The sequence below is a fragment of the Paenibacillus sp. sg306046 genome (genome assembly GCF_059821225.1).
This window is the reverse complement of sequence record NZ_JCAMRT010000035.1, coordinates 1-40,543: the sequence shown is the minus strand read 5'-3', so window position 1 is coordinate 40,543 and position 40,543 is coordinate 1. Positions and strand designations below refer to the sequence as shown.

The following is a 40,543-nucleotide window of genomic DNA, read 5'->3' as shown; positions in this document are numbered from 1 at the left end:
GATGCTTGGCTTCAATCTGTTTGTCTGCGTCGGATTCATGGATTAAATTCTCCTTTTCCCTGTATCTGTCTGGAAGATGTTAGCCGTGCGTCGGTTTGCCTGCCTTCTCCGCGCGCTTATCCCGCCATTTGGCCAAAATAACAAACAGCGACGGCACAACGATCAGCGTCAAAATGGTCGAAAATAGCAGTCCCGATATAATGGTAGTACCCATGGGACGCCATAGATTGCCGCCCATAATCGTCATCGGCAGCAGCCCGCCGATCGCGGTTGCCGTCGTCAGCATAATCGGCCGGAGCCGCGCCTTGCCCGCCTCGGCGACCGCCTCATACAGCGGCAAGCCCTCTTCACGCGCCTGCTCGATGAATTCGACCAAAATAATTCCGTTTCGTACAACAATCCCGGCCAGACTGACCAGCCCCATCAGAGCCATGAATCCGATCGGCGCGCCCGTCACATACAACCCGATCACGGCACCGCCAACCGCCAAGTAGACCGTGGACAAAATGAGCAGCGGAATCGACAAGGAATAAAATTGCAGCGCCATAATGATATAAATCAGCACCACAACCACAATCGAAAGCTGGCCAATTGAGGCGAACGCCTCATTGCGGTCCTCATTCTCCCCGCCGAAAGCAACCGTGTAGCCGTCAGGCAGCGGATAGGCGTCCAGCTTGAGCTGCAAATCGCGCACGATATCGTCGGCGAGCCGGTCCTGAACAAAGCTGCGCACGGTTATCGTACGGGTTTGGTCGCGGTGATGAATCGACTTGATCATCTCGCTGTTGTGGAGATCGCTCAGCTCGCGAACCGCAATCGTGTTCCCTTTTTGCGTCGGTACCTGGATGCTTTTCATCGTTTCGAGCGGATCGGAATCAAGCTGCCGGGCATACAGCGTCACATCAAGCAATTTTTCCCCCTTCTGCATGGTGGTCACGTTCAGCCCTTCCGTCGCTACCCGCAGCGTGGTGGAAAAATCCTTTTCGGACACGCCGAACAAGCTCAGTTTGCTGCGGTCCGGAGTAAGCTCGACCGTTTGCATGTTTTCGCCGACATCATCCGTTACGCTGACGGTACCGGGAATCGACTTCAGCATTGCCTGGATGTCAGAGGAAATTTGCCGCAGCTCGGGCAGCTCGCTGCCGCTGATTCGCAACGCGATCGGCGCTCCGACCGGAGGTCCCTGCTCCAGCTGGCGCGGCGTAATTTCCACATCGTCCGGGAACTGCTGCTGCAGCTCTTCCCGCCACTGGACGACTGCTTCGCTTGGATGAATCTGCTTCGGATCAATCTTGACGAACAGCTGTCCAAGATTTATTCCCGTCTGCTCCTGCTCGGAATAATAAAACTGCGCTGCGGTTTTTCCGGCATAAGCAGTCACGAAGCGGACGCCGGGCTGCTGCTCCATCCATTCGGCTGCTTTGCGCACCGTATATTCAGTCTCGGCCAGCTGGCGGCTCGACGCCTTCAGCCTGATGTCAACGAGCAGCTCCTCCTTCTCCGCCGGCGGGAAATATTGCACTCCGAGCAGCGGCACCAGGCCGAACGTGCTGGTCGAAATGATCAGCGCCACGAGTCCGGTCAGCAGCGGATGACGCAAAAACCGGTGAATTTGTTTTTCATAAAATGCACTGAGCCGCTGGATCGGCTTCCCCAGCCAACCGGCGATTGCCTCCTGTCCGCCGGTATGAGGCTGCGACGGCTTCGCGCTCGAAGGGGATGGCAGCCGCGCCGCGTCGGCTTTGCCGTCCGGCTGTTGCTTGCTGCGCCGCCGACGCTCCCGGCGTTCCCCGATCCATTGGCGGAAAATCGGGATAATCGTCAGAGACATCAGCATGGAGGCCGCGAGCGTAAACGTAATAACGACCGGCAGCGGACGAATGAAGCTGCCGATATTACCCGTGAGGAAAAACAACGGCAGAAACGCGCCGGCAGTTGCAATGGTCGCCGTCAAAATCGAGATGCCTACCTCTCGGCTGCCCACAAGCGAAGCATTGGCCGGCGAATCTCCAAGCTGCAGCCGCCGTTGGATATTATCGTTTACGACAATCGCGTCATCGACGAGAATGCCAAGCACGATGACAATCGCGACAATCGTAATCTGATTCAAGTCAACGCCCATCATCTTCATCGGGATAAAGCCGACCGTGATGGAAATCGGAATCGCCAAGGCCACGATTAACGCGGTTCCGAAGGCGAGCCCCATCGAACAAACGACGATCACGGCCAGAATACCGATCAGCAGCTCCTTGCCAAGCTCGTTAAACAAATGATCCAGGCTTTCCTTCTGGGTAAACAGCGAGCTCAGCGTCACGTTCGCAGGCAGCTTGGACTGCAGCCCGGCAACCTTCTGGTCGATTCGCTTCTGCAGCGACGGCACATCCGCGCCCTTCTCGGATTTCAGCACCAGATCAAGCGTCGGCTTGCCGTTGTGCAGGATCGTCGCTTCCTTTTTCTTCGACCGCAGCGTCACTTCGCTGACATCGCTCACCTTCAGCTTCATTCCACCCGGCAAGCCAAGCAGCTCAGTGTTGCCAACGTCCTCGGCCGTCTGCCATTCGCCATTCATATTGACGAAATATTTTTTCGCGCCCAGGTCCACAGTGCCGAGCGGCACGCGATCATGGCTCGTTTGCAGCGATTGGGCGACAATGCTCCAGGGCAGCTTGAACGTATCCAGCTTTTTCGTATCGAGAATGACCGCCACTTCCTGATCGGGCAAGCCTGCGATCTCCACACTGCTGACGCCCGGCACCGTAGCCAGCTGCTTCTTCCAATACTCAACCGTCGGCCGCAGCGATTCCAGCTCCTCCGGACGCTCGACGGTGAAGTGTAAAATTTGCGCGGCAATCTTCGCCAGATCATCCTCTACGACCGGCTCCTCAGCCTCGTCAGGCAGCTCGCTGGAAGCGGACTGTACCTTTTGGCGGAGCGTATCCCAGGTGCGGGCGATATCGACGCCGGAATTCAACTCTACCTGAATGACCGACACGTTGGCTGATGAGGTGGAGGTCATGACTGAAATCCCGCTGATCTCCTTGACCGCATCCTCCAGCGGGCGGGTGACGAGCTGCTCGACCTTCTCCGGCGAAGCGCCCGGGTAGATCGTTTTGACGATCGCCATGTTGACTTCGATTTCCGGGTTTTCCCTTTGATTAAGCGTCGTCAAATTCCAAACGCCGAGCGTGACGGCCATCACAAAAAATAACAACGTAATTTTCCGGTATTGCAGCAGCTTGGCAATCATGCAAAATGTCCTCCCGGCGGCTTGCAGCCGATATTCATTTCCATAATGATCTCGGTCAGCAAGTCCAGCCGCTCCAGCCCGCAGCCCTTGCGAATAAACCATTGATAAGCGACCATCTCGACCATCCCGATTGTGGCATACGCATTGGCCTCCAGCTTCTCATCCGAATAACCAACGTAATACTGACGCATAATTTCAGTGACAACCTTGGAAATTTGGCTATAGAAATTTGACGTGATATCCTCAATTTCCCGCGAAGCAAATCCGTGTCGCTTCATGATATTAAGAATCGTTCGATTCTCGTAATAAATCGTCAGCGCTCTGCGGATCAGCAAATCATGCAGCTCATCCTCGTTCAGATCGCTGCTTTCCCACGATTGAGGGGCAATGGAGACGATAATTTCCTCCAGACATTGCTCGGTCACAATGCGGAACAGGTCCTCTTTGCTTTTGAAGTACAGATAGAAGGTACCCTGCGCCATTCCTGCGTCCTTGACAATATGGGAAATTTTCGTGTTATGATAGCCCAGTTCCTCGAACAGCTTCAAGGCGGAAGCTATAATCGTATCCCGTTTATCTAAACTGACCATGTTGATGCTCCTTCCCGGGCTTGACCCGATTTGTATGTAGCAAGCGTCAGCTGTCGCTGAAAAAAGAGCTCTACGAACTCACGCCATTATGACTGATTGATCAGTCATTTCTGTGATAGCCCTAGATTACCACGGCCTGCACCGATTTACAACTACTTTCCCGCAATAAAACCACGAAAACGGTTTCCTCCGGGCTTCCTCTCCGCGATAAACAAATTTCTTGTCCGCCCATCTTCACAAGCTGCCAGATCGTGGTACAATAACAAGGTTGTTTTCAACGATTTCTAGAAATACACGGAGGTCATCCCATTTTGAAGCATGCACCCGCCCAATTAAGGGCCTTTAACTTTTTATATTTCTCCTTGCTGGCGATGTTTATTTCCTTCCTGCCGGTTTACCTCGACGCGCAGGGCCTGCAGCCGACCCAGATCGGCTTTATTATCGGCACAGGCGGCTTTATTACGCTGCTCACCCAGCCTCTGTGGGGCATGATCAGCGATAAGCTCCGGACGATTCGCAGCGTCATGCTGCTGCTGCTTGTCATTGCCAGTGCCGTCGGTTACTTCCTGTACGATGCCAGCAGCTACGGGCTGCTCATTGTGTTTGCGATGCTCCTTTATTTTTTCCTGATGCCGATTGATCCGCTGATCGAAAGCCTGAACTTCTCCATCGCCGAATCATCCCGCGTCAGCTACGGCTCGATCCGCACGTATGGCGCGCTCGGCTATGCCGTCACTGCGCTGCTGACGGGTTATGTGATGTCCTACTTCGGCGCAAACAGTCTGGCTCTGCTGTTTGCCGGCATCGGCCTTGTGAGCTTCGTGATCTGCTGGGTAATGCCGGATGCTCCGGTTGCAGGCAAGCCGGTCACCTGGAACAGCCTGAAGCAGTTTCTGCACAACCGCGAAACACTGCTGTTTCTTCTGCTCGTCTTTATTTGCTCAGTACCGGCGCGGATGAATGACACCTTCCTCGGCGTCTACATTCGCGAGTTGGGCGGGAGCCCAGAGTTGGTCGGACAAGCGTGGTTTTTGGCCGCAGGCAGTGAAATTGCCGTCTTCGCCCTCAGCTTCTGGTGGCTGCGCAAAGGAAAGGAGCTGCTGATCATCACGCTGGCAGCCGGATTTTATTTTCTGCGCTTTTTTATATCCGCCTGGCTGACCGATCCGCATCTGCTCGTCTATGTGCAGCTCCTGCAGCTGCTAACGTTCCCGGTGTTTTATTCGGCCGCCATCCAATATTTATATCGCATCGTACCTGCAGAATGGAGAGCCACGGGCCAGACCGTGCTCGCGCTGCTATTTTTCGGCGTATCGGGCATCCTCGCTTCCTACGCAGGCGGCGCAATCTATGAAGCATTCGGCGGCCATACGTTGTTCCTCGTCATTTCTTCCGCATCGCTTCTGGGCATGCTGTTTGGACTCGTGTTATGCCGTGTGTACCGCAGTAAGCCGGGGAAACTGGAAGCTGACGCATAAGAAAAGCTTCGGGCCGAAGCACCTTCGACGAAGATACATCCGTGTTTTGCGGCTGCTTTTCTTGCGATTATCGAATCCTTCAGCTCTGCTGAAAACTTATACATTCGATAATCTTAAAAAGCTTCAAAACCGGGGCGATCTCTGGTTTTGAAGCTTTTTCGTTCTCATCCGTGCTGCCGAACGCAGCACCCGCCTTACTTCGACGCGTCTTTGGGGGTCATTCTGTACGACGTGGAAGGTCGGGCTTATTTCGACGGCTTCTCATCTGTATGGCTGAATGTAAACGGACATAACGTGCCGGAGCTGAACCAAGCGATAACCGATCAGTTGGCACGAGTTGCGCACTCCACGCTGCTGGGCATAGCGAACATCCCGGCTATCGCGCTTGCCGCGAAGCTGACGCAAATCGCGCCAGCCGGTTTAAGCAAGGTATTCTACTCGGACTCGGGGGCAGCCGGCGTTGAAATCGCAATCAAGATGGCGTTCCAATATTGGCAAAACCGGGGGACTCCTCCAAGCAATCGTTCATAACGATGGGTCAGGCTTACCACGGGGATACACTCGGCGCTGTGAGTGTGGGGGCGATCCCGCTGCATCATGACGTGTTCCGGCCCTTGCTGTTTCCTGCACATATCATCCCCTATCCGTATGCTTATCGCCACGACGGCGGCGCTGCATTGGCGATGGAAGCAACCTTGACCGCTCTGCGCGATTTGCTCGTGACCCGGGGAGATGAAATCGCCGCTCTGATCGTGGAGCCTGTCGTACAAGGAGCAGGGGGCATCATCGTGACGCCTCCCGGCTGCTTGCGTGAGATGGCTGCGTTGTGCCGACAGCATCAAGTGCTGCTCGTCGCGGACGAGGTCGCCACCGGCTTCGGACGAACGGGCTGAATGTTTGCCTGTGAACTGGAGGAAGTTCCACCCGATCTTATGGTCGTCGGGAAAGGCTTGACCGGCGGCTACCTGCCTGTCGCCGCAACCCTTGCAACCGATGAGGTGTACGGGGCGTGATATTTTGCTAGCGTCTGTTATCGACGTGACCGAAGGCCATGCCTCAGCATGAGCCGATTTCGCGGAATCTATATAACCGGAACCGACACGGGTGTAGAGAAAACTGTCGTAACAGCCGCCCTCGCTGCCGCTCAGCAAGCTGCCGGACGCCAGGTCGGCGTCTGTTCGCCGACCTGCTTCGCATCTATGAGATTGCCTATCGTACGCAGGCGGCATCGCTGCGACCTGCGATATGCTGTTCGTTCAGGCGGTCGCCCCGGGGAGCGGACCAGTCCGTAGCTCCATTTCAGCTTCGAGCATGTCCAATCATACAGAAGTTTTTAGTTGTTAACCCCCCGCTGCCGAGCCGCCTCAAACAGCATCACCGTCGCAGCCATCGCCGCATTCAGCGATTCGGCCCGGCCTTGCATCGGAATCTGCACATGCTGCCCGGCCAGCCTGCTTACCTCTGCGGATACGCCCTGGCCCTCATTGCCGATGATAATCCACGTGGCCGGACGCAGATCGCAGTCGTACAGCGGCACTGCGCCCTGCAGGCTTGTCCCGACGACCTGCGCGCCGGACGCAGCCGCTTGCGGCAAGCATTCGGTCAAGTCAGCCGCAATAATCGGCAGATGGAACAGCGAGCCCATTGTGGAGCGCACGGTTTTCGGGTTATACAGGTCTACCGTGCCCTTGCCGAGCACAATGCCGGAAGCTCCCACCGCATCGGCGCTGCGGATAATCGTGCCGAGATTGCCGGGGTCCTGCATGCCGTCGATGGCGATCACCAGCGCCGGACCTGCGTTCACGCCGCTTTGCATCAGATCGGCCAGCCGCCACGGCAGCTTGGGCACAACGGCAAATACCGACTGCGGCGTCAGCGTATCCGTGCATTTGGACAGAACGGACTCCGCGACAGCCACGCACTCGATACCGGCCGAACGCGCTTTGGCCAGCAAAGAAGCGCACTGGCTTTTGCGGTCTGCCGCGTACACAATCGTTTCCGGAGACACGACCTGCGAATCCAGCGCCTCCTCCACCATATGCAGCCCCTCTATAATAAAGCGGCCCGCCTTGTCGCGGCCCTTGCGGCTTTGCAGCTCGGTCCACAGCTTGACGCGCGGATTTTGCGCGGAGCTGATGACCTCCGGCTGCTTTGCGTATTGGTCTTTCACTTTCGCATCCCTCTATTCTTTCGCGATGATGGCTCCATTACTCGGCAAATGTTTTCTCAAAATGCTGCAAATCTTCATTTTTCCCTACGATAACGAGCACGTCGCCCTCCCGAATCAAATCCTCGGCATAAGGCGCAATGTTCATCTGCTCCCCGGTCTTGATGCCCATCACGTTGCAGCCGTATTTGGCCCGAATATCCAACTGCCGCAAGCTGCGCCCGATCATGGGCCGCGACGCCTGGATTTCCACAATGCTGTAATCCTCCGACAGCTCGATATGGTCTATGATGTTGGAGGAGATCAGATGATGCGCCACACGCTGGCCCATATCCCGCTCCGGGTAGATGACTTTATCCGCGCCTATTTTGCGCAGCACCTTGCCGTGCAGCTCGGTTTGCGCCTTCACCACGACCTTCGGCACGCCGATTTCCTTGATCATAATCGTGGTCAAAATGCTGGCCTGAATGTCCTGACCGATCGCTACAACCACCACGTCGAAATTACGCAAACCCAGTGCCCGAATCGCTTCCTCATCGGTTGAATCCGCCTGCACCACATGCGTCACAACCTGGGAAGCTTCTTGAATCCGTTCTTCATTGCTGTCGATTGCCAGTACCTCGAACCCGAGATTGGATAACGTTTTGGCGACGCTGAATCCGAACCGGCCCATGCCGATGACGGCAAATTGCTTCTTCATGCGTTCTCCCCCTTTGACAAGTCTGGATACCGCCTGACACGCGAAACGGCTAATATGCTCCATTATAAATAATCCCGGGAAGCGAAGTCCAACAACTGCGATTCGGCGTTCAGGGCGGACGAACACAGGCAGGCATGATCGGCAGACAAACGGAGCATAGTAAAAGAGGACGTGAACGATGACAAGCAGAAAGGCGGATAAGACGCATGAATCTCAACCTTAGACAAGCCATTGTACAACGCATGCACGATAAAAATGACGGCGAGCTGCTGGACATTGTCCAAGACTCCATCGACGGTGAGGAACGGGTGCTCCCGGGTCTCGGTGTATTATTCGAAATCATCTGGAAGCACAGCGCGGCGGAACAGCAATCGCAGATGATTTCGACATTGAAGGAGCATCTCGCGTAGCTTATCTTATTGGATTTGCGCAGACAGCAGCCGCGGCCATGCCGTTCAAGACAGCAGGCTTGCCTGCTCCAGCCGCCGCTGTCTGCTTTTTCCTTACTTGACCGATTGCCGGATCACAAGGCGAGTGTCCAGCATACTCCCTGCTGCCGCGGCCCCCGTAACGCGTCCGGAGGCTTGTCCTTGCTCATGTAGCCATCCCAGCACCTTGGCGGCCGCCAGTCGTCCCATTTCATAGAAAGGAACCGCAACTGTCGTTAAAGGAGGGTCCGTCACCCGCGCGGCTTCCGAATCGTCGTATCCGATAATCGAATATTGCTGCCCCGGCCGATACCCCTGCTCGCGCAGCCCCTGAATTAACCCGATCGCCATCCGGTCATTGGAAGCAAATACGGCATCGACCCGCCCGTCGGCGAGGCAGGCGCCTAGCTTCCGCGCAGCCGAAGCACCGCTCTTGCGGCTATAGTTGCCCTCATAATACCAGCCATCCGGCATATCGTCCGACGCCTCTACCTCTGGCCGCAGCAGCCCGGCTTCCTTCAAGGCCTGCTTATACCCCTGCCAGCGGTCACCGCTGTTCGAATATTCCGGCGAACCGTTGAGAAACGCAATACCACGTTTACCTTGCCCGATCAAATACTTGACTGCCTCGTAGCTGCCCTGTACATGATTGGCGTCAACCAAGTGAAAGGATTCGCCCGGATACCGCTGATTCACCAGGCAATATGGATAGCCGAGCTCGTGCAGCTTCCGCAGCTCTGCCCGCTCCTGCGGCGTATCCGTCGCTCCCAGAATCACGCAGCCGTCCACCTTATGAGAACGAAAAAAGCCGCTGTAATCGCTGCCCTCGCCCGGGGAACGAAACATCAGCAGCATATCATAGCCGGAATTTTTGGCCTGCTCCCCGATCCCGCTTAACACCTCTGCAAAATAATAGGTTGAAAATATATGAACCTTAGGCACGTAAGGAAGCACAACGCCGATGTTGCCGCTCCGTCTGCGCGCAAAATTTTGCGCAATCGCATTCGGATGGTAGTTCAGCGCCTTCGCTGCCTCCAGCACCTTCTGGCGGGTTGTTTCCTTCATCGGGCCAACGCCGTTGAATACCCGCGACACGGTCGCTTCAGAGACGCCGGCCAAGGCGGCCACTTCTTTACGGGTTATCATGAGCCTCACCCCCATACGCGCTCATTATCTCCCGCAAAGGGCGTTTATGTCAATACGGCGTTCCACGTTCCGGGAAGAGGCTGGTCATCCGGTAGAAGACGGCCTCTTCCTGCTGAGCGCTGTTATACCCGCTCTCCGATTAACCCGACATGCCTCAAAGCCGTCCGTAAGCCTTCGCATACCGGTACACACGCCGATAAACAGACTTATCCTTCAGCTTTCGGAAAATAAACGGATCGGGGCAAGTATTAACCTCCAGAATCCAGGGGAACAGCTTTTCGTCCATCGCCACATCCAGCCCGACTTCTTTCAGTCCCGGATATCGTCCCTTCAGCTGTTTCGCCACGGACAAGCCAAGCGAGCGCAAGCCGCGCACTATTCGCTTCGTTTTCCGCGACCCGGCATGGCTGCCCAGCAGCTCACCGATCGGCTTGAGTGTGCCGCCGTTATGCACATTGGTGACGGCTTTGCCTTTGGCTGCGACGCGGCCGATGACGCCGGTCGCTTCCCAGCGTTTGGCCGGAGACTGCTGCACCATCACCCGCAGATCGAAGCGACGCCCCTTGTATTTCAATAGATGAATCCCTTTCTGCGCCAAATAGCTCCGCTTCTTCACCAGCTTCATCAAGGAAGCGTACAGCTCGGCATACGTCGCATGCGTCCGGATTTTCGTCCCCGTGTGGCACACGTAACGCTCCCGCTCCCCCTCGTGATGACGCTCCACCTTGATTACGCCGTTGCCGTACGTGCCGCTGTTTGGCTTGACGTACACCATGCCATACGCGCGCAGCATGTCTTGCAGCGAGCTTTGCGTCAGCCGCCGGGTATCGGGGACGTACCGGGCTGTACGGGGATTGGCCAGCAGCACCTTCGTTTTGGCCCATTTGCTCGTAATATGTCGACTATAGGTTCGCTTTCCCATGTCTACCACCTTTCCGATGAGGCGCTTTGAGTCCAAGCCCGAACACAAAGCTGGCGTCACTTGGCCCTATCGCCCTTACTAGGTTATGCCGGGCTAACCCTTGCGGTAAGGGGTAGATGCCCAAACCAAAACGGTTTCAGCACGGCAAGCAGCGAAGGCTTGTACCTTAATAGTGTCTTGTGTCTCGCAGCTCGCCTCCGCCTGCCCGAACGCCTGAGCTGAAGCAACGACAAACAGCCCTTAGCCGGGCTGCTGCAGAACGCGCAGGCCACAGTCAAGGACTGTCGGCGGGGACAACGACGGGTTAAGGCGCTGTCTCCATAAATTTCAAATTCGGATTTTTCTCCATCGACGTCCGCAGCGCATATTCATTTTCGAACAGCGCTACGTAATTGTCCTTCTTATCCTTCACAAGCTGGGAGTTGATGCGAAATTTCCCAGGGTCCACCTCGTCGCCAACCAGCCAGCGCGCGAACTGGTAGGTCATCCGCGACAGCTGCACGTCCACGCCGTATTCCGCCTTCATCCGATGCTCGAATACTTCGAACTGGAGCTGACCGACGACGCCAAGAATCAGATCCTCGAAGCCGATCGTTTTAAATACCTGAATCGTGCCTTCCTCCGTCAGCTGGTCGACGCCCTTCTGGAACTGCTTGTGCTTGAGCGCGTTTTTGACCGACACCTTCGAGAACAGCTCTGGTGAAAAAGTCGGCAGCTCATCGAATTCCAGTCCGCCGATCTGGCTGAGCGTATCACCGATACGGAAGATGCCCGGATCGAACAGACCGATAATGTCGCCGGGAAACGCATCCTCTACGATATCGCGGTCCTGCGCCAGAAATTGCTGCGGCTGCGCCAGCTTGATCTCTTTGCCGACCCGAACATGCTTGACGCTCATCCCGCGCTCGAACTTGCCGGAGCAAATGCGCAGGAAGGCGATCCGGTCGCGATGCGCCGGGTTCATGTTGGCCTGAATTTTAAACACATAGCCCGAGAACTTTTCGTTCAGCGGATCAATTTCACCCTCATTGCTGCGGCGCGGCATCGGCGTCGGCGCAAGCTGCAGAAAATTTTCGAGAAACGTCTGCACGCCGAAATTGTTGATCGCGCTGCCGAAAAATACCGGTGTCAGCTCGCCCGTGCGCACCTTCTCCATATCGAACTCATCGCCCGCCACATCAAGCAGCTCCAGGTCCTGCACCAGCTGATCGTAGAAAAACTCGCCGGCAATTTCCTTCACAATCGGGTCCTCGTAGCCGCTGACCGGCTGCACCTGAATTTCACGGTGATCATCGCCCTGGAACAGCTCGACCTGGGTCAGCTTCCGATCGTACACGCCGCTGAATTGCTTGCCGGAGCCGATCGGCCAGTTCATCGGATACGAACGGATGCCGAGCAGATTTTCCAGCTCCTCCAACAGCTCAAACGGATTGCGGCCCTCGCGATCCATTTTGTTGATAAACGTAAAGATCGGAATTCCGCGCTTGCGGCATACCTGAAACAGCTTCTTCGTCTGCGCCTCGACCCCTTTGGCCGAGTCGATCAGCATCACGGCGCTGTCCGCGGCCGTTAACGTACGATACGTATCTTCACTGAAGTCCTGGTGACCAGGCGTATCGAGAATGTTAACCCGATGGCCTTCATAATCAAACTGCATGACGGAGGACGTTACCGAAATTCCCCGCTGCTTCTCAATCTCCATCCAGTCGCTTGTCGCGTGGCGGCTCGCCTTGCGTCCCTTGACCGTTCCGGCCAGACGAATCGCGCCTCCGAACAGCAGCAGCTTCTCCGTCAATGTTGTTTTCCCCGCATCCGGGTGAGAAATAATCGCAAACGTACGCCGCTTGCTAATCTCTCCCGCTAAAGTGTCGCGATTTCCGGTACTCATGTCGATAATTGTTCCTTCCTTGATCTGAAATAGATTAGCTCAGCGGCACGGACCAGTCAGCTTCACTCAGCCACTTGCGGGTGATAAAATCACGTCCGCGCAGCGTCACCCGATCCGCGAATACTTGAACGTACAGCCCCTGCGCTTTATCCTGGGTGACCGTCTCATACTTCCGGTTCATGACCCGTCCGACGGACGAGTTATGGAAATAATGGAAGCTTTCCTTCACATAATGCTCGATGGTGCCTTGAAAATCCTGATGCGAATGGCCGCAAAATACAAATACGTTTTTGTACGGCTTCACGATTTCGCGGAACCGGATTGCCGGAATAAGCTGATGTGTCTTCCCGTCCCGTCCTGCAGGCGGCAGCGGCTGATGCGTCATAATAAACACCGGCCGGTTATCCTTGCGGGCCGCCAGCTGCTCCTCCAGCCAGGCGAGCTGCTCGCCGGAGTACCAGGCGCCTTCGCCGACGTCAGGCCTTTCCTGCACGTACGCCTCCTGGGAAAGCAAGATGAGCTGATGCCCCTTCACCCGCGCAGCCTGATACGGCTTGGTCAGGCCGAAAAACTGCTGGAACCGCTCGCGCGACTGCCAATCCGTCTTGCCGTTCGGCATCGTATCCTGCTTGAACCGTCCTTGCCTGTCGATCCAGATATCGTAATAATCGTGGTTGCCCATATTCGCATAAACCGGCGGCAGCTCGTAGCCATTCATCAGATTACGCAGCTCCTTGTAATCCTGATCACGCCCGTACTCCGTCAAATCACCGGTGAACAGCAGCGCCTCGACCGGCGAAGCGAATTCGCTCAAGTCGTCGAAAGCCGCCTTCACCCGCCGAATCGTGTCCGGATCATCGCGGGAAATGTGCAGATCGCTCAAGATGAGGAAGGACATCAGCGGAGCAGCCGCCCCCTCCTCGCGCTGCGGCTCTGCCCCGGAGCCGGTCAAGCCGTCCGTGCCGGAGCCTTTGGCCGCCCTCTGGGTGCTGACCGACTTCTCCAGCAGCTTCACCAGTCCAAACAAAGCAGCTCCGATCCATACGAACAACCAGATCAGCCAACCGAGAAACTTGCGTCTGGACACATGTGCTCCCCCTTATTGCCTTAACGCTTACTCTTCATCATAGCATATTTACGGAAGTGAAAAAAAGCAAAAAGAAAACCTCGATCGAGGCCGTTCAAGGATGAAAAAAGAGACGGTTCAGGCCCAAGCCCTCCACCGTCTCTCTGTTTCATTCGGAGCTACCCACAGCCGACTAAGGCTTTAGCGCTGGGTGAACTCCCAGGCAACCTCGCCCTCGTCCTGGCCGTTAACCGGCCACCAGCGGAAGCCGTCCTCTTCGATGATCTGCTGCGACTTCTCCGGCCCCCATGTGCCTGCCGGATACGTCTGCAGGTCGTCCGCAGCCGGGTGCTCCCGCCAAGCGGACGCAATCTGGTCCACATACTTCCAAGCCAAGGCCACTTCGTCCCAACGGGTGAAGTACGTCGAATCGCCGCGGGCGGCGTCGTACAGCAGCCGCTCGTACGCTTCAGGCGTATTCAGACCAACCTGGCAGCTCTGGCAGAAATCCATCGCGACCGGCACGATTGACCCTTCCGAGCCCGGCTGCTTCGCGTTGATTTTGAAGTAAATGCCCTCCATCGGATTGACGCGGAATACGAGCAGGTTCGGCTCCAGCTTGTGCTTGCGGGCCAAGTAGACGTTGTTTGGCACATTTTTGAACTCCACGACGACCTCGGTCGTCTTCACGGGCAGCCGCTTGCCGGTTCGGATATAAAACGGCACGCCCGCCCAGCGGAAGTTGTCGACAAACACACGCGCGGCGAAAAACGTTTCCGTATTGGACACGGGATTCACCTTGTCCTCCTGACGGTAGCCGGGAACCTCGCGGCCCTTCATCAGGCCGGACGAATATTGCCCGCGCACCGTATTCTCCAGCACATCCGCCGCGCTCTCGAAGCCGCGCAGGCTGCGCAGCACCTTGACCTTCTCGTCGCGGATGCTTTCCGGATGCATCCGGCTCGGCGCTTCCATCGCCATAATAGCGAGCATCTGCAGCATATGATTTTGCGTCATGTCGCGCAGCGCGCCGGAGCGGTCGTAATAGCCGCCGCGCTCCTCTACGCCGACCGTTTCGCTCAGCGTAATCTGAATGTTCGCGATATATTTATTGTTCCACAGCGGCTCGAAGAACGCGTTCGCGAACCGCACCACGTTAATATTTTGCACCATTTCCTTGCCCAGATAGTGGTCGATCCGGTAAATGTCCTCCTCATCGAACACCTGGCGAATTTCGGCATTCAGCTTCTCAGCCGATTTCAGATCGTAGCCGAACGGCTTCTCGATCACCAGCCGATGCCAGCCGCTCGTCTCCTGCAGTCCGCCCGCCCTCAAATTATGCGACACGCTGCCGAACAGCTCCGGCGACAACGCAAGGTAAGACAGCCGGTTGCCTCCGACGTCAAATTTCGCGTCCAGCTTGTTAGTCAAGCTCGCCAGCTCTCGGAAGCCTTCCACATTGTTGATATCCAGCGACATGTATTCGAAATGCTCGGCGAAGGATTCCCACTGCTCATCCTTGGTTACATTGTAACGCGCGAACTCTTTAATGGACTCCAGCACATCTGCGCGGAACTCCTCATTCGTGCGAGCACGGCGTGCAAGCCCGATTACAGCAAATTTGTCCCCGAGCTTACGCTCCCGATACAAACTATAAAAAGCTGGAAACAATTTGCGTCTAGCCAAATCACCCGTTGCTCCGAAAATCAAAAACACAGCATTCGTCATGGTTTCCCTCATTCTTTCTATTGTGGTATGGGATGTTCAAAAAGGAGTAGCACCTATCCTGCTATTCCTCTTAGCATACTCAATATGAGAACTGTTTTCAATACTCTGTCGTAATCAATGGGGCGCCAATTGTTAATCGGCGGCTATCTGTGCCCGAAATTTTGTGGATCGCGGCCTGTATATGCACCGGCCGGCCGCCGCTCAGCACTGAGCCGCTCAGCGCTGCGGAACGGTAGGAGCGGCTGATTGTCCCCGCATCCTCATACGCCTCCAGCTCATCGGCGTCCAGCACCTGCAGCGCCCGGTCCAGCGTCGCAGACGCCGACACCGTCGCCGACTGCCCGGCCTCGGCGGCCAGCGCCCCCTGGACGTTCACATTCCATGTGCCCGTCCACGCTGCGCCCGCCAGCGCCGTATCTAGGCGCTGCTGAAGTGCTGCGGCCTGTTCGCCGGCGCTCACAGGCCAAGCCGCGCACTCCACGCGTACAATCGCGTAGGAGGCTTCCTCCGTCAGCGCTGTCAGCAGCAGCGCTTGGGTACAGCCGTCCGCCAGCTGCTCCTGGCGGTACACCGGCCGCCCCTGCTGCTCCGTCAGCGCAGCGAGCGGCTCCAGCCCCAGCCGCGCGCTCCAGGCGCGGCCCAGCTCCAGCAGCTCCGCCTCCGTGGAGGCCGGGGCGGCTCCAGCTTTTTTCAGCGTCAGCTTGACGTCCGCGTCCGCTCCAAATGCCTCTGCGGCCGCCTGCAGCAGCAGACGCGTGTCGGCATAAGCCGCCGTCTCCAGCTTCGCAGGCGCGCCTGCGAAGACGCCTCCCGACTGCTCCTGCACCAGTGCCAGGGCGCCAAGCGCCACGCAAGCGAACAACCCCCACACCCAACCGTTTCGCATCGCCATGTCACCCTCTCGTTAGCCTGCCGCCGAATCTAGCAATCTAGCACTAGTATGGTCCGGCCTGCCAGAGCTTATACAGGCGAAGCAAAAATAGGCGCCGGGCGGGTCAGTCGCCCAGTGCGACAGGGCGCCGGGCGCATAAACTGACAGCGTAGGCATAAAACCATGCGAAACGAAAGGTGTGTTCGGCATGCAACGCATTCATCCCATCTGTGAAGCAGAGTGCAAGGCCCACTACGGCAAGCCTGTACTGATCATCCTGCAGGATGGCAGCGAGGTGTACGGCACGTTGTCCCGAATCGAGAACGACAAGCTGATACTCGGCTCGGAGGAGGCAGGCGGCGACGGCGTAGCGCTGTCAGGGTCTTCAGCCAAAGCCAGGACGAAAACGGCCAACGCCCGGAAAAAACGGCTAGTCCGCTCCGGCAAAGCCGCGAAACGCCAAAGCAAAGCTTGGACGGAGCAGGCTCAAACATCGGCATTTCCTTACGGGCCTTACCCGCATCCGTTTTTCCCCGGTAGGGGTGCGTTTATTCTCGATCTGGCGCTGATCGCGCTGCTGTTTGTCCTGATTTGAGCGGGCAGCCAGCGAATAAAGCCACCGGTTCCCGCAAGCGGCGGGAGCCGGTGGCTATGTCTTGCAGCCGGTCGCAGACCGTCATGCGCCCGAACGGGTGTGGTCCAGCTTTTTCACCAGCAAATAACAGCGAATGCCCGGATCATAATAAATCGGCATGTAGCCCAGCCGTTCATAAAATAGCCTTGCGCGTTCATTCGTTTCATCGACCCACAACACGACCTCCGGCAGCTTGAGCAGCCAGGCTTTCCGTTCAGCGAGCTGCATAAACCGTCTGCCCAGCCCTTGCCCCTGGCGCCGCGGGTGGACGGCCAGCAGCTCCACGGTCAGCCGCTCGCGGTCCATACGCAGGGCGACAAATCCAACCGCCTGTCGCCCGGCCGCCAGCTCGACATAGGTTGTACAGCCGCGAAGACGCTGGCGCAGCTCAGATCGGGTAACCCGCAGACCAGGCATCGTCTCCCGCGCAAAGGGCAGCAGCTCCTTCTCGACAAGCTCGTAGATTACACCGTCGTCACGTCTCGGCACACGTTTGCGGAGCATGGTCATCCCGCCTTTCAGACGGCCCGGTGCCTGACCGGCAGGGCGGCGGGCCTTTCCTCCAGCGTATGTGAGGGCAAGCGGAAACGTTAATCCAGATGCCCGCTACTTGCGATACTTTTTACTGACAAACATCAGAAACCCTATACAGGTAATCAGCACAGCCGCAATCACGATCATATGCACCCAATTCATAATCACCAGGCTCCTTTGGTACTCAAAAGTAATAGTTAATGTTACTTCAAGCCGTTGAAGCTTGTCAATTTCCCGCTGTTTGCTGGTTCAAACTTCGTTTACGCCCGGCCTGCCATGGGTTATAATAGAAGAAAGCGATTTTTCGGAGCCATTCACCGGAAAGGGGAGAATGAACATGATCGCATCGGTCGGCAATGTATTCAATACCTATCGAACCCACGCGGAGTGGGTTGCCTTTGACCGGACCCAGCAGGCCAGATCCGGTCCCGTGTCGCGGATTACCCGGGCCGTATTTCCCGATGCAACGATGGCGGGCTATCGGTTTGACCAGTTCGCCAAGCAAGCGGCAACCAACTTGGCGAACGTCGCCGCCAAAAATGAACAGGCGAAACAAACCGCCGAAGCGGTACGCTTGGCGGCCGGAGACAAGCCGGAAGCTTCCGTGCAAGCTGCCGAGCAGCTCGCGCGCAGCTACAATGAAGTTGTCTCCGCGCTAAGCGACGGCGGGGCGATGTTCCGCCCGACCGCCCGCAAATTTTCCGACAAGGTGCCGTTCGAGCAGCTGGAGGAGCTGGGGCTGGAACGACAGGCGGACGGCACGCTGCTGGTGGACAAGTCCAAGCTGGCCGCTCAAGCGTCCAAGCTGCCCGAGGAAACTGCGCGGACACTGTCCAGCTTTGCCGCTCAGCTGGCGGAGTCGTCCCGGAGCATGCAGACGGTGCCTGCCGCACGCCTGCTTAATCCGCAGGGCAGCTCCCTCTACGCGATGAGCAGCTACACCGCCAGCCCGCAAGGCGGGCTGCAAACGTACCTGCCCGCACCAATGATCGGAACGCTGCTGGATACTTATCTGTAGCAGGCTGGGACGCCAGAACAAGAGACCGTCTGCTTCCCTGACGTCTTCGCGATGAGCGCCCCTTACCGCACAAATCATGCTTGGACAGAAAAGCGACCCTCCCCTTTGCGGACCGGTCGCTTTTTGAATTCAGCCTTCACGCCTTCTGCTTCATCCGTACAAGCAGCGCATGACGCATCGTCACCTTCCGTACCCGCTCACCTTGATCCGGCTCCGGCAGCCCGAAGAAGTCCTCCGAATGATACAATTCAAGCAGCGCATGCTGAGCAGCCGCCTGGGCAGCACGCTCATGCTGCAGCAAGTAATGTGCGATCTGATAGCTGATCTCCTCGCAGCGCTTCAGGACAACGGTTTTTTCGTAGAACGGCCGCTCCTTGTTTTTCCCCTGCCGCTCCTGCTCCGGCTCCGGGATCATCACACCTCGCATCGTACACCCTCTTTTCCTGCTTGGACCGGCAGCCGGTCCGATTTCACGATTTGTGGCCAACAATGAATAGACGAACGAACCGCCCGAAATCACTCACTTTTTGCCAAAGTTTTTTCGCCCGCCGCCTGCCTTGCCCTTACAGCTACGAATTTACGGCTTCAACCTGCCCGCTCACTCGGCATAAATGCACAAAAAAGCAGGCTCTCCTTAATCCGGAAGAACCTGCTCTTTTAACCGCTAAAAGACCCTTTATACGCCGCCGGGTCACAAGGTAGCCTTGATCCGTACTGCCGCCAGCGAGGCAGCGGCGTGCAGCGCGCTATCCAAGCGCACGCTCGCCTCAGCCTACCTGTTGCAGCCCCGCTTATGCCTCGGCACAGGTCAGGCTTTTGCCCGGACCGCCTACAGCTTGTCCTCGCCTGTGCTTTGGAACAGCTCGATGATTTCCCCGTCCGGTCCCTTGAAGAAGGAGATCCGCACCGGAATCCCGTTCAGCTCCACGCTCTTCGGCTCGACCGTCACTTCCGCACCGGCTGCCCGTGCGCGCTCCGTGACACCGTCAACATCCTCCGTACGCAAAGCCAGATGCAGGAAAGCGCCCTCCGGCTTCGGCCCCTCGGTCCCGCCGGCAAACACTTCCAAATAATTGCCGTCGCCCGTATCCAGCATGATCGCGCGCCCGTCGCCTTCTCCCCATTGATGCCGCGTTGTAAAGCCAAGCACCTCGGTGTAAAACCGCACAGTCGCCTCAAAATCAAATACCCGGATTGCGACGTGATGGAAGCCGCCGCCCTTCAGTACAGCATTGCTCATTGTCCAGACACCTGCCTTCGTCAAGGTTGACATCCACCCTAGTATAGCTCGGATCAGACAGATGCTCAACTGGTCCGGCAGCAATCGTCTGACTGATGCAAGCTCAGGTTATCCATTTCTGCCCCCAGGCTTCAATCCCCTTCAAAATCGGCTCCAGCGCCCGGCCTTTGTCCGTCAAGGAGTATTCGATGCGCACCGGCATCTCCGGGTACACATCACGCTGGACAATTCCCTCATGCTCCAGATCCTTCAGCCGCTCCGACAGCAGTCTTCCGCTGATTGGAAGCGCCGTTTCGATCGCACAGAAACGCTGCGGACCGTCCAGCAGCTGATACATAATCAAAATCGCCCAACGCTTGCTTATAATTTGTGTCGCCTTCTCCATTCGCGGACATAACGTCGATGGATTCATTTTGCATCACCTCGCTTAGTCGCTCCTGGTACTAGTATAACCGAAATCCACTAATTATTATATAGTTTGTATTAATAAATTAGTTGCTTTTAGTTACTTGACGGAAAACCATTATTATCATATACTAACTTACATAAAGTAACTTAATGACGAAAACGTCTACATGCCCTTGCAGCTACGGGCTTGCACCTTAATCATCAGGAGGAACAGATCATGATACCATCTCTTTTTTTGGCGCATGGATCGCCTATGCTCGCTTTGCAGCAAACCGGCTATACCGATTTTTTACAGCAGCTTGGACAACAGATTCAACCCCGGGCCATCGTTATTTTCACGGCGCACTGGGAAGCGCAGACAACAACAATCTCCGCTTCTGACGGCACATACGACACTATCTATGACTTCGGCGGCTTTCCTGACGAGCTGTACAGGCTGACGTACCCGGCCTCTGGCTCCTCGGAGGTCGCCGGACAGGTCAAGCAGCTGCTGGAAGCACAGGGCATCCCCGTCCAGCTCGATGACCAGCGCGGACTTGATCACGGCTCGTGGACGCTGTTGTACCGGATGTACCCGCAGGCCGACATTCCAGTCATTCAAATTTCCGTGAACCCGTATTTGCCCCCTGCGGAGCAATATGCGATCGGGAAGGCGCTCCGCGGACTTGGCGAGCAGGACATTCTTGTCATCGGCAGCGGCGTCACCGTGCACAACCTGCGGATGGTCAACTGGAGCCAGGAAGCACCTGAGCCGTGGGCCGTTGCCTTTGATGACTGGCTAATCAGTCAGTTGGCGCTTGCTGATGTCGATGCTTTGTTTGATTACGCTCAAGCCGCGCCGCATGCACGGGCAGCCGTCCCTCGTCCTGAGCATTTCGTGCCGTTTTTTATCGCACTTGGCGCAGGCGAACCGGGCCGCACACCGGAGACCATTCACCGCAGCTATGAGTTTGGGACGCTGAGCTATGCCTGTTTTCAATTTTAACCTATACCTAGAGGAGTGAACTCAAAGATGTTGAAACCGAATGTACATGTAGGGCTGCTGCTATTCCGCGTTATTCTTGGTCTGACCTTTGCCATCCATGGCTACCAGAAATTTTCCGGAGGCATCGAGCAAGTATCCGGGTGGTTCCAGAGCATGCAATTGCCCGGCTTTACCGCGTATCTGGTCGCAGTCATCGAGCTTGTCGGCGGTATTGCCGTCATATTGGGACTCGGCACCCGGTTTATTTCCGCGCTGTTCGCCTGCATCATGGCCGTTGCGATTCTCAAAGTAAAGCTGGCCGCCGGCTTTACAGGCAGCGAGCAAGCCGCCGGCTACGAGCTGGAGCTTGTCCTGCTCGTCATTTCAATTGGCCTTGCCTTCGCAGGCAGCTCGCTGCTGGCTGTAGAGCGTCTGTTCCTTGGCGCCAGCGAAGAGGAAACGCACGAGAGCGGCTCCAGCGCCGCTTAACGATCACGCAAGGCTGACCGCTCATCCAAAGATAGCCACAGCACAGACGCACGCGCAAGGCGCTGCAAAGCCCCGACAGTCCGCTCGAAATATCAGAGCCGGTCTGCCGGGGCTTTTCTCTTATCCTTTGGACCACGCAGCGCGGGGCTTTCCCCTTGCTTCCCTGCGCCTGATTACTCAACAAGTCCTTTTTTGTACGCATAAATCGCCGCCTGCGTGCGGTCCTCAACGCCCAGCTTCGCCAAAATATTGGTCACATGAAATTTGACTGTCTTCACGCCGATAAACAGATCGTCCGCGACGTCCTGGTTGGACTTGCCTGACGCAATCAGCCGCAGCACCTCCATCTCGCGTTCAGTCAGCTCCTCATGCGGCATAGCCGCCTGCTTCGGCTGGCGGAAGCGATTCATCAGCTTGGAGGCTACCTGCGACTCCAGTACGGATTGGCCTTTGACCGCAGAACGGATCGCTTGGGCGATTTCCGCGGCACGCGATGTTTTCAGCAAATAGCTGAACGCCCCCGCTTCAATGACCGGATATATTTTCTCATCGTCAATGAAGCTGGTCAGGACAATGACCTTGCAGTCCGGGTGCTGCTCCAGCAGCCGCCGCGTCGTTTCAATGCCGTCCATGCCCTCCATCACCAGATCCATCAGCACGACATCCGGCCGATACTCCAGCGCCAGCCTGATGCCCTCCTGTCCGCCGCTCGCTTCGCCGACAACCTCAATATCCTCCTCAGTGCCAAGCACCGCAGCAAGCCCGATTCGCACCATCTCGTGATCGTCGACAAGCAGCACCTTAATCGTCATCTCTTCCATGATGGGCCCCTCCTTCCGCAACAATCGGAATTCTGATCTCAATCCGCGTCCCCTTGCCAGGCGCTGTAATCAGATTCATAGATCCGCCAATCTCATTCACGCGCTCATGCATCGTTACTATACCATATGAAGCCTGCTTTCGGATGTCCAGATCAAATCCGACTCCGTCATCGCGAATAAGCAGCTTGACCGCATCCGGCGCAGGCCGCGTCAGCTTAACCTCCAGCTTGGAGGCCTTGGAATGCCGCAGCGCATTGGACATCGCTTCCTGCGCGATCCGGAATAAATGATCCTCGATACCGCGCGGCAGATGCACATCCGATGCGAATCCCCAGTCGATCTGCATCGGCACCTTGGCCGACAGCTCCTGCAGCAGCTCGCCCAGCCCTTCCGCCAAGTGCTTGCCCTCCAGATGCACCGGACGCAGATGCAACAGCAGCGCCCGCATCTCCGACTGGGCGACCGAGGCCATTTCCTCGATCAAAAAAATTTGCCGCTGCGCCTTCTCAAAGTCTCGATCCAGCGTACGCCCGACTGCCGTCGCCGTCATCGAAATCGCAAACAGCTGCTGGCTGACTGCATCATGCAGCTCCCGCGCCAGCCGCTGCCGCTCCTCGACAATCGCCGAATATTTGGCGCGCTGGGCCAGCTGGGCGTTGTTGCTTGACAGCCGCTGCAGCGAGGATACCTGCTCCTCCCACTTCTTCGTGATCTGGTTCAGCTGCTCGCCGAGCCGGCCAATCTCGTCTTCACCCAGCGGCGGCACGGAGCGGCTCAAGTTGCCCTTCTCCAGCGAAAGCATCACCTCGCGCAGCAGCTCCAGCCGGCGTTTGGTCCGATTGGCCGACCACAGGCCGTACGAAGCGCCGATCGCCACCGAAATGCCGATCAGCGTCAAGCTCATGCTTACTCCTTCCTGCCATGATTGGAACGGTCTGAAGTAGCCATTTGCCTGGAGGAAATACATGATAACAGCAAACAAAACAAGGCTGAGCCCCATGGACTCCGCCATACTTCGCCATATCATATTGGTTAGACGTTTTTCATGTCCGTCCATATCCTGGCCTCCAGCACTATACGAATTTAATATCAATATCTGCCACCATATACGAAATTTCCAGCTTCACCTGACGGTCCGCCGTCCAGTAGTTTGGCGATTGCCACACGAGCTTGTTCAGCACTCCGGCCTCTTTATCGTAGCCGATGCTCGTTTGGCCGAACAGCACAGAAGTCGTAATGGACAGCCCCACATCGTCCGGCACGATCACGTCGATATCGCCAATGACGCCCTGCAGGATAATCGTCGTTTCCTTATGTTCGTGAATCGCGTAGGTCAAGTCCATATGCATCTCGCCAAGCACGTTCCAGATCGACATATTTCGCAAAATCCACGGCTCGCGCCCCCAGCGGATGCTGTCGATCATACTTTGCTTGCGGTAATGCTGGTCGTCGCGATGCAGCTTACGTGATTTATTGTAGTAGAAGCCCAGCGATATGAAAATGATAGCGATGACGAGCGCCAAATTCCCGCCCAGCAGCAGCAGCAAGCCGATCAGCATCAGCACGTACCCTTTGCGCCCGGAGTCTCCGCGGGCTTTGTGCACGCCAAACACAATCAGGAAGAGGGCGACGATCGTCATAAAGCTCAGATGATCGTTTGCCAATAAAAATATCCCGGCGCCAATCAACATCAATGCAATGTTGCGGTTCCGTTTACTGCTCATGCTGCCGCCCCCTTCCATACGCAATTCCCCGGCTGATGCCAAAAGCCACAGCGGCTCATACAGGGCCCCCATGGCTTTTGGCCTTACCTAGCATATCACAACTGCCCGCTTCGCTCCAATGACTGTTTTATTGCTCGGAGGAAATCTTTTCTTTTAGCAGATTCAGCTGCTCATCCAGCTTTTGCTGTTTGACCGGGTCGGTGGAGCCGACTGGGCTTGCGCTATAAGCCGAGCCGCCATAGGAGGCTGAACCGACGTATGGCTTACGGGCAATTTCCGCCTCTACCTCCAGCGTGATGATTTTCTCTTCCATGCGGCGGAAGCCTTTCACGGCATTGCCGCCCTCGATCACATTGGTTGCCGTCACTTCAGCCATTTGCTTTTTGGCCTTGGCCAGCTGGGCCCGTGTAATCAGCTCGCTGCGCTTGTTGCGCATCTGGTAGAAGGAATCCTTCATCTCATGCAGCTGGGCGACCAGCTCAGCCGCTTGCGCCTTGGCCTGCTCATGCATGTCTGTGTACTCGATGATTTTGCCGTCATGATACAGCTTTTGCTCCAGCGCCTGACGGGCTGTTGCCTCCTGGTCAAGCTTCAGCGCTTCCTTCGCTTTCGCTTCGGCCTGAGCCGCCAGACGAACGGATTCATCCAGACGTTCCTTGAGCTTGCGCTCACTGGCGATTTGACGCGCAACCGTCACTTCAGCCTGGGCAATTTCTTGTTCCATATCGCGAATATATTGATTGAGCATGATAATCGGGTCTTCCACTTTGTCCAAAATCTCATGCAGCGACGCCTTCGTCATATCCTTGATTCTCGAAAATACTCCCATGATTAAATCGCTCCTTTAGGCGGTTGGTTTTGTTGGTTCGCTTGCGCCTGTGCCTGCTGCTTCTCATACTTGGCCACCTTGGCCCGCAGCTCTTCGATTTCCTTCCACATTGCTTTTTTCTCGATATCCTTCATCATGTCGTCCAGATGGTCGCCTGTTGGATCGGAAGCGTTCGCCGTATGCGCATAGCCGCCTCCGCCCTGGTTCGTCGGCCGCGAGCCTGTCGCGTAGCCAGTGTCATAACGCTCGTAGCCATGCGCTGCTTCCGATTCGGTGTTCCAGCCGTATTTTCTGGCTTTGCGATAGTACCGCTCGGCGCGTCTCCAATCCTTCCAGCTGTTGAATTGATGGCTGCCTCCGCCATAAGGACCTGCGCCGCCGCGGTCATACGGTCCGCCTGTGTAGGGCTCGCTCGGAATGACCAAAGCGGCCAGCACATAGATCCCAAGGACGACTCCGGAGGTGAAGAAGGCCAGGAGCACAACGATTACCCGCAGCAACGTTGCATCCATCCCCATCACGTCAGCCAGACCGCCGCACAAGCCGGTTAATTTACGATCGGTTCGGGAACGGTAAAGTTTCGTCATGGCCGATTCCAGCCTTCCTGCTTCAGCTTGTTGCGGAGCTTGTCGAGCTCCTGGTCTACCGCCTGTGAAGCGGCTCCGCTCACGGCATGCCACGCCTCACGGACATGACCGCGTACTTCCCGCAATGTTCTTGCCGTCATCTCCATATCGGAGACCCGCTCATCCAGCCGGTCGAACAGCCGCGGCGACGGTCCCGAGCCCATCCCGCGCAGCCGCTCATTCATCCGCTGCTGCAGCCGGACCGACTCCAGTCTCGCGATGTAGTAGCTGCGCTTCGAAGCAATTTCATCGAAGTCCGCTTTCAGCTGCCGCACCTGCTCCTCCAGCTCCTCGATGCCGAGCTTGCTTTGCTCATACAGCTCCTTGTACTGCTTGGCTTTCTCTTCCTGCGCCATTTTCTCCTGCAGAGCGATGCGGGCTACGCCGTCCTCGCCTGCCCTCAGCGCCATCGACGCCTGATGCTCACGACGCTCCTGCAGCTGCTCGGCCGTCTTGTATTGATGACGCAGCGACGCAGCGTGGCTCAAGCATTGCTGCAGCAGCCTTTCGGAATCGCGGATTTGCTCCGCCTGCGCATCTAAGTATTTGTCGATCAATCGAACCGGATCTTCCGAGTTTTCCAGCATTTCATTGAAGTGTGCGACGGTAATATCGCGAAATCGTTTGCCTAGACTCATATCGGACTCAACCACCTTTTCGTTCAAAATATCAAGATACGCTTAGTAAACTGACTTTTTACGGATAAGCGAAACGCCGTACCAGATCAAGCCGACCGCGAGCAACAACCCGAGTACGCCGGAAAGCTTACCCAGCAAAATCAGACCGCCGATCACGATCAACAGCGTGCCGATAATCGTTTTCCCGTTTCTCAAGCCGAGAAACCCGAAGCCGACCATCGCGATCGGGAACAAATAGCTCATAAGATGGTGACCGATGTGCAGATCAAACTTGTTCAGCAGAATCAGCGTACCGAAGAGGATCATCACCAATGCGATACCCGTGTGCTTGTTCATTCTCATGTGATTCGTTTCACCGCCTCTCGTGTTTGCTCTCTTGCCTATGTCCTTATTCTAGATAAAAACCGGCTTCGCCAAAACGAACCTGCGGCGGGTTCTGCAGCTCGACTAAAGTCCAGTACCTGCCCGGACATCTTAACCCGGCCTACCGTTCCTTGAACGCGCCGCCCTTTTGCGACACGGCAAACACCCCTGACGCCAAGGAAAAGCGCCAAGGGTTGAACAAAAAATCCATGGATACAAACGGAGTGCTGCATCGCCGATAAGGTCTGAATGGAGCAGGCCGCCCGCAAGAGGCTCCAGCTTTCAGACCGTGACAAACTGACTATTTTTCAGAAATCAGACACCACGGCCAGAGTGAAAATCTCCCTTGTATTCCTTCAAAATAATTCTGTATACCCTTTACAATCTAAAATTTCCCGGACTATACATCCGTACAAGCGTCTTTGGACCAATAATTCGATAAGTCCCCAACCGGGATTTGTCAAGTTTTACCGCTAAGTTTCAACAAAAACGTATGCTATTATAGCTCTTAAGCGCGGAATATTATGGATATCCATTTCTTCCAGCCCCAATCCGGCTGCACGCCAACCGTCAGGAGGTTCAGGATTCATGAAAAAACAACTGCTTTTCATCCTGCTGAGCTCTCTCGTATCTGCTGCCGCACTCCCGCTTTCCGTCGCTGCATCTGAGGCCAAGGCCCCCCGGTTTAAAGTCGTACAAAGCGTTAATTTCCGGGAGCTGCCGTCCACGCAAAGCGACAAGCTTCGTCTGCTGAAGACCGGCGAACTGCTTGATCTGATCCGCGTGCATAACAGCAGCTGGCTGTTTGTTCGCGACAGTTCCGGACAAGCCGGCTACGTCTCCTCATCATCGACCTATGTGGAGGAAGTTCCCGCACTCCCGCCTGTGCCGGAAGCAACCGTCATCGACACGGTTTCCTTCCGCAGCGGGCCTTCAACCGACAGCTCGCGCATCCGTCTGCTGCAGGAGGGCGAGAAGGTGCGCATCCTGGAGAAGGTAAACAGCTACTGGTATCGCGTGATGGATGCCAATCGGACTGTTGGCTTCGTCAGCTCCAGCGCCCGTTATATCGAGCTGGACGATCAGACACAGCCCGCTCCCGAGGAAGAACCGGAGGAAGCGCTGTTCCAGTCCCCGCCTAACGGGGTCATTACCGCCTCTGTGTCATTCCGAACCGGGCCGGGTACCGATGCTTCACGGATTCGCTTTTTGCCAGCGGGCGAGCCGGTACTCATCCTGAACAAATACAACGACTACTGGTACCAGATCGAGGACCAGAATGGCGTCATCGGATACATAAGCACAAGCTCCACTTACATAAGTACAACCTTTATAGAGCCTTACAAAAAACTGAAGCCAGCCGTCGCCACCGAGCAGGTCATTCAGGCCGGCATGCGTTACCTCGGCGTTCCTTATGAATTCGGCTCCAGCCGTTATGATATCAGCACCTTCGACTGCTCGGACTTCGTTCGTCAAGCGTTTCTCGACGGCATCGGCCAGCTGCTTCCCGGCGACTCCCGCACCCAAGCGGCTTACGTGAAGGCGGTCGGCAAAACCTCCACTGACTGGCGGCAGCTTCGGCGAGGCGATCTGATGTTTTTCATGTCCTATCAAGGCTCCAAGGCATCCGACTACAGCGGAATTGACAAGTCGGCGGCCAAGGTCACTCATGTCGGCATCTATTTGGGCAACGGCCAGATTCTGCATACGTACTCCCCGGAGTCCGGCGGTGTGCGGATTGACTCCATCAGCGGCAAAGCCTGGGAGCATCGTTTTCTATTCGGAGGCAGCTCCTATTAAGGAAAGCTGCTTCGGAGTCTAGCGCTTTCGACGAACTTTCTTCTCGCTAACCGGGCCATCGTCCAGACCATCGCCGTTTGCCGTTCATATGGTATACCAAGTCTTCTGAGGGGGGGATATCACATGAGCGAAGTCGGCGGTCTGCACACATCGACGGGCGTCATTTTGGTGTTGTTTATCTTGCTTGTTATCATTACTCGCACTTTCGTCATCTAATCCTCTCATACGAGACAAGGACCCCCCGGTCAAAGCTGCAGCAGCTTGACCGGGGGTTTGATCGTTGCCGAGCACTTCAGGCTAGCCGCCGATTTGCGACATCCGGCGTTCCGTTGGCGTATGGCTGAAGTTTTCCTGCTGAAGCGCCTTCACCATCTCGTGGCTTTCCGGCTTCACATCAAGCGCCCGAAAAAACAGCTCCGCAAGCTTCCTGTCATCGCCGACCGCCTTGCGGACATTAAATTCATCCGACCAATACAGGCAAGGCTTGATATTGCCATCTGCCGTCAGCCGCAGCCGATTGCAGGTTTCGCAGAAATGGTCGCTCACCGGATGGATCAGGCCGAAGGAGCCGACCGCCCCCTCAATCCTGTAGTTTTGCGAGGGACCGTTTCCCCTCATGCCTTGCTGCAGCTCCTCCGTCCTCCAGCCCATGCTTTCACAAGTACGCAGCACCTCGGTCAACGGCAAGTAGCTGGCTCTCCAGCCTTGATCATCATGGCCGATCGGCATATATTCAATAAAGCGGACATGCAAGTCATCCTCCCGGCTGAGCTGCAGAAAGTCGGCAATTTCGTCCTCATTGATTCCTTTCATCAAGACGACATTGAGCTTAATCGGGAACAGTCCGGCTTGCTTGGCCGCCTGAATGGCCTGCAGCACCCGCTTCACATCGCCGCCGCGCGTAATGAACCGAAATCGGTCCTCGCGAAGCGAATCCAGACTAATATTAATCCGGGTCAGCCCGGCCGCCTGCAGCAGTTCCGCCCGCTGCGCGAAATAAATACCGTTCGTCGTCAGCGCAAGGTCCTCAATCCCCGGAATGCTGCTCAGCCTTGCGATCAATTGATCCAGATTTCGGCGTACAAGCGGCTCTCCGCCTGTCAAGCGAAGCTTCCGCACCCCGTATCCGGCAAGCACACGCACGACCTCATAAATTTCATCGAACGACAAAATGTTCTCCTCCGGCTCGAACTGCATTCCCTCCTCAGGCATGCAGTACACACAGCGGAGATTGCAACGGTCCGTGACGGAAATACGCAGATAATCGTGAATGCGTCCAAAACGGTCAACCAGTACCTGGGCCATTTCCGTTCACCTCACTTTCTGAACTAGGTTAGGATACCTTTTGCGAACAAGCCCCGGCTTCAACGAAGATTGCTCATAATGATGCCTGCCGTCTCTTCAATCGCTTTATCCGTCACATTAATAACGAGGGCTCCGACCTGCTTCATCAGTGATTGCGCGTAAGCAAGCTCTTCCTCAATCCGCTCCATCGTCGCATATTTCGCGCCGAACGGCAGCCCGACAGCCTTCAACCGCTCCGTGCGGATTTTATAAAGCTTGTCCGCGTCCATCGTCAGTCCGACAATCCGGTCGCCCGGCACGAGAAACAGCTCCTTGGGCGGCTTAACCTCGGGAACAAGCGGCAGATTGGACACCTTGATTCCTTTATGCGCCAAAAAAATACTCAGCGGAGTTTTGGAGGTCCGGGATATGCCGATCAGGACGAGACTCGCCTTCAGCAAAGAACTCGTATCCCGTCCATCGTCACATTTGACGGCGAACTCCACCGCCTCTACGCGGCGAAAATAATCGTCATCCAGCCGATGCAGCAAGCCCGGCTCCCGCTTGGGCGAATCATTAAACGTATCCACAAAGGCTTCCATCATCGGCCCCATAATGTCGACCGCTCTGACGCCGAGCCGCAGCGCCTCCTCCTTCATCGTCTCGCGCAGCTCCGGCTGTACAAGCGTGTAAGCCACGAAGCCGCCGCGCTTGGCCGCAGATTCCAAAATCGAGCGGATTTCATCCTCCGACTTGATGTGGCCGATTCGTTTTGTCGTCACCTGATGGGCGTCAAATTGCCGGATGGTTGCCTTCACGACCGCCTCAGCCGTTTCCCCGACTGAATCGGAGCATATCGTAATCTGGTATTGCCTATCTTCCTTCATCCCGTTTTTCTCCTTAGTTGTCCGAATCGCCGCCGTTTACCGATCCAAAGCCAGATCGAGCAAAATATGGGTCATGATCGTCTTGGTCATACGTCCGACCACTTCCCAGCGGGCTCGGTTGCCAGGCTGGTCGGTTTTGGCCGGTATGACAACAGGCAAGCTATCCACCTGATGATTAATCATTTTGCGGGCCGCATCAATAATCGACTCGTCCGGGGAAACGTGAACCACATTCGGCTCGCGTGTCATCACCATGCTGACCGGCATCGAGGCCGCATTGGGATTACCCAGCGTAAATTTCAACAAATCCTTGCGGGATATAATTCCGGACAAGCAGCCGTCCTCGCCGATTACGATCAGGCTGCCTACATTTTCCATAAAAAGCGATACGATAGCGTCGTGAATCGAAGCCTGCTCCGCCACAACGACCGGTACGGATTGCACATCCCGAATTTTCATAGCCAGCAGCTTCCGCGAAACGTGAGACCCCGCATTGACGGAAGATCCCGCTGTATATCCAACCTTCGGCTTGGCATCAATCAGGCCGAGCATGACAAGCAGCGCCAGATCGGAGCGCAAGGTCGGTCGGCTCAACCCGAGCATCTCTGCTATTTGTTCGCCGGTAATCGGCGCATTCGCTTTTACTAGCTCAACAATCTGTAATTGGCGCGCAGTCAGTTCGATGACCCGTCCCTCCTCATGTTACAGCGGCTTGTTCCAACCGCTTCACCCATTCTAATTGTACCAAAAACCGCCCTTTTCTCCTAGAACCGTTTCGTTCGAAGCATCCTCAATAAAGCACAATATATATCCGATTAATATTTATATATTGCATAATATATACCTATTTATTATACTACAAATAAATAAATAGTACGATGATACATGAGGGAGTGGAACTGTTTGGAAAGAGAACTGGCACTAGAGATTGTAAGGGTAACGGAGCTAGCTGCACTGTCAGCCTCCAGCTGGATGGGACGCGGTGACAAGCATCAGGCGGACGGCGCGGCAACTGCGGCAATGCGGGCGATGTTTGATTCGATTTCTATACGGGGCACTGTTGTCATTGGCGAAGGCGAAATGGATGAAGCGCCGATGCTGTACATTGGAGAAGAGCTTGGCAACGGACAGGGGCCTGAGGTAGACGTCGCGGTCGATCCGCTGGAGGGTACGGAGCTCGTTGCCAAAGGACTAAACAATGCGCTTGCCGTCATCGCAATCGCGGGCAAGGGCCAGCTTCTGCACGCTCCCGACATGTACATGGAGAAGCTGGCTGTAGGCGCCGCGCTGGCAGGCAAGCTCAGCCTGGATGATCCGCTCGAAAGCACGCTGCATAAAGCCGCCGCGCTGCTGGATAAACCGCTGAGTAACCTGACCGTCATGATTTTGGACCGGGAGCGGCACCAGGAGCAAATTGCTACGCTGCGTCAGGTTGGCGTAAGGATCAAGCTGCTGAGCGATGGCGACGTGGCGGGTGCGGTGGCACCGGCGTTGGCTGAATCCGGGATTGACCTTTATGTCGGCTCTGGCGGCGCTCCTGAAGGCGTGCTGGCCGCCGCTGCGCTCCGCTGTCTGGGCGGCGAACTGATCGGCCGCCTGATGCCTGCAAATGAAGCGGAACTTGCACGCTGCCATGCGATGGGCATTCATGATCCGCTAAAGCTGCTTCGGATGGATGATATGATCGGCACCGAGGATGTCATTTTTGCCGCCACCGGCATTACACCGGGCGAATTTCTCAACGGCGTCCGCTACACATCGGACCATCGTGCAGAAACCCATTCCATCGTCATGCGCGCCAAAACCCGCACGATTCGCTATATTCAATCGAGCCATTACTTGCCGAACAAGCAGCTGTTAAATGAAATTCTTCAGCTGCAGCATTGATTTTACATCTTCCTGTGTTAATATTTATGGTGGTAAATGATTGACCAGGAAGAAGGTTAGCTCGATGAGTATTTTATTTTTTACAGCTGTCGGTCTGTTTGCCGCGACCTTCGGCAGCCTTGTCGGACTAGGGGGCGGAGTTATTATCGTTCCGGCGCTCGTCTATCTCGGTCCGTTATTTGTCGGACAGACAATCTCCGTCTCTACTGCCGTCGGCACCTCGCTGGCCGTTCTGATTTTTACCGCGCTGTCTTCGACCATGACCTTTGTCAAGCAGAAGCGTGTAGATTTCAAAAGCGGCTGGCTTTTTGTGCTGACCTGCGCCCCCGGCGCCGCGCTTGGCTCCTATGTCACCCAGTATGTGGACGCTGATGCGTTTCAGCTGAGCTTTGGCATTTTTATGCTGCTTATGGCCATTCTCCTGATTGTCCGCGGCTACATCAAGCCGCTCAGCATTCGCTGGAGTATCGTTCGCACGTATACGGATGTGACCGGAGCCACATTTGAATACGGGTACGGCCTGCTGCCCGCCCTTGCGCTTGGGCTGATCGTCGGGTTTATTTCGGGACTGCTCGGGATCGGAGGCGGCTCCTTATTTGTTCCCGCGATGGTGCTGCTGTTCCGTTATCCGCCTCATGTCGCGACAGCAACCTCGATGTTTGTGATTTTGCTTTCTTCGATGCTCGGAACGTTTACGAAAATGTCCCTCGGGCAGGTTGATTACTGGATGGTTTTGTATTTGGCGCCAACCGCTATTATTGGAGGCTGGCTCGGAGCGAAAATTGCGAGCAAGCTGAGCAGCGACAAGCTGCTGTGGGTGCTGCGTATTTCCTTCGCCCTGATCGCCATCAAGATGATGCTGGAAGGACTTCAAGTTTTATAACCGTATAAAACGCTCCCTTCTCCCTCAAACTAAGATAAAATTGAGGAGCCAAGGGGGCGTTTGACTTGGATTCACGTGCCATAAAACGATGGGCTTCCTGTGCTGCCGCCTGTCTGCTGCTAACCGCTTGTACCGCCAAATCTGCTCCAGTCCCTGCTTCTCCGTCCAATGCTTCAAGCACGGGCGCTTCCGGAGCATCGTCTTTGGCCGCTGACCTTCCCGAGGCTCTGACAGCCCCCCCATCAACCGCATCCGAGACCCGCGATCGTCTCGCTGGCTCTGCTTCGGGGCTCGTTGCCATGCCGCCGGCGCCGTTTGGCGCGCTCCGCCATTTTGAGCTTCGGGCTTCTTCCGTACCTTCGCCACCCGCATCAGCTTCCGGACCAATCCGGCTTCGCCTCAAACCGTTTGCCGTCCGATTTCCGTCGTCCAGGCCGGGATCTCCTTCACCGGCAGCCGTCTCCGGGGCGGAAGGCCGCACACAGGTCGCCCCGCAGCTGCCGGGAGCCGTCCCTGGCGTGACTGCGCCTGTGCCTGACGCGACACCGGACAGCTCTGCGCCGCCGAAGCCAAATCCCGCCGGTTCCAAAACTGCGGTTTCCAAGCGGGTCCGGCAAGCTGTCCGGCAAAGCTCGCAGGGAACAGGCTCACATTTGACCTTGTCCCAGCTGGCTAAAAAGTACCCTGATCTGCTGCTGCTGCACGGCCGTGCCAACAACCGGCAGGTGGCCCTCACCTTTGACGATGCGCCCGATGCTGTTTATACGCCCCAAGTGCTTGATATTTTAAAGGCACATCATATTCACGCCACCTTTTTTCTAATTGGCAAGCAAGCCGAGAAGCACCCCGCCATTGTGAAACGAATCGTTCAAGAGGGGCACGTCATTGGCAATCATTCTTATTCGCATCCATTGTTCACCAAGCTTTCGCAAGAAAGCTTTCAACAGCAAATTACGAAAACCCAGTCGGTTCTAACGCCCTTGATCGGTTACACGCCGCGTCTCGTGCGTCCTCCCTATGGAGAAATTAAAGAAAACCAGCTTCTCTGGGCGTCCGGGCAAGACTACTTGATCGTGAACTGGAATGTCGATTCGCTCGACTGGAAGCAGCTTGGTGAAGCGCAGGTGGCGAATAATATTCTGAATCATGTGCAGGCCGGCTCCATCGTTTTGCAGCACTCCGGCGGCGGACCTTCCCAAAATTTAAAGGGAACCGTGCAAGCCTTGCCGCATGTCATCGCCCAGCTGCAAAGCCGCGGGTACCGGCTGGTTACCGTGCCTGAGCTGCTTCGGGTGACAAAAGGAAAAACCAAACCATAAACCGATGCATATCTACTCCAATAAAGAAAAAACCGGCGCAACCATGAAGAGTCAGGACTCGTATTCCTGACATTCACTGCTGTGCCGGGGCTTTCGCCGCGTACATTTTCCTTATTCCTTATTGGTTTCGTGACTGAAATATTTTTGGGGACAGCGCTTGTTCGAATTGTTGCCGGGCAGGCGGAATTTCCTCTGGAAACTCCTCCGGATGTCTACGCTTTAATTCCGCGATATGATGGCCGCGCCCCGTCTCTTCGAGCCGCTGGATATACTCCTTCAAATATCCCCCTAAATATTGGTTAATCAACACGTTTGACTGGAATGCTCTAATGTCAAACTGCAGACCGTGATCTCAGACATTTTCGGTGTTTCAGGGCGAAACTTGCTGACTCGCCTGTTGGAGCAAGGCTACATCGACGAGGACGACATTGAGCACCGCGTTAAAGGACAGGTCAAGAAAAAGATTGCCGCTACTGCCGACTCCATCTTCGGTACCTTGGATGATCACCAGATTTTCATAATTCGCCAGTCTTGGGATCATATTGAGTATCTTGAAAAGTCGATTCAAAAACTGGACGAGAAGATCGACAGTTACTTGGAAAAGTACAAGGAGGAAGTTGAACGGCTCCAAACCATGCCAAGCGTCAGTAAAGTAACGGCTGCTTGCATCATTGCTGAAATCGGAACGGATATGTCTCAATTCCCTAACTCGGACCATTTGAGTTCATGGGCGGGTGTGGCCTTAGGGAATCACGAAAGCGCTGGTAAAAAAAAGTACAGCTGCCGTCAAAGGCAATCCACATATAAAGGTTGCATTATGCGAAGCCGCGTGGGCGGCGTCGCGATCACGAAAGACCGGGCTAGCGGTGAAATACTGGAAAGTTGCATCACGTCGCGGAAAGAAGAAAGCGTTAATCGCTCTGGCTCGAAAGATGCTTGTGATTATCTACCATATGTTAAACGATAAAACGAAATACAAGGAAGAACAGCAGGCTTCGTAGCCGCAACTTAACCACTATTTCCATCCATACTCCTATTTATACAGGGTCACCGAAATCGGTTGCTCCGGGCATCCTATTGGCTTTTTAGCGATCACACGATGGTAAAGTTAGCTAATACCGGCGAGAGGGCTGGAGCCTCCACCCAAGCCCAGGGTGCCGCGGCGGATCAACAACTGGCGGAGGAGCTGATGTCCAGTGGCTGCTGAGCCTCCGTCCTGTCCTGTACCCAGGCTCTCCGGCAAGACAGCTCTTAATCCTCGAAATCAGTTGAATATGCCACGTCCTTCTGCTTTTCATGAGCAGCTGATGGATTATTACGAAATGCAAAAAAGAACTCTGCTAACGGACGCGTGCCTTCAAATTTTGGATGACAGGCCCGTTTTGGAGTTCATTAGCTTCTTTATTTTCAAAAATCCCCGGTATTTATAAAGGAAAAAGTCGCTTTCGGCGACCTTCCTAGAGAGCAGAACTGGAACGCTATAATTCCCGCCTTCTTCCCCAAACGTTTCTCATACTACAGCTGTCGTCGCAGGGGCTACCGGGCTTGTTGGCAAGCAGCTTGTAAAGCAGTTGCTTGATCATCCCGCATATCGCCGCTTCGTTGTTCTTGTGAGAAGAAACCTGGGCATTTCTCACCCCAAGCTGGTGCAAAGGCTCATTTCTTTTGATCGTCTTGAGGAAAAGTTGGATGCGGAAACGGTGAAAGAGGCTGATGTTTTCTGCGCGTTAGGAACCACGAGCAGACAAGCGGGCAGTCAAGAAGCATTTCGACAAGTAGACTATGTGTGTCCTTTCATACGGATTGTTTTTTTGTCATGACTCGATTTCCTTTCTTTTGCTAATCGGCTGCAATTATGGGATCACGCCCTTCAACTTTGGACCTTTACCGTATCCGAAATTTGTTCCGTAGCCGTATTGTTTTTTCAGACTGGAATTTGAACATCAAGGATTGCAATTCCCAAGCCCCTAGCGGAAATAATAACGATTAATGAAAGGATGGCGACATTGAATCTCCCAATATGATTTAAGTAAATGCATCCTCCGTAGTCCTAATTAACCGGATCAACTTTTATTAATCTTTATAATCTGTAGCATAAGCTACCTCTTTTTGTTCCTCTGATGCAGCTATTCGTGAAGTTAACTCTTATAAACAAGCTCATAAGCGTAGCGGCAACCCGATCGCCGCGTTCCAGTAATAAACCATGTTTTCATGAAAATTACCTCCATATTTAGCTAGGATATTTTAATTCCTACTCTTCTTACTGGCTTTTAATGAGATGACTTCAGACTCCAGCACTTCAATGGCCGGGCCTCTTCCATGCGCCATCATAATCATAACTTGAGCCACATCTTGACATTGGATAGCTTTCATTCTGGCTAGTCGGCCAATCAAAAATGGATCAATCAAGCGAAAAATAAGGTCCGTTGCCCGATCCCAAAAGCTTGCGCCTTCACGATCTCCCAACAAAAGGGAGGGGCGCAAGATGACAAGACGCGATAGTCCGAGGGACAATAGTTCCCGCTCCAATTGTCCTTTAACACGTGTGTAGAACATCCGGGACTTCTCGGAAGCCCACATTGCGGTAACAATGATATAACTGGAGGCGCCTTGCCGAAGAGCGGCTTTAGCCAGAGCTAACGGATACTCATGATCCACTTTACGGAAGGCTTCTTTTGAGCCTGCTTGCTGGATTGTCGTGCCTAAGGTACAAAAGACATCGGCAGCTTTTAGCACAGAAGCATCCAATTCGCTTTCCAACCGGTCAAAAGAAATCAGTTTTTCTACCAGCTTCGGGTGGGAAATGCCCATACTCCGGCGCACCAGTACAATGACTTCTCGATATGACGAGTCCTCAAGCAAGCGCTGTACAAGCTGTCTCCCCATCATTCCTGTAGCGCCGGCCACAACAGCCGTGTCAGTCTGTTTTCTGGTTGTCATCCTGACCTCCGTTTTTCCTACGACCTATGGTCCGGCTGTACGAACAACGATATAATTCTTATAATATCCATCCTAATAACAATTCATCGTTTCCGAACATCTTCTTTAAAATCTCGCTGAAATCCATCCAGACCATTCTTCTCGATGATATCAATCACTTCTGCCGGCAAGGTAGCTGATAATTTACAGCCGGTTATAATCGAGCCCTCTGCTTGTAAAATCTCCATTACATCTTCTGGAGTTACTGCCTGCGAATCGCAAATAACGAGCAAACGTCTCCTTGTCAAGATGAGCCTCCTTAAGCAATTCCGCAATAGCGTATGCTTCCTCCATCGTTATAAAGAAATTGGTATGCTTGACAAAGAAAATTCCGTCTTTTTTCCAGTACGTTGTTGTTTTCGGCAGAAGAGGATCAAATTTAGCCATTTTCTTTCACCCTTTCGTGTCATGATGGTGTGTCAGCTTAGCTGAACATTTTGAGGATTCTGTCGTAGGCACGATCTCCAAAGACGTTTTTTATAAATACCATCGGTTTTGCCATAAAACCGACCAGGTAGCGCGTTTTCGGTCTTTTTACGGTCACTGCTTTGCCGATGGTGCGTGCAATCAACTCCGGTTTTGATAATTGATTACCTGTATAATTTTTGATCATTCCCTCAGCCGCCTTGTTTGCAGCCTGAGCATAAGGGCCTTTGGCCGACACCTTTTTTAGATTTTCCGCAGCAATGATTCCCCAGTCGGTTTTGATTCCACCCGGCTCTACTACAATGACATCAATACCAAACGGCTCCAATTCCAAGCGCAAGCAATCCGAAAGACCTTCCACTGCGAATTTGGTTGCATGATACCATCCTCCAAAGCTGGTCCATAGTTTCCCACCCATTGAGGATACATTAACAATTTTACCGAATTTGTGTTTTCGCATGCTCGGCACCACAAGCTGAATCAGTCTGGCCAATCCAAACACATTCACTTCCATCTGTCGCCGCGCCTCTTCCATGGGAATATCCTCAACGGCCCCATAGGAACCATACCCTGCGTTGTTAACAAGGACGTCAATTCTTCCTTTCTCTTGAAGAATCTAATTGACCGCCTGAATCATGGATTCGTCATTTGTAACGTCCAAAGATATGGGGCGAATGCCTTTTGTTGCAAGATCTTGCATCTTATCGATACGCCGCGCCGCCGCATAAACGGTAAAACCTTTGTTTTTCAGTTCAATAGCTGCTTCCTTGCCAATCCCCGAGGATGCGCCTGTAATTAATGCAACTTTTTGAGCCATGAGTAAAACCTCCGTTTATATTTATTTGATTATGAGTCAATTACAAATGACTTAAAATCAATTGTCAACGATGTAAAATATCTTTTTCTCAGTGAACAGATTTCCCCTCCGATCGTAGTGTTATCCTGTACGAAACTTACTAATCTGAGTGCTTTTTTTCAATCACAGCGAGCTATTTCTTTGGCTAGATGTATTTGAACAGTGTGATCGTGAGTTAATTTGTTGCTGATGAACTTATTTTTCAAAAAAAGGCACCTCCTCGCGAGAGGAAGTGCCTTTTTTGGGCCATTAGGGAAAATCTAATATACTATCAATTGCCCGCTATGAACCTGTTATTAGTGATTACGCAACAACGCAAACATATACTCACATCTGGAACACAACACGAAGGTATCTTCAGCTCAAGCAATGAGTGAGGTACTAAACTCAAATAAAAAAAGCTCATCAGAGAATGTCTCTAATGAACTCTTTTTTTCGATACCGGCGAGAGGACTCGAACCTCCACGGTTTCCCTCTCGATTTTGAGTCGAGCGCGTCTGCCATTCCGCCACGCCGGCACATATTTTGTCTGTCACCTTTCCTTTAATTTAAGAAAAAGCTTAGACATTGTAAACTAAAAAGAAATGGCGTGCCCTAAGAGATTCGAACTCCTGACCTTTTGATTCGTAGTCAAACGCTCTATCCAGCTGAGCTAAGGGCACAAATAATAAAATGGAATGTGGTGCCGAAGACCAGGGTCGAACTGGTACGGTGGTCACCCACCGCAGGATTTTAAGTCCTGTGCGTCTGCCGATTCCGCCACTCCGGCGTAACTTTGGAGGCGCCACCCAGACTCGAACTGGGGGTAGAGCTTTTGCAGAGCTCTGCCTTACCACTTGGCTATGGCGCCATCATANGTGCGTCTGCCGATTCCGCCACTCCGGCGTAACTTTGGAGGCGCCACCCAGACTCGAACTGGGGGTAGAGCTTTTGCAGAGCTCTGCCTTACCACTTGGCTATGGCGCCATCATATTGGAGCGGAAGACGGGAATCGAACCCGCGACCCTCGCCTTGGCAAGGCGATGCTCTACCGCTGAGCCACTTCCGCAAAATAAAACTGGGGATCTAGGATTCGAACCTAGGGGTGACGGAGTCAAAGTCCGTTGCCTTACCGCTTGGCTAATCCCCAATACAAGGGTAAAAATGGGGCGATCGATGGGACTTGAACCCACGAATGCTGGAGCCACAGACCAGTGCGTTAACCCCTTCGCCACGACCGCCATATTAAATTTGTTTGGCAGGGGCAGCAGGAATCGAACCCACACCAAAGGTTTTGGAGACCTTTGTTCTACCTTTAAACTATGCCCCTATGAAAGTGGTGGAGGCTGATGGATTCGAACCACCGAACTCGTCAGAGAACAGATTTACAGTCTGCTGCGTTTGGCCACTTCGCTAAGCCTCCGAATAAAACTATGGTGCCGCCGAGAGGACTTGAACCCCCAACCTACTGATTACAAGTCAGTTGCTCTACCAGTTGAGCTACAGCGGCATATGATGTTAAATGGTGGCTCGGGACGGAATCGAACCGCCGACACGAGGATTTTCAGTCCTCTGCTCTACCGACTGAGCTACCGAGCCTTATTCCATTTCATGAAACCAAAAGATTCCCATCCTGAATACAGGATTTAAATCATGGCGGAGCCGACGGGATTCGAACCCGCGGTCTCCTGCGTGACAGGCAGGCATGTTAGGCCTCTACACCA

General features: G+C 54.7%; 38 protein-coding genes, 12 tRNA genes and 3 pseudogenes. 14 read left to right on the top strand and 39 right to left on the bottom strand.

The annotated features are described in order from the left end of the window. Positions 1-79: 79 nt before the first annotated feature. Together AC6ROY_RS23840 and AC6ROY_RS23835 are read right to left on the bottom strand one after the other, a co-directional pair. Positions 80-3,247 (bottom strand): efflux RND transporter permease subunit, encoded by a 3,168-nt coding sequence (locus AC6ROY_RS23840; protein ID WP_500103056.1) that lies wholly within the window; start codon positions 3,245-3,247, stop codon positions 80-82. Then, the gene (locus AC6ROY_RS23835) at positions 3,244-3,837 is read right to left on the bottom strand and encodes a TetR/AcrR family transcriptional regulator (protein ID WP_500103055.1); all 594 of its coding nucleotides are present in this window, start codon (positions 3,835-3,837) and stop codon (positions 3,244-3,246) included. Before AC6ROY_RS23835 ends, AC6ROY_RS23840 begins: the two co-directional genes overlap by 4 nt. A 311-nt stretch (positions 3,838-4,148) precedes the next feature. Here AC6ROY_RS23835 and AC6ROY_RS23830 point away from each other — a divergent pair, with 311 nt between their 5' ends. Then, positions 4,149-5,315, top strand: a complete 1,167-nt coding sequence (locus AC6ROY_RS23830; RefSeq protein ID WP_500103054.1) for an MFS transporter — start codon at positions 4,149-4,151, stop codon at positions 5,313-5,315. A 141-nt stretch (positions 5,316-5,456) separates the two neighbouring features. Further along, positions 5,457-6,325, top strand: a pseudogene (locus tag AC6ROY_RS23825) (aminotransferase class III-fold pyridoxal phosphate-dependent enzyme); the annotation flags it as partial. 323 nt (positions 6,326-6,648) lie between these two features. On the opposite strand, the gene AC6ROY_RS23820 reads toward AC6ROY_RS23825, so the two are convergent. Beyond that, positions 6,649-7,485 (bottom strand): TrmH family RNA methyltransferase, encoded by an 837-nt coding sequence (locus tag AC6ROY_RS23820; protein ID WP_500103053.1) that lies wholly within the window; start codon positions 7,483-7,485, stop codon positions 6,649-6,651. Positions 7,486-7,522: 37 nt separating this feature from the next. After that, positions 7,523-8,245 carry a potassium channel family protein gene (locus tag AC6ROY_RS23815; protein ID WP_500103052.1) on the bottom strand — a complete coding sequence of 241 codons (723 nt, stop codon included), beginning with the start codon at positions 8,243-8,245 and terminating at the stop codon, positions 7,523-7,525. A 143-nt stretch (positions 8,246-8,388) separates the two neighbouring features. On the opposite strand from AC6ROY_RS23815, the gene sspI reads away from it, so the two are divergent. Next, entirely contained in the window at positions 8,389-8,592 is a 204-nt protein-coding gene (sspI, locus tag AC6ROY_RS23810; protein ID WP_500103051.1) for a small acid-soluble spore protein SspI, read from the top strand. A 93-nt stretch (positions 8,593-8,685) separates the two neighbouring features. Here the strand turns inward: sspI and AC6ROY_RS23805 are convergent, their stop codons facing one another. The 6 genes from AC6ROY_RS23805 to AC6ROY_RS23780 form a co-directional block, all read right to left on the bottom strand. Next, positions 8,686-9,756, bottom strand: coding sequence for a LacI family DNA-binding transcriptional regulator (locus tag AC6ROY_RS23805; protein ID WP_500103050.1), 1,071 nt, complete (start codon positions 9,754-9,756; stop codon positions 8,686-8,688). Positions 9,757-9,910: 154 nt separating this feature from the next. Continuing rightward, on the bottom strand, positions 9,911-10,678 hold the full coding sequence (locus AC6ROY_RS23800; protein ID WP_500103049.1) for a YheC/YheD family protein: 768 nt from the start codon (positions 10,676-10,678) through the stop codon (positions 9,911-9,913). A 304-nt stretch (positions 10,679-10,982) separates the two neighbouring features. Next, positions 10,983-12,566 carry a peptide chain release factor 3 gene (locus AC6ROY_RS23795; RefSeq protein ID WP_500103048.1) on the bottom strand — a complete coding sequence of 528 codons (1,584 nt, stop codon included), beginning with the start codon at positions 12,564-12,566 and terminating at the stop codon, positions 10,983-10,985. A 34-nt stretch (positions 12,567-12,600) separates the two neighbouring features. Continuing rightward, positions 12,601-13,653, bottom strand: a complete 1,053-nt coding sequence (locus AC6ROY_RS23790; RefSeq protein ID WP_500103047.1) for a metallophosphoesterase family protein — start codon at positions 13,651-13,653, stop codon at positions 12,601-12,603. 180 nt (positions 13,654-13,833) lie between these two features. Then, the gene (gene zwf / locus AC6ROY_RS23785; RefSeq protein ID WP_500103046.1) at positions 13,834-15,360 is read right to left on the bottom strand and encodes a glucose-6-phosphate dehydrogenase; all 1,527 of its coding nucleotides are present in this window, start codon (positions 15,358-15,360) and stop codon (positions 13,834-13,836) included. A 97-nt stretch (positions 15,361-15,457) separates the two neighbouring features. Continuing rightward, positions 15,458-16,246, bottom strand: a complete 789-nt coding sequence (locus AC6ROY_RS23780) for a YwmB family TATA-box binding protein (RefSeq protein ID WP_500103045.1) — start codon at positions 16,244-16,246, stop codon at positions 15,458-15,460. A 193-nt stretch (positions 16,247-16,439) separates the two neighbouring features. Between AC6ROY_RS23780 and AC6ROY_RS23775 the strand changes: the two genes are divergently transcribed. Next, positions 16,440-16,826: a hypothetical protein gene (locus AC6ROY_RS23775; protein ID WP_500103044.1), complete on the top strand. Its 387-nt coding sequence runs from the start codon at positions 16,440-16,442 to the stop codon at positions 16,824-16,826. Positions 16,827-16,907: 81 nt separating this feature from the next. On the opposite strand, the gene AC6ROY_RS23770 is transcribed toward AC6ROY_RS23775, so the two are convergent. Beyond that, positions 16,908-17,369 (bottom strand): GNAT family N-acetyltransferase, encoded by a 462-nt coding sequence (locus tag AC6ROY_RS23770; protein WP_500103043.1) that lies wholly within the window; start codon positions 17,367-17,369, stop codon positions 16,908-16,910. A gap of 367 nt (positions 17,370-17,736) precedes the next feature. Here AC6ROY_RS23770 and AC6ROY_RS23765 point away from each other — a divergent pair, with 367 nt between their 5' ends. Continuing rightward, complete coding sequence (locus AC6ROY_RS23765) at positions 17,737-18,417, top strand: hypothetical protein (protein WP_500103042.1); 681 nt, start codon at positions 17,737-17,739, stop codon at positions 18,415-18,417. Between the two features lie 136 nt (positions 18,418-18,553). Here the strand turns inward: AC6ROY_RS23765 and AC6ROY_RS23760 are convergent, their stop codons facing one another. The 3 genes from AC6ROY_RS23760 to AC6ROY_RS23750 all read right to left on the bottom strand — a co-directional run bounded on the left by AC6ROY_RS23760 (position 18,554) and on the right by AC6ROY_RS23750 (position 20,069). Next, positions 18,554-18,844 (bottom strand): hypothetical protein, encoded by a 291-nt coding sequence (locus AC6ROY_RS23760; protein ID WP_500103041.1) that lies wholly within the window; start codon positions 18,842-18,844, stop codon positions 18,554-18,556. A 402-nt stretch (positions 18,845-19,246) separates the two neighbouring features. Continuing rightward, positions 19,247-19,657: a VOC family protein gene (locus AC6ROY_RS23755; RefSeq protein ID WP_500103040.1), complete on the bottom strand. Its 411-nt coding sequence runs from the start codon at positions 19,655-19,657 to the stop codon at positions 19,247-19,249. Positions 19,658-19,760: 103 nt separating this feature from the next. After that, on the bottom strand, positions 19,761-20,069 hold the full coding sequence (locus AC6ROY_RS23750; RefSeq protein ID WP_500103039.1) for a winged helix-turn-helix transcriptional regulator: 309 nt from the start codon (positions 20,067-20,069) through the stop codon (positions 19,761-19,763). Positions 20,070-20,282: 213 nt separating this feature from the next. On the opposite strand from AC6ROY_RS23750, the gene AC6ROY_RS23745 reads away from it, so the two are divergent. Both AC6ROY_RS23745 and AC6ROY_RS23740 read left to right on the top strand, forming a co-directional pair. Continuing rightward, positions 20,283-21,050, top strand: a complete 768-nt coding sequence (locus AC6ROY_RS23745; protein WP_500103038.1) for a DODA-type extradiol aromatic ring-opening family dioxygenase — start codon at positions 20,283-20,285, stop codon at positions 21,048-21,050. Between the two features lie 27 nt (positions 21,051-21,077). Further along, positions 21,078-21,518 (top strand): DoxX family protein, encoded by a 441-nt coding sequence (locus AC6ROY_RS23740; protein ID WP_500103037.1) that lies wholly within the window; start codon positions 21,078-21,080, stop codon positions 21,516-21,518. A 173-nt stretch (positions 21,519-21,691) separates the two neighbouring features. Here AC6ROY_RS23740 and AC6ROY_RS23735 read toward each other — a convergent pair whose 3' ends face one another. From AC6ROY_RS23735 to AC6ROY_RS23705, 7 genes are all read right to left on the bottom strand, one after another. Further along, positions 21,692-22,339: a response regulator gene (locus AC6ROY_RS23735; RefSeq protein WP_159885588.1), complete on the bottom strand. Its 648-nt coding sequence runs from the start codon at positions 22,337-22,339 to the stop codon at positions 21,692-21,694. Beyond that, the gene (locus tag AC6ROY_RS23730) at positions 22,320-23,396 is read right to left on the bottom strand and encodes a sensor histidine kinase (RefSeq protein ID WP_500103036.1); all 1,077 of its coding nucleotides are present in this window, start codon (positions 23,394-23,396) and stop codon (positions 22,320-22,322) included. The genes AC6ROY_RS23735 and AC6ROY_RS23730 overlap by 20 nt, the downstream gene beginning before the upstream one ends. 16 nt (positions 23,397-23,412) lie before the next feature. Continuing rightward, positions 23,413-24,063: a cell wall-active antibiotics response protein LiaF gene (gene liaF / locus AC6ROY_RS23725; protein ID WP_500103035.1), complete on the bottom strand. Its 651-nt coding sequence runs from the start codon at positions 24,061-24,063 to the stop codon at positions 23,413-23,415. 127 nt (positions 24,064-24,190) lie between these two features. Next, positions 24,191-24,892 (bottom strand): PspA/IM30 family protein, encoded by a 702-nt coding sequence (locus AC6ROY_RS23720; RefSeq protein WP_500103034.1) that lies wholly within the window; start codon positions 24,890-24,892, stop codon positions 24,191-24,193. Between the two features lie 2 nt (positions 24,893-24,894). Next, complete coding sequence (locus tag AC6ROY_RS23715; protein ID WP_500103033.1) at positions 24,895-25,479, bottom strand: PspC domain-containing protein; 585 nt, start codon at positions 25,477-25,479, stop codon at positions 24,895-24,897. Continuing rightward, positions 25,476-26,156 (bottom strand): PspA/IM30 family protein, encoded by a 681-nt coding sequence (locus AC6ROY_RS23710; RefSeq protein WP_500103032.1) that lies wholly within the window; start codon positions 26,154-26,156, stop codon positions 25,476-25,478. Before AC6ROY_RS23710 ends, AC6ROY_RS23715 begins: the two co-directional genes overlap by 4 nt. A gap of 42 nt (positions 26,157-26,198) precedes the next feature. Further along, on the bottom strand, positions 26,199-26,498 hold the full coding sequence (locus AC6ROY_RS23705; protein WP_500103031.1) for a LiaF transmembrane domain-containing protein: 300 nt from the start codon (positions 26,496-26,498) through the stop codon (positions 26,199-26,201). 609 nt (positions 26,499-27,107) lie between these two features. Between AC6ROY_RS23705 and AC6ROY_RS23700 the strand changes: the two genes are divergently transcribed. Both AC6ROY_RS23700 and AC6ROY_RS23695 read left to right on the top strand, forming a co-directional pair. Next, positions 27,108-28,319 carry a C40 family peptidase gene (locus AC6ROY_RS23700; RefSeq protein WP_500103030.1) on the top strand — a complete coding sequence of 404 codons (1,212 nt, stop codon included), beginning with the start codon at positions 27,108-27,110 and terminating at the stop codon, positions 28,317-28,319. A gap of 123 nt (positions 28,320-28,442) precedes the next feature. Continuing rightward, the gene (locus AC6ROY_RS23695) at positions 28,443-28,535 is read left to right on the top strand and encodes a YjcZ family sporulation protein (protein WP_500103029.1); all 93 of its coding nucleotides are present in this window, start codon (positions 28,443-28,445) and stop codon (positions 28,533-28,535) included. An 81-nt stretch (positions 28,536-28,616) separates the two neighbouring features. On the opposite strand, the gene moaA is transcribed toward AC6ROY_RS23695, so the two are convergent. From moaA to AC6ROY_RS23680, 3 genes are read right to left on the bottom strand one after another with little or no spacing between them, the layout of a single operon-like run. Then, positions 28,617-29,624, bottom strand: a complete 1,008-nt coding sequence (gene moaA, locus AC6ROY_RS23690; protein WP_500103028.1) for a GTP 3',8-cyclase MoaA — start codon at positions 29,622-29,624, stop codon at positions 28,617-28,619. Positions 29,625-29,683: 59 nt separating this feature from the next. After that, positions 29,684-30,490 carry a pyruvate, water dikinase regulatory protein gene (locus AC6ROY_RS23685; RefSeq protein ID WP_500103027.1) on the bottom strand — a complete coding sequence of 269 codons (807 nt, stop codon included), beginning with the start codon at positions 30,488-30,490 and terminating at the stop codon, positions 29,684-29,686. Between the two features lie 36 nt (positions 30,491-30,526). Further along, complete coding sequence (locus AC6ROY_RS23680; protein ID WP_500103057.1) at positions 30,527-31,174, bottom strand: helix-turn-helix transcriptional regulator; 648 nt, start codon at positions 31,172-31,174, stop codon at positions 30,527-30,529. Positions 31,175-31,393: 219 nt separating this feature from the next. On the opposite strand from AC6ROY_RS23680, the gene glpX reads away from it, so the two are divergent. From glpX to AC6ROY_RS23655, 5 genes and pseudogenes are all read left to right on the top strand, one after another. Beyond that, a complete protein-coding gene (gene glpX, locus AC6ROY_RS23675; protein ID WP_500103026.1) occupies positions 31,394-32,377 on the top strand; it encodes a class II fructose-bisphosphatase in 984 nt (327 codons plus the stop codon). 64 nt (positions 32,378-32,441) lie between these two features. Then, a complete protein-coding gene (locus AC6ROY_RS23670) occupies positions 32,442-33,260 on the top strand; it encodes a sulfite exporter TauE/SafE family protein (RefSeq protein ID WP_500103025.1) in 819 nt (272 codons plus the stop codon). A 299-nt stretch (positions 33,261-33,559) separates the two neighbouring features. Next, complete coding sequence (locus AC6ROY_RS23665; protein WP_500103024.1) at positions 33,560-34,579, top strand: polysaccharide deacetylase family protein; 1,020 nt, start codon at positions 33,560-33,562, stop codon at positions 34,577-34,579. Between the two features lie 397 nt (positions 34,580-34,976). Further along, positions 34,977-35,546, top strand: a complete 570-nt coding sequence (locus AC6ROY_RS23660; protein WP_500103023.1) for a transposase — start codon at positions 34,977-34,979, stop codon at positions 35,544-35,546. Between the two features lie 568 nt (positions 35,547-36,114). Continuing rightward, a pseudogene (locus tag AC6ROY_RS23655) lies at positions 36,115-36,399 on the top strand (Rossmann-fold NAD(P)-binding domain-containing protein); the annotation flags it as partial. Between the two features lie 424 nt (positions 36,400-36,823). Here the strand turns inward: AC6ROY_RS23655 and AC6ROY_RS23650 are convergent. From AC6ROY_RS23650 to AC6ROY_RS23580, 15 genes and pseudogenes are all read right to left on the bottom strand, one after another. Then, positions 36,824-37,519 (bottom strand): NAD(P)H-binding protein, encoded by a 696-nt coding sequence (locus AC6ROY_RS23650; protein ID WP_500103022.1) that lies wholly within the window; start codon positions 37,517-37,519, stop codon positions 36,824-36,826. A gap of 83 nt (positions 37,520-37,602) precedes the next feature. Further along, positions 37,603-37,806 carry a hypothetical protein gene (locus AC6ROY_RS23645; protein ID WP_500103021.1) on the bottom strand — a complete coding sequence of 68 codons (204 nt, stop codon included), beginning with the start codon at positions 37,804-37,806 and terminating at the stop codon, positions 37,603-37,605. Between the two features lie 176 nt (positions 37,807-37,982). Then, positions 37,983-38,801: pseudogene (locus tag AC6ROY_RS23640) on the bottom strand (oxidoreductase). 478 nt (positions 38,802-39,279) lie between these two features. After that, positions 39,280-39,358: transfer RNA gene (locus AC6ROY_RS23635), tRNA-Leu, on the bottom strand. Between the two features lie 67 nt (positions 39,359-39,425). Continuing rightward, positions 39,426-39,502, bottom strand: a tRNA-Arg gene (locus tag AC6ROY_RS23630). Positions 39,503-39,520: 18 nt separating this feature from the next. Next, a tRNA-Leu gene (locus tag AC6ROY_RS23625) sits at positions 39,521-39,609 on the bottom strand. Positions 39,610-39,616: 7 nt separating this feature from the next. After that, positions 39,617-39,690 (bottom strand) — tRNA-Cys (locus AC6ROY_RS23620). Between the two features lie 42 nt (positions 39,691-39,732). After that, positions 39,733-39,806: transfer RNA gene (locus AC6ROY_RS23615), tRNA-Cys, on the bottom strand. A gap of 7 nt (positions 39,807-39,813) precedes the next feature. Then, a tRNA-Gly gene (locus tag AC6ROY_RS23610) sits at positions 39,814-39,888 on the bottom strand. 9 nt (positions 39,889-39,897) lie between these two features. Continuing rightward, positions 39,898-39,969 (bottom strand) — tRNA-Gln (locus tag AC6ROY_RS23605). Positions 39,970-39,984: 15 nt separating this feature from the next. Then, a tRNA-His gene (locus AC6ROY_RS23600) sits at positions 39,985-40,060 on the bottom strand. Between the two features lie 15 nt (positions 40,061-40,075). Further along, positions 40,076-40,149: transfer RNA gene (locus tag AC6ROY_RS23595), tRNA-Trp, on the bottom strand. A gap of 7 nt (positions 40,150-40,156) precedes the next feature. Next, positions 40,157-40,242 (bottom strand) — tRNA-Tyr (locus AC6ROY_RS23590). 11 nt (positions 40,243-40,253) lie between these two features. Continuing rightward, positions 40,254-40,329 (bottom strand) — tRNA-Thr (locus tag AC6ROY_RS23585). A 13-nt stretch (positions 40,330-40,342) separates the two neighbouring features. Beyond that, a tRNA-Phe gene (locus AC6ROY_RS23580) sits at positions 40,343-40,418 on the bottom strand. Positions 40,419-40,543: the final 125 nt, after the last annotated feature.

Coding starts and splice junctions, on each gene's coding strand:
- AC6ROY_RS23685 (WP_500103027.1), bottom strand. CDS start 30,490: ATGAAGGAAGATAGGCAATACCAGATTACGATATGCTCCGATTCAGTC.
- liaF (WP_500103035.1), bottom strand. CDS start 24,063: ATGAGCAGTAAACGGAACCGCAACATTGCATTGATGTTGATTGGCGCC.
- AC6ROY_RS23795 (WP_500103048.1), bottom strand. CDS start 12,566: ATGAGTACCGGAAATCGCGACACTTTAGCGGGAGAGATTAGCAAGCGG.
- AC6ROY_RS23835 (WP_500103055.1), bottom strand. CDS start 3,837: ATGGTCAGTTTAGATAAACGGGATACGATTATAGCTTCCGCCTTGAAG.
- AC6ROY_RS23805 (WP_500103050.1), bottom strand. CDS start 9,756: ATGATAACCCGTAAAGAAGTGGCCGCCTTGGCCGGCGTCTCTGAAGCG.
- AC6ROY_RS23760 (WP_500103041.1), bottom strand. CDS start 18,844: ATGCGAGGTGTGATGATCCCGGAGCCGGAGCAGGAGCGGCAGGGGAAA.
- AC6ROY_RS23765 (WP_500103042.1), top strand. CDS start 17,737: ATGATCGCATCGGTCGGCAATGTATTCAATACCTATCGAACCCACGCG.
- AC6ROY_RS23705 (WP_500103031.1), bottom strand. CDS start 26,498: ATGAGAATGAACAAGCACACGGGTATCGCATTGGTGATGATCCTCTTC.
- AC6ROY_RS23750 (WP_500103039.1), bottom strand. CDS start 20,069: ATGAATCCATCGACGTTATGTCCGCGAATGGAGAAGGCGACACAAATT.
- AC6ROY_RS23775 (WP_500103044.1), top strand. CDS start 16,440: ATGCAACGCATTCATCCCATCTGTGAAGCAGAGTGCAAGGCCCACTAC.
- AC6ROY_RS23745 (WP_500103038.1), top strand. CDS start 20,283: ATGATACCATCTCTTTTTTTGGCGCATGGATCGCCTATGCTCGCTTTG.
- AC6ROY_RS23710 (WP_500103032.1), bottom strand. CDS start 26,156: ATGAGTCTAGGCAAACGATTTCGCGATATTACCGTCGCACACTTCAAT.
- AC6ROY_RS23700 (WP_500103030.1), top strand. CDS start 27,108: ATGAAAAAACAACTGCTTTTCATCCTGCTGAGCTCTCTCGTATCTGCT.
- AC6ROY_RS23720 (WP_500103034.1), bottom strand. CDS start 24,892: ATGGGAGTATTTTCGAGAATCAAGGATATGACGAAGGCGTCGCTGCAT.
- sspI (WP_500103051.1), top strand. CDS start 8,389: ATGAATCTCAACCTTAGACAAGCCATTGTACAACGCATGCACGATAAA.
- AC6ROY_RS23755 (WP_500103040.1), bottom strand. CDS start 19,657: ATGAGCAATGCTGTACTGAAGGGCGGCGGCTTCCATCACGTCGCAATC.
- AC6ROY_RS23650 (WP_500103022.1), bottom strand. CDS start 37,519: ATGACAACCAGAAAACAGACTGACACGGCTGTTGTGGCCGGCGCTACA.
- AC6ROY_RS23670 (WP_500103025.1), top strand. CDS start 32,442: ATGAGTATTTTATTTTTTACAGCTGTCGGTCTGTTTGCCGCGACCTTC.
- AC6ROY_RS23780 (WP_500103045.1), bottom strand. CDS start 16,246: ATGCGAAACGGTTGGGTGTGGGGGTTGTTCGCTTGCGTGGCGCTTGGC.
- AC6ROY_RS23665 (WP_500103024.1), top strand. CDS start 33,560: ATGCCGCCGGCGCCGTTTGGCGCGCTCCGCCATTTTGAGCTTCGGGCT.
- AC6ROY_RS23740 (WP_500103037.1), top strand. CDS start 21,078: ATGTTGAAACCGAATGTACATGTAGGGCTGCTGCTATTCCGCGTTATT.
- AC6ROY_RS23800 (WP_500103049.1), bottom strand. CDS start 10,678: ATGGGAAAGCGAACCTATAGTCGACATATTACGAGCAAATGGGCCAAA.
- AC6ROY_RS23695 (WP_500103029.1), top strand. CDS start 28,443: ATGAGCGAAGTCGGCGGTCTGCACACATCGACGGGCGTCATTTTGGTG.
- AC6ROY_RS23770 (WP_500103043.1), bottom strand. CDS start 17,369: ATGCTCCGCAAACGTGTGCCGAGACGTGACGACGGTGTAATCTACGAG.
- AC6ROY_RS23735 (WP_159885588.1), bottom strand. CDS start 22,339: ATGGAAGAGATGACGATTAAGGTGCTGCTTGTCGACGATCACGAGATG.
- zwf (WP_500103046.1), bottom strand. CDS start 15,360: ATGACGAATGCTGTGTTTTTGATTTTCGGAGCAACGGGTGATTTGGCT.
- AC6ROY_RS23840 (WP_500103056.1), bottom strand. CDS start 3,247: ATGATTGCCAAGCTGCTGCAATACCGGAAAATTACGTTGTTATTTTTT.
- AC6ROY_RS23815 (WP_500103052.1), bottom strand. CDS start 8,245: ATGGAGCATATTAGCCGTTTCGCGTGTCAGGCGGTATCCAGACTTGTC.
- moaA (WP_500103028.1), bottom strand. CDS start 29,624: ATGGCCCAGGTACTGGTTGACCGTTTTGGACGCATTCACGATTATCTG.
- AC6ROY_RS23730 (WP_500103036.1), bottom strand. CDS start 23,396: ATGGACGGACATGAAAAACGTCTAACCAATATGATATGGCGAAGTATG.
- AC6ROY_RS23715 (WP_500103033.1), bottom strand. CDS start 25,479: ATGACGAAACTTTACCGTTCCCGAACCGATCGTAAATTAACCGGCTTG.